General features: G+C 34.7%; 43 protein-coding genes, 1 pseudogene and 1 riboswitch (1 of these 45 only partly in view). Of the genes and pseudogenes, 24 read left to right on the top strand and 20 right to left on the bottom strand.

What is annotated here, in order from left to right:
- Positions 1–312: 312 nt before the first annotated feature.
- The 3 genes from AC5YDH_RS07050 to AC5YDH_RS07040 are packed head-to-tail and all read right to left on the bottom strand — an operon-like array spanning position 313 to position 2,265.
- On the bottom strand, positions 313–915 hold the full coding sequence (locus tag AC5YDH_RS07050; RefSeq protein WP_496118039.1) for an OB-fold-containig protein: 603 nt from the start codon (positions 913–915) through the stop codon (positions 313–315).
- 18 nt (positions 916–933) lie between these two features.
- The gene (locus AC5YDH_RS07045) at positions 934–1,245 is read right to left on the bottom strand and encodes a Rieske (2Fe-2S) protein (protein WP_496118049.1); all 312 of its coding nucleotides are present in this window, start codon (positions 1,243–1,245) and stop codon (positions 934–936) included.
- A 15-nt stretch (positions 1,246–1,260) separates the two neighbouring features.
- Positions 1,261–2,265, bottom strand: coding sequence for an adenosine kinase (locus AC5YDH_RS07040; protein WP_496118038.1), 1,005 nt, complete (start codon positions 2,263–2,265; stop codon positions 1,261–1,263).
- Positions 2,266–2,395: 130 nt separating this feature from the next.
- Between AC5YDH_RS07040 and AC5YDH_RS07035 the strand changes: the two genes are divergently transcribed.
- The 3 genes from AC5YDH_RS07035 to AC5YDH_RS07025 all read left to right on the top strand — a co-directional run bounded on the left by AC5YDH_RS07035 (position 2,396) and on the right by AC5YDH_RS07025 (position 7,139).
- Positions 2,396–2,845, top strand: coding sequence for a GNAT family N-acetyltransferase (locus tag AC5YDH_RS07035; protein WP_496118036.1), 450 nt, complete (start codon positions 2,396–2,398; stop codon positions 2,843–2,845).
- Between the two features lie 224 nt (positions 2,846–3,069).
- Positions 3,070–6,009, top strand: a complete 2,940-nt coding sequence (locus AC5YDH_RS07030) for an insulinase family protein (protein WP_496118034.1) — start codon at positions 3,070–3,072, stop codon at positions 6,007–6,009.
- A 17-nt stretch (positions 6,010–6,026) separates the two neighbouring features.
- Positions 6,027–7,139: a phospholipase A gene (locus AC5YDH_RS07025; protein WP_496118032.1), complete on the top strand. Its 1,113-nt coding sequence runs from the start codon at positions 6,027–6,029 to the stop codon at positions 7,137–7,139.
- Between the two features lie 72 nt (positions 7,140–7,211).
- Here the strand turns inward: AC5YDH_RS07025 and AC5YDH_RS07020 are convergent, their stop codons facing one another.
- The 4 genes from AC5YDH_RS07020 to AC5YDH_RS07005 form a co-directional block, all read right to left on the bottom strand.
- Positions 7,212–8,552 (bottom strand): TrkH family potassium uptake protein, encoded by a 1,341-nt coding sequence (locus AC5YDH_RS07020; RefSeq protein WP_496118030.1) that lies wholly within the window; start codon positions 8,550–8,552, stop codon positions 7,212–7,214.
- 11 nt (positions 8,553–8,563) lie between these two features.
- Positions 8,564–9,220 carry a potassium channel family protein gene (locus tag AC5YDH_RS07015; protein WP_496118028.1) on the bottom strand — a complete coding sequence of 219 codons (657 nt, stop codon included), beginning with the start codon at positions 9,218–9,220 and terminating at the stop codon, positions 8,564–8,566.
- Between the two features lie 175 nt (positions 9,221–9,395).
- Positions 9,396–10,298 (bottom strand): alpha/beta fold hydrolase, encoded by a 903-nt coding sequence (locus AC5YDH_RS07010; RefSeq protein ID WP_496118026.1) that lies wholly within the window; start codon positions 10,296–10,298, stop codon positions 9,396–9,398.
- Between the two features lie 53 nt (positions 10,299–10,351).
- Positions 10,352–10,891: a PadR family transcriptional regulator gene (locus AC5YDH_RS07005; protein ID WP_496118024.1), complete on the bottom strand. Its 540-nt coding sequence runs from the start codon at positions 10,889–10,891 to the stop codon at positions 10,352–10,354.
- A 136-nt stretch (positions 10,892–11,027) separates the two neighbouring features.
- Between AC5YDH_RS07005 and AC5YDH_RS07000 the strand changes: the two genes are divergently transcribed.
- The 3 genes from AC5YDH_RS07000 to AC5YDH_RS06990 all read left to right on the top strand — a co-directional run bounded on the left by AC5YDH_RS07000 (position 11,028) and on the right by AC5YDH_RS06990 (position 14,700).
- Entirely contained in the window at positions 11,028–13,052 is a 2,025-nt protein-coding gene (locus tag AC5YDH_RS07000; protein WP_496118023.1) for a 2,4-dienoyl-CoA reductase FMN-binding domain-containing protein, read from the top strand.
- A gap of 88 nt (positions 13,053–13,140) precedes the next feature.
- The gene (locus tag AC5YDH_RS06995; protein WP_496118022.1) at positions 13,141–13,542 is read left to right on the top strand and encodes a nuclear transport factor 2 family protein; all 402 of its coding nucleotides are present in this window, start codon (positions 13,141–13,143) and stop codon (positions 13,540–13,542) included.
- A 72-nt stretch (positions 13,543–13,614) separates the two neighbouring features.
- A complete protein-coding gene (locus AC5YDH_RS06990; RefSeq protein ID WP_496118020.1) occupies positions 13,615–14,700 on the top strand; it encodes a YheT family hydrolase in 1,086 nt (361 codons plus the stop codon).
- A gap of 65 nt (positions 14,701–14,765) precedes the next feature.
- Here the strand turns inward: AC5YDH_RS06990 and AC5YDH_RS06985 are convergent, their stop codons facing one another.
- Positions 14,766–15,170 carry an internalin gene (locus AC5YDH_RS06985; RefSeq protein ID WP_496118018.1) on the bottom strand — a complete coding sequence of 135 codons (405 nt, stop codon included), beginning with the start codon at positions 15,168–15,170 and terminating at the stop codon, positions 14,766–14,768.
- Positions 15,171–15,397: 227 nt separating this feature from the next.
- On the opposite strand from AC5YDH_RS06985, the gene pyrG reads away from it, so the two are divergent.
- The 7 genes from pyrG to AC5YDH_RS06950 all read left to right on the top strand — a co-directional run bounded on the left by pyrG (position 15,398) and on the right by AC5YDH_RS06950 (position 23,303).
- On the top strand, positions 15,398–17,038 hold the full coding sequence (pyrG, locus tag AC5YDH_RS06980) for a CTP synthase (RefSeq protein ID WP_496118016.1): 1,641 nt from the start codon (positions 15,398–15,400) through the stop codon (positions 17,036–17,038).
- A gap of 32 nt (positions 17,039–17,070) precedes the next feature.
- Positions 17,071–17,928 (top strand): 3-deoxy-8-phosphooctulonate synthase, encoded by an 858-nt coding sequence (kdsA, locus tag AC5YDH_RS06975; RefSeq protein WP_496118014.1) that lies wholly within the window; start codon positions 17,071–17,073, stop codon positions 17,926–17,928.
- A 59-nt stretch (positions 17,929–17,987) separates the two neighbouring features.
- Positions 17,988–19,277, top strand: coding sequence for a phosphopyruvate hydratase (gene eno, locus AC5YDH_RS06970; protein WP_496118012.1), 1,290 nt, complete (start codon positions 17,988–17,990; stop codon positions 19,275–19,277).
- A 7-nt stretch (positions 19,278–19,284) separates the two neighbouring features.
- Positions 19,285–19,677: a septum formation initiator family protein gene (locus tag AC5YDH_RS06965; RefSeq protein ID WP_496118010.1), complete on the top strand. Its 393-nt coding sequence runs from the start codon at positions 19,285–19,287 to the stop codon at positions 19,675–19,677.
- Positions 19,646–20,359, top strand: a complete 714-nt coding sequence (gene ispD, locus AC5YDH_RS06960) for a 2-C-methyl-D-erythritol 4-phosphate cytidylyltransferase (protein WP_496118008.1) — start codon at positions 19,646–19,648, stop codon at positions 20,357–20,359. The genes AC5YDH_RS06965 and ispD overlap by 32 nt, the downstream gene beginning before the upstream one ends.
- A 112-nt stretch (positions 20,360–20,471) precedes the next feature.
- Positions 20,472–21,608 carry a rod shape-determining protein RodA gene (gene rodA, locus AC5YDH_RS06955; protein ID WP_496118006.1) on the top strand — a complete coding sequence of 379 codons (1,137 nt, stop codon included), beginning with the start codon at positions 20,472–20,474 and terminating at the stop codon, positions 21,606–21,608.
- 221 nt (positions 21,609–21,829) lie between these two features.
- A riboswitch (glycine riboswitch) is annotated at positions 21,830–21,919 on the top strand.
- A gap of 139 nt (positions 21,920–22,058) precedes the next feature.
- Positions 22,059–23,303 (top strand): D-amino acid dehydrogenase, encoded by a 1,245-nt coding sequence (locus AC5YDH_RS06950; protein ID WP_496118004.1) that lies wholly within the window; start codon positions 22,059–22,061, stop codon positions 23,301–23,303.
- Between the two features lie 14 nt (positions 23,304–23,317).
- Here AC5YDH_RS06950 and AC5YDH_RS06945 read toward each other — a convergent pair whose 3' ends face one another.
- Positions 23,318–24,202, bottom strand: coding sequence for a LysR family transcriptional regulator (locus AC5YDH_RS06945; protein ID WP_496118002.1), 885 nt, complete (start codon positions 24,200–24,202; stop codon positions 23,318–23,320).
- A 118-nt stretch (positions 24,203–24,320) separates the two neighbouring features.
- Between AC5YDH_RS06945 and AC5YDH_RS06940 the strand changes: the two genes are divergently transcribed.
- Entirely contained in the window at positions 24,321–25,229 is a 909-nt protein-coding gene (locus AC5YDH_RS06940; RefSeq protein WP_496118000.1) for an AEC family transporter, read from the top strand.
- A 51-nt stretch (positions 25,230–25,280) separates the two neighbouring features.
- Here AC5YDH_RS06940 and AC5YDH_RS06935 read toward each other — a convergent pair whose 3' ends face one another.
- On the bottom strand, positions 25,281–25,931 hold the full coding sequence (locus tag AC5YDH_RS06935) for an A1S_1983 family putative colistin resistance protein (protein ID WP_496117998.1): 651 nt from the start codon (positions 25,929–25,931) through the stop codon (positions 25,281–25,283).
- Between the two features lie 95 nt (positions 25,932–26,026).
- Here AC5YDH_RS06935 and ispF point away from each other — a divergent pair, with 95 nt between their 5' ends.
- Positions 26,027–26,515, top strand: coding sequence for a 2-C-methyl-D-erythritol 2,4-cyclodiphosphate synthase (gene ispF, locus AC5YDH_RS06930; RefSeq protein WP_496117996.1), 489 nt, complete (start codon positions 26,027–26,029; stop codon positions 26,513–26,515).
- Here ispF and AC5YDH_RS06925 read toward each other — a convergent pair.
- From AC5YDH_RS06925 to AC5YDH_RS06900, 6 genes and pseudogenes are all read right to left on the bottom strand, one after another.
- On the bottom strand, positions 26,503–27,027 hold the full coding sequence (locus AC5YDH_RS06925; protein WP_496117995.1) for a protein tyrosine phosphatase family protein: 525 nt from the start codon (positions 27,025–27,027) through the stop codon (positions 26,503–26,505). The genes ispF and AC5YDH_RS06925 overlap by 13 nt on opposite strands.
- Before the next feature lie 88 nt (positions 27,028–27,115).
- Positions 27,116–28,207, bottom strand: coding sequence for a 3-deoxy-7-phosphoheptulonate synthase (locus AC5YDH_RS06920; protein WP_496118047.1), 1,092 nt, complete (start codon positions 28,205–28,207; stop codon positions 27,116–27,118).
- A gap of 127 nt (positions 28,208–28,334) precedes the next feature.
- Positions 28,335–29,225, bottom strand: a complete 891-nt coding sequence (locus AC5YDH_RS06915) for a sulfite exporter TauE/SafE family protein (protein WP_496117993.1) — start codon at positions 29,223–29,225, stop codon at positions 28,335–28,337.
- 413 nt (positions 29,226–29,638) lie between these two features.
- A complete protein-coding gene (locus AC5YDH_RS06910) occupies positions 29,639–31,198 on the bottom strand; it encodes a PepSY-associated TM helix domain-containing protein (protein ID WP_496117991.1) in 1,560 nt (519 codons plus the stop codon).
- Positions 31,199–31,603: 405 nt separating this feature from the next.
- Positions 31,604–33,376, bottom strand: a pseudogene (locus AC5YDH_RS06905) (TonB-dependent siderophore receptor); the annotation flags it as partial.
- Between the two features lie 53 nt (positions 33,377–33,429).
- A complete protein-coding gene (locus AC5YDH_RS06900; RefSeq protein ID WP_496117989.1) occupies positions 33,430–33,678 on the bottom strand; it encodes a hypothetical protein in 249 nt (82 codons plus the stop codon).
- A 282-nt stretch (positions 33,679–33,960) separates the two neighbouring features.
- On the opposite strand from AC5YDH_RS06900, the gene lpxB reads away from it, so the two are divergent.
- Positions 33,961–35,130: a lipid-A-disaccharide synthase gene (lpxB, locus tag AC5YDH_RS06895; RefSeq protein WP_496117988.1), complete on the top strand. Its 1,170-nt coding sequence runs from the start codon at positions 33,961–33,963 to the stop codon at positions 35,128–35,130.
- Positions 35,131–35,199: 69 nt separating this feature from the next.
- On the opposite strand, the gene AC5YDH_RS06890 is transcribed toward lpxB, so the two are convergent.
- The gene (locus tag AC5YDH_RS06890; protein ID WP_496117986.1) at positions 35,200–36,117 is read right to left on the bottom strand and encodes a LysR family transcriptional regulator; all 918 of its coding nucleotides are present in this window, start codon (positions 36,115–36,117) and stop codon (positions 35,200–35,202) included.
- Positions 36,118–36,209: 92 nt separating this feature from the next.
- Here AC5YDH_RS06890 and AC5YDH_RS06885 point away from each other — a divergent pair, with 92 nt between their 5' ends.
- The 4 genes from AC5YDH_RS06885 (at position 36,210) to AC5YDH_RS06870 (ending at position 40,129) form a co-directional block, all read left to right on the top strand.
- On the top strand, positions 36,210–37,451 hold the full coding sequence (locus AC5YDH_RS06885; RefSeq protein ID WP_496117984.1) for an acyl-CoA dehydrogenase family protein: 1,242 nt from the start codon (positions 36,210–36,212) through the stop codon (positions 37,449–37,451).
- A gap of 92 nt (positions 37,452–37,543) precedes the next feature.
- Positions 37,544–38,665: a phosphotransferase family protein gene (locus AC5YDH_RS06880; protein ID WP_496117982.1), complete on the top strand. Its 1,122-nt coding sequence runs from the start codon at positions 37,544–37,546 to the stop codon at positions 38,663–38,665.
- A complete protein-coding gene (locus AC5YDH_RS06875; protein ID WP_496117980.1) occupies positions 38,662–39,357 on the top strand; it encodes a histidine phosphatase family protein in 696 nt (231 codons plus the stop codon). The genes AC5YDH_RS06880 and AC5YDH_RS06875 overlap by 4 nt, the downstream gene beginning before the upstream one ends.
- Before the next feature lie 28 nt (positions 39,358–39,385).
- Entirely contained in the window at positions 39,386–40,129 is a 744-nt protein-coding gene (locus AC5YDH_RS06870) for an SDR family oxidoreductase (protein WP_496117978.1), read from the top strand.
- Between the two features lie 45 nt (positions 40,130–40,174).
- Here the strand turns inward: AC5YDH_RS06870 and AC5YDH_RS06865 are convergent, their stop codons facing one another.
- A complete protein-coding gene (locus AC5YDH_RS06865; RefSeq protein WP_496117976.1) occupies positions 40,175–41,350 on the bottom strand; it encodes a multidrug effflux MFS transporter in 1,176 nt (391 codons plus the stop codon).
- A 341-nt stretch (positions 41,351–41,691) separates the two neighbouring features.
- Between AC5YDH_RS06865 and AC5YDH_RS06860 the strand changes: the two genes are divergently transcribed.
- Positions 41,692–42,738 carry a fatty acid desaturase gene (locus tag AC5YDH_RS06860; protein ID WP_496117974.1) on the top strand — a complete coding sequence of 349 codons (1,047 nt, stop codon included), beginning with the start codon at positions 41,692–41,694 and terminating at the stop codon, positions 42,736–42,738.
- An 84-nt stretch (positions 42,739–42,822) separates the two neighbouring features.
- On the opposite strand, the gene AC5YDH_RS06855 is transcribed toward AC5YDH_RS06860, so the two are convergent.
- Complete coding sequence (locus AC5YDH_RS06855; RefSeq protein ID WP_496117973.1) at positions 42,823–44,187, bottom strand: alpha/beta hydrolase-fold protein; 1,365 nt, start codon at positions 44,185–44,187, stop codon at positions 42,823–42,825.
- Between the two features lie 187 nt (positions 44,188–44,374).
- On the opposite strand from AC5YDH_RS06855, the gene AC5YDH_RS06850 reads away from it, so the two are divergent.
- On the top strand, positions 44,375–45,085 hold the full coding sequence (locus AC5YDH_RS06850) for an SGNH/GDSL hydrolase family protein (RefSeq protein WP_496117972.1): 711 nt from the start codon (positions 44,375–44,377) through the stop codon (positions 45,083–45,085).
- A gap of 38 nt (positions 45,086–45,123) precedes the next feature.
- Positions 45,124–45,720, top strand: a complete 597-nt coding sequence (locus AC5YDH_RS06845) for a uracil-DNA glycosylase family protein (protein ID WP_496117971.1) — start codon at positions 45,124–45,126, stop codon at positions 45,718–45,720.
- A 24-nt stretch (positions 45,721–45,744) separates the two neighbouring features.
- On the opposite strand, the gene AC5YDH_RS06840 is transcribed toward AC5YDH_RS06845, so the two are convergent.
- Entirely contained in the window at positions 45,745–46,608 is an 864-nt protein-coding gene (locus AC5YDH_RS06840) for a DMT family transporter (protein WP_496117969.1), read from the bottom strand.
- A gap of 135 nt (positions 46,609–46,743) precedes the next feature.
- Between AC5YDH_RS06840 and AC5YDH_RS06835 the strand changes: the two genes are divergently transcribed.
- On the top strand, positions 46,744–47,909 hold the 5' portion of the coding sequence (locus tag AC5YDH_RS06835; protein ID WP_496117967.1) for an aminotransferase-like domain-containing protein. Its footprint extends 235 nt past the window's final position; 1,166 of the gene's 1,401 nt are visible here — the first part of the coding sequence; its start codon is at positions 46,744–46,746; its stop codon lies beyond the right edge, outside the window.

The following is a 47,909-nucleotide window of genomic DNA, read 5'->3' as shown; positions in this document are numbered from 1 at the left end:
TTCATTTTAAATAATTTAAAGCCAACTAATAAGGTTTGATATAGAATTTTATATAATGTCTTTTATTTTAAATGTTTATTGGTTGGCAAATTAAACCAACTTTTTTACTTGGTTATTTGGTTTTTTTTAATGTATATTTTAAAAAAATTAAAATAAATAAAGGTAAAAAATAACGGTAAATAATATCTAAAACTGACAGCACGAAAGGCTTTTAGTATAAAAAACAATCAAATTGTAAGGCGATCTATAATTAAAATATCTAAAGAGTGGTGCTGTGAGTAGAAGCGAAAGTGATGTTTTTTTGTGTGATTTTTAATAAAATAAATCAGTCGATTTGGAAATTTTTTTGGCAATGTAGTGAGATTTCTTTTTACGAACAATAATGACTTGAGTTTGAAATCCAAGTTCGCCAAATTCAGGTTCGACCTGAATATAATGTAGTTGTCCGAATTGATCACGTATACGTGCTTGCGCAGAAAATCCAGGTCGTGCATGACCACTTGAAATGGTTGCGAGTCGGCCAATCAGGCTAATATTCTGTTTAGAGGTTTTTGGTTTAATGACTTGGTCTAGGCAATGAATCATAAAGACTGTAAAGAACACAGCAATGATTAGTGCAGGGAAAATAATGTAGTACGATGGAACAAAAGAATGTATTTTTGCAAAAACTGCAAATTGAATAAAATAGCCTGCGACACTGAAGTTGAGCAGTAAAAAAATAAAAATAAGTAATTTTGAAAATTTTACATTAATCAGTGGTGATTCTGTTAGGCGTTTAGAGAAGAGGTGATTAAATAGATTACTTGGTTTAAAGTTAATGTAATAACCTAAAGTTTCCGCCATGCTAAGAACAATTAAAATGAATAAACTTAAATGAAAAGGAAATAAGTTCACATTTGTTAAAAAGTTATACATGGCGAAAACCTATAAAATTTATTCTTCAGTTAAGTAAATACCACCATCAGAATGTACTGTTATTTCAACTTTTTCAAGTGACTGACCTTGGCATGGACCAGAAATACATTCACCTGTTTCTACTAAGAATAACGCACCATGTGTAGAACATTCGATGTATTCTTGTTCTCTATCTAGAAATTGATTTTCAAGATATTCAAGTTCAACTTGTAGGTGCGGGCATAAGTTTTGGTACGCATAGAATGCACCATCACGTTGTGTCACAAAAATGTTATCTCCGTCAGATGTTTCAAAAGAGCGTGCTTCACGTTCTGGAACATCTTCCATCATGCAAATTCGGTTCATTTAAACAGCTTCCTGATTAAAAGTATTTAGGAGTTCAGCATATTGGTTTACAGCAAGACGCGGACCAAATTGTGAGACAACTTGGCTTGAAACTAATACTGCAATTTCGGCAGCAAATTTTTCACTAAGTCCTGCATTTACAGCATATAAGAAAGATCCTGCAAAAGCATCACCAGCACCATTGGTATCAACCGCAGTAACTTTACGACCTGCAACAGTAAAGGTTTCTTCTTTATTTGAGATTAATGCACCTTTTTCGCTTAGTGTAATGACAACAGACTGACTAAGTAATTTTAATTTAGTCAGTGCTGCATCAATATGATCCGTTTCTGTATACATTAAAGCTTCTTGTTCATTACAGAATAGTAAATCTACACCATCGTCTAGTAGCTCATCTAAGCCTTGACGTGCATATTGAACCATTGCTGGATCTGATAAAGTTAAAGCAATTTTTACGCCATTTGCTTTTGCTATTTCACGTGCTTGTTTTACCGCTAAACGTGCAGTATCACTTGTAGATAAATAGCCTTCGATATACAACCATTTTGCTGTTTTTAATGGTTCAAAATCGATTTGAGCATCGCTTAACTCAGCTGTAATACCGAGGTATGTATGCATAGTACGTTCAGAATCTTCGCTGATTAATACCATGCAAGTGCCTGTAACACCGTTACTAATTGACTTTTTGGTAGTATGGATATTCGCGTCATTTAAACCTTTAAGGTAAATTGAGCCAAGTTCATCATGACCAACACGGCAAGCGTAAAAGGCAGAACCGCCTAATGCACTAAAAGCAACGGTTGTATTTGCAGCAGAACCGCCTGAAGCTTGACCTTTATAGCTTTGAGTTTTGAGTAAGTTGTTGTATAAATTTGCTTGTGTTTCACCATCTGTTAATTGCATAGTGCCTTTTTGCAAATTTTGTTGAGTAAGAAAGTCATCCGAGACTTTGAATTCTTGGTCAATTAATGCATTACCAATTGCAAAAAGATCAACAGTGGTCATATTTTTAATCACGTAAATATTTAAAATGATGAGTTTACACCAATGCTCAAGTTAGCAATAGATTCATGAATAAAATTCAACATATAGCAGTGGTATTGGTTTAAAACGTAGGGTGATTTTGGGAAAAAAGATGAAGATAGAAATTCAAGAAAAGAAGGAATTACCAGAAACAATTATGCAACTTGCGGAACAAGCGAATAAAGAAGGTTTTGAGTTTGTTACGCGCATGATTGAAGAATTTGAAAGTGGTAAAAATCGGTTCGATAAACCTAATGAGTTTTTACTCATGGCTTATGATGATGGAAAATTAATTGCTTGTGGCGGTTTGAATTTACAATGGAATGAACAGGATATTGAAGCACGCATTGGTCGCGTACGTCGTTTTTATGTGTTACCTGAATATCGTAAGCATGGCGTAGGCAAACAGTTGCTTCAATATTTAGAGAAAAAGGCGATTACTAATTTTTCTGCACTTTGTTTAAACACGGAGCTAAAACCAGCTGCGAACTTTTATCAGAAAATGAATTATGTATTTGTGGAAAACCATCCAAACTATAATTATTTCAAATATTTAATTTAGCTTTCAAAAGAGCATTATGAGTAAAATGCTTGTAATGCTCTTTGAATTTTTTTTATTTTATAAAAATAATCAATCTTAGCTGGGTATTCACTCTTTTTGTTGCCCTAAAAAATCAAATTTTAAATACACACTAAAAAACTAGGAATACAGAGATTGTGGCATTCATGGTACTTTTTTTAAGGTATAATCGTCACACTTAAAAAAGCATTAAATTTGGAGATCACATGACTGTAGATGTCACTGAAACTATTTCTCAAACTGTTCATCCAGCGTTTCAGTTGGTACGTCAACACCATGTTGAAGCCTTAGACATATTAGTATGTGAATATAAGCACAAAGTAACAGGTGCGGTGCATTATCACTTAGCAACAAGCCATGATGAAAATGTATTTTTGGTTGCATTTCGTACACAACCAATGGATTCAAAAGGCGAAGCGCATATTCTTGAACATACAGCGCTTTGTGGTTCAGAAAAGTTCCCTGTACGTGACCCATTCTTCTTAATGATTCGTCGTTCATTAAACACATTTATGAATGCGTTTACAGCGGCAGATTGGACAGCGTATCCATTTGCAACACAGAATAAAAAAGATTTTCAAAACTTACTTTCTGTCTATTTAGATGCAACTTTTGCGGCAAATTTAAATCCATTAGATTTTGCACAAGAAGGTATTCGTATAGAGCTTGAAAATGGCGAACCTGTTTATAAGGGCGTAGTATTTAATGAAATGAAAGGTGCAATGAGCTCACCTTCAGATCAGTTGTATCACCAATTAGCACATCATTTATTCCCTGAAACAACGTATCACTACAACTCAGGTGGTGATCCTAAAGATATTCCAGACTTAACTTATGATGAGTTGGTGGGTTTCTATAAATCGCATTATCACCCAAGTAATGCGGTGTTTATGACCTTTGGTAATGAGCCTGCGCATAAGCTTCAAGAGCAATTTGAAACTTTAGCTTTGTCAAAATTTGATAAAGGGCAAACGCTTGAGTCTAAGCCTGAAACTCGTTTAACTGCGCCAATTGCGGTAACTGAAACTTATGCGGTAGACGCTGAAGATTTAAAAGATAAGACTTATCACATTATTTCTTGGTTATTGCCAAAGGCAAGTGACATTAAAATTCGTTTAGGTATGCGTCTTGTAGAAGGTATTTTACTTGAAGATTCGGCATCACCATTGCGTCATTATTTAGAAACTTGTGGTTATGCACAATCTACAGGTCCAATTATGGGCGTAGATGATTCTAACTATGAAATGACTTTCTTCTGTGGTGTGCAAGGTTCAAACCCTGAACATGCTGAAGAATTCAAAAATGGCGTGTTCCAAATTTTAGAAGATGTAGCATCTAAGCCTGTAGATTCACAAATGGTTGATGCGATTTTACATCAAATTGAATTACATCAGCGTGAAATTAATGGCGATGGTATGCCATACGGTTTAAGCCTAATTTTAAACGGTTTAAGCAGTGCAATTCATCATTCAGACCCTGTGGATGTATGGGATGTAGATACTGCCATTGCAAATGTTAAAGAAGAGTTAAAAGACCCTATGTGGTTGTCTAACTTAATTAAAGAACATTTGATTGATAATCCACATCGTGTGCAAATGACTTTAGTGCCTGATGCAACAAAATCTGCAAAAGAAGCGGAAGATGAAAAAGCACGTTTAGCTGCAATTGGTGCCAAACTAACAGAAGCAGATAAAGCTGAAATTATTACACAAACTGAAGCTTTGAAAGTTCGTCAAGATACTCCAGATGATTTGAATTTATTACCAAAAGTGGGCTTGGAAGATGTACCTGCACAAATGCAGATTATACAAGGTCAACTACGTGAAATTATTTCAAATCGTTTAGATACACCGTTAAATTTATATCATGCGGGTACAAATGGTATTTATTACAACCAAGTGCTTATTCAAATTCCAGATGACATCGTAAAATCACCATACTTCAATCTAATGTCTATTTTAATGGGTGAAGTAGGTGCAGGTGAGTATGATTATCTAGAATTGCAACAGCTACAAACTGCGGTAAGTGGTGGTTTAGGAATGGGTGCATCTTTACGTTCTAAAGTGGACGATAAAGGTAAAATTACAGCTTGGTTAACTTTAACAACAAAATCTTTAGTGAATAATTTAGAAGCTATTCGCTTGTTGAAAGTTGCTTTTGAACAATTACGTTTCGATGAAAAAGATCGTATTATTGAACTTTTACAACAACGTAAAACACGTTGGTCTGCACGTTTGTCGGGTTCTGGTCATAGTTATGCAATGCAAATTGCAGGACGTAACCACAGTGCTTTGGCATTACGTGACTACAATACAACAGGTCTAGGTGCATTAAATTGGTTAGGTGAATTGGTTAGCAAAATCGAGAATGATGAAGCTGCTTATGATCAATTGATTCAAGAGTTAAAAGTCATTCATAACCGTTTATTGAAAGCACGAAAACAGTTCTTATTGGTATGTGAAGAACATCAGTCAGATCGTTTGGTTGAAGAAATTCAAGAAGTTTGGGATAAGTTATCGATTGATCAAGTAGATGCTGAACTTACACAGATTTCTTTTGAAAATAGTGACAATGATGAAGCATGGTTGATTCAAGCCAATGTTCAATTCTGTTCTTCTGCTTATGCTGCTGTTGAAGTATCACATCCTGACGCTGCGCCATTAATGGTTCTTGCTGCATATTTGCGTAATGGTTTCTTGCATAGCGCTATTCGTGAAAAAGGTGGTGCTTATGGTGGTGGTGCAAGCTATGACGGCAATGCATGTTCATTCCGTTTCTATAGCTATCGTGATCCACGTTTAGCAGAAACATTCCAAGATTTTGAAGCAGGTGTAGATTGGTTATTTAATACTGAGCAATTACCACATCAGCTAGAGGAAGCAATTCTAGGTCTAATTGCGAGTATGGATAAACCAGGTTCACCTGCGGGTGAAGCAATTACAGCATGTTATTCACTCTTACATGCGCGTACACCAGCATTTAGAGCACAATTACGTGAACGCTTATTGTCTGTTAATTTGGATGATTTAAAGCGTGTTGCAGATGTGTATTTACGTCAACAAAAACCATCTAAAGCTGTGGTTGCGCCTATTGCGAAGCGTGAACAATTGCAAGAGCTTGGTTTTTCAATTAAGCAAGTTAATTAACTTTTGGGGAAGTTTTAATGGCGTTTCAATACAAGCCACTCATTTTAGGTTTAAGTACTGCTGTGCTTGGTTCGGGCTTGCATGCAGCTGACTTAGTTTCACCTGCAAGTGCAGATGCATGTGTGGCATTGCAGTCAAATCCACAGCGATTGGCTTGTTATGATGCGCTATTTAAGGCTCCACAGGCTGAAGCCCATCAGTTTGTTTCAGAGCGTGAAGCTGCGCGTTCTATTTCAACTGAATCTGAAAGTCTTAAACAGAAAATTAAGAACAATGTTGTTGCTGTGGAAGCACCTGTATTTACACCTAACACATCCTTGCTAGATAGTCGTTGGGAGCTTTCACCTGAAAGTAAATTAGGTACATGGCAAGTTCGTGCTTATAAACCTGTTTATGTTTTACCTGCATTTTGGACATCTAAAAAGAATGAGCAGCCTGTAAGTAAGAACCCACAAAATGTGGTAAGTACAGATGAGGTTGTTCCATTAGATTCATTGGAAATGAAATATCAACTTTCATTGAAAACAAAAGCGGTTGAAAATCTTTTTGGTGACAATGGTGATGTGTGGTTAGGCTATACGCAGTCATCTCGTTGGCAAATGTATAACGGCGATGAGTCTCGTCCGTTTCGTGAAACCAATTATGAACCTGAAGCAAGTTTAATGTTTCGTACCAATTACGAAATGTTTGGCTTAAATGGTCGCTTATTGGGTGTAACATTCAATCATCAATCAAATGGTCGATCTGATCCTTGGTCACGTAGTTGGAATCGTGTCATGCTCAATGTGGGTTTCGAGCGTGAAAACTTTGCCTTAATGCTTCGTCCTTGGTACCGTATTAAAGAAGATAAAAAAGACGATAACAACCCAGATATTGAAAACTATATTGGTCGTGGTGATTTGACAGCATTTTATCGCTATAAAGACCAAGATTTTAGCTTAATGTTGCGCCATAGTTTGAAAGGTGGAAATGATTCACGTGGTGCAGCTCAGTTTGACTGGAATTTCCCAATTAGCGGTCATTTACGTGGTAAGTTCCAGTTGTTCCATGGTTATGGAGAGAGCTTAATTGACTATAATCATAAGGCAACGTATGTAGGTTTAGGTGTATCGCTTTTAGATTGGTTTTAATTTTTAATATTAATAAAAAGCCACTTTTAAAGTGGCTTTTTATTTTTAATTTGAAACCGTAAAGATAAAATATTAACCAATTTGAATATCTGTTTGAGGGTGTTTAATACGGCTTTTCTTAGGTGTCGCAATTAAATAGGCTAATGTTAAAGGGCCTAATCGACCTGCAAACATTAGAATCATTAAAACAAACAAGCTAGCAGGCTGTAGTTCACCTGTTACACCACGAGATAAACCTACGGTACAAGCAGCGGAAACGGCTTCGAAAAGTAAATCTAAAAAATGATGCTTTGGTTCTATAAGTAGTAAACTAAATAAGCCTAGAAAAATTAAAATGCCTGTAATTGAAACCACAGCAAGTGCTTTAAATGAAGTTGTTTTTGCGACTGAATGATTGAAAACACGTAGTTCTTCTGAGCGTCTTAAAAAAGTAATTACACTCAAAACAACAATAATAAATGTTCCAACTTTAATGCCTCCCGCCGTACTTAAAGAGCCACCACCAATAAACATTAATACCATAGTGACAAGTGTGGATGCATCTTGCATCTTACTGAGTTCTAAACTATTAAAACCCGAAGAACGAGGAACTGTTGCATGGAACCAAGCATTCAAAGCCTGATCTCCCATACTCATAGGTGCGAGTGTTAATGGGTTGTTGGCTTCAATTGCCCATAAAAGGATAAAGGCAACTAGGTTTAATCCAGCAATTGTGGAAATAATCAGTTTGCTATTAGCTGAAAGTCGTTTCCAGCGTTTGGCACGTTTAATATCCATAAGTACTACAAAACCAATGCCGCCAATAATGTACAACATGCTAATGGTAAAGGTAATAAAGTATTTGTCTGAAAAGCTCATTAAGCTATTGGGGAATAAGGAAAATCCGCCATTATTAAAAGCTGAAACACTATAAAATGCAGCATAAAAAAAGGCTTTGGCAAAGTCGTAATCTTCCATCCATGCAATGGTTAAAATAACGGTACCAATAGACTCAAAAAATAAAGAATAAAGTAGTACGCCTTTAACGGTGAAAGAAACTTTGGTTAGGCTAGTCTGCCCAATAGTATCTTGTGCCATCACTTGTTGTCTTAAACCAATTTTAGGAGACAAACTTAATGCCGCTAATATGGCAAAGGTCATAAAGCCTAAGCCACCACATTGAATAAGCAACATAATGATTACTTTTCCAAAAACCGTATAGGCTTCACCGACATTTACAACAGAAAGTCCTGTAATGGTAACAGCTGAAGTTGCAGTAAAGAGTGCATCTAACCAAGATAGATCGCCGTGATTAGAAAATGGAAGCTTTAATAATAATGTTCCTAAAATAATAAAGCTGAGAAATCCTAAGGCTAATAAGCTTGGTGGGCTTAAATTAATACTATTATTTTGTTTATTGCGCAGTTGCTTCATAGGAGATATTCCTATTTTGCAGAAAAGTGTTTAGATAGACGACGTAAAGGTTCTAAGGCACCTTCAACGATTAATATATCACCATCTTGTAAAATTAAATTAGGATCGATATTGTAATTAATTTCTTGTTCACGCTTATGTAAAATGGCTTTTACTTCAGGAGAATGCCCCATAATTTGATTAAAACGTGTACCTTGAAGATGTGGAGTAATTTCTACTTTAACCAAATAATGGTCATCATTAAGTGCCATATAGCGGCTAACCATGGGGTAGCTTAAACTTTGAGCAACACGAACACCCATATCTTCTTCGGGGTGGATAATTTTACAAATCCCTAAGTGGGTTAAAATCATGTGATGTGCTTTAGATTTTGCTTTTACCCAAATTTTTTCTACACCTAAGTTTTTAAGATGTAATACACATAAAATACTCGCTTCTATGTCTTCACCAATGGCAACAACAACAGCCTCACATTGGGTAATATTGAGTTCATCTAGAACATGTTCATCGGTTGCATCTGCAATGACTGAATGGGTGAGTAAATCGGAAATACTCTCGACGTATTTTTTTTCAATATCAATACCAATCACATCATGTTTTAAATTAACAAGTTCTGTGGCAACTGTTGCGCCAAAACTACCTAATCCAATGACAGCAAACTGCGCCATAATTCTTCCTTAATTTTATCTATAGCTAAGCTTTAGTTATGGTAAATCTTAGCTGATTTTTATGATTCACTGTAGATAAAACATGTTAATTATATATGTTGTTTTATAAGTGCTTAGATTAAAAAATATGCCGAATAAGCATAGGCTTAATCGTATATTTAAAGTGAATGATTTTCTACTGTATTAAAAACTGATGAATTTCTTTTGTAAATTTTATAGGTTCGCTAATAAGGGGTGTGTGTCCCGAATTTTTGAAAATAATTTGTTGTGAGTTTTCTACACTTTGCGCAATTAAATTTTGCCCTTGTATGGGGTATAAAGTTGACTGTTCACCGCTAAAAAAGGTTGTTGGACATTTTAAATTTTCAATTGCTTTTCGATAATCTTCATTGTGATATAAGTAGTTATCTATATACCAAGTCAAATAATCCAGTCTCTGAATGGGTAAAATATATTTTTGAAGTTTAGGTTTGTTGAGGGCTAATTTAAATAACAATGGACTAATCTGATTGCTCGATTGAAAAGCAATAAATTCTGCCCACATGCGAATTAATGTATGACGAGATTTTAAGTCTAAACTTTCAATAGAGGTAAAATCACGATGCTGATTTAGAAATACCGAAATTTGCGTTAATAAGTGTTTAAATTCAGAATGCCTTTGTCCAAACAATCCATATTGCCATGTTTCATCTACTGTAATTTTAGGTGTTTGGTCGATATGTAAATAACTCGTGAGATATGAAGATAAATCTCCATATTTCATACCATGCATGGCTGTTGTTGCTCCCATTGAATAGCCAATGAGCTTAAATTTTTCAAATTTGGTGTGTTGAATGAGTGTATTTAGGTCTTGCCAATGACTTGAAATCGCATCAATTGAAGGAATGGCACAATTTTTCGACCCACCAAAGCCACGCCAATCTGGAATAATAAAGTGATATTTGTTTTTCAGGGGATATAAAAATGGAAACCATTGCCAACTTTGCATACCTAAACCAGATAATACGAATACAGGCTGACCACGACCAAACTCACGAACATGTAATTTTTCATGATCTTGCATAGTGTAATAAGGCATTACATCATCCTATTATTGAAACTTGGTTTAGCGCATTTTTAGGTGATTGTTGCTTAATCGTTAAAATTTTTCAGCACGGGAATGACTTCTTCAAGCCAGTCGATCCATCCCATTTCTAAGTTTATACCAAGTTGTAAAATCATTTTATGTATATAGAGTGTGCGATTTTTTGCATAAGTATGACTAAAATCTTTGTCAAAAATAAGTTGATAAGTTGTTAGTTTTTCTTTGTGTAGCACTAAATGTTGTTCAAGTTCGGGTAATACAGTATTTCCACACAATTGTGCTTCTGCACGTAAGCGAACCATTAGTTCTTCACGCAATTGAGCAGGTTCACTATGTTTGAGCATCCAGTTGGCAAGCTCGGTTCTACCTAATAACTCCACTTGATAGGTTTTACTTCGCCCCATATAGTCTGAATCTTCGAGTGTGGAAATCCAGCCTTTATTGAGCATAGAGTTCAGCTCACGATATATTTGTTGATGTGTTGCATTCCAAAAAAAGCCCATTGAACGGTCGAAACGTCGAGCCAGCTCAATGCCAGTACTGGGCTTTTCTAGTAAGCTTGTGAGTAAAACATGTGCTAAGGACATACATTTACAACGTGTAATTTTTCATGTGTTTTATTATGCAACATGTTGCATAAAAATCAAATCTCGAATATAAAAGTATGCAACAAGTTGCATTAAACATAAAAATAGCCAGCATGAAGCTCGCCAAGGAGTATGTATGTCAAGTTTTCCAAATCTGTTAGCACCTCTAGACTTAGGTTTTACAACGCTTAAAAACCGTGTATTGATGGGTTCTATGCATGTAGGTTTAGAGGAAGCACCTGGTGGTTTTGATCGTATGGCGGCATTTTATGCAGAGCGAGCAAAAGGTGGTGTTGCCTTAATTGTGACAGGAGGGATTTCACCGAATGATGCAGGAGTTACTTTTGCAGGAGGCTCAAAATTAGATGCAAAAGATGAAGCTGAAAAACATAAGGTTATTACAAGTGCTGTTCATGAGGCTGGTGGTAAAATTGCAATGCAAATTTTGCATACAGGGCGTTATTCTTATCAAGCTGAAAATGTAGCACCATCGGCTATTCAGGCACCTATCAATCCTGTAAAACCACATGCCTTAACCTCTGCTGAAGTAACTCAAACCATCGATGATTTTGTGAATTGTGCAAAATTAGCACACTATGCTGGTTATGATGGTGTTGAAGTGATGGGCTCGGAAGGTTATTTAATTAATGAGTTTATTGCTGCACGTACCAATCATCGTGATGATGAGTGGGGTGGAAGCTATAAAAATCGTATTCGTCTTCCTATTGAAATAGTAAAAAGAATACGTGAAGAAGTTGGTGAAAACTTCATTATTATTTACCGTCTTTCGATGTTGGATTTAGTTGAAGGTGGCTCAACATTTGAGGAAGTTGTACAACTTGCAAAAGCAATAGAAAAAGCAGGTGCAACTATTATTAACACTGGCATTGGTTGGCATGAAGCTAGAATTCCGACAATTGCCACCAAAGTACCACGAGCTGCTTTTACTTGGGTTACTGAAAAACTTAAAGGCGAAGTTAAAGTTCCGCTTATTACATCAAATCGTATTAATACACCAGAAATGGCAGAACATGTGCTTGCATCAGGACATGCAGATATGATTTCAATGGCACGTCCTATGCTAGCAGATCCGTTTTTTGTAGAAAAAGCTGAACAAGGTCGAAGTGATGAAATCAATACCTGTATTGGTTGTAATCAAGCTTGTTTAGATCATATTTTTTCAATGAAAGTGGCCTCATGTTTGGTTAATCCACGTGCATGTTTTGAAACAGAGCTTATTTTTAAAGAAACAAATCATGTTAAGAATATTGCAGTAATTGGTGCGGGACCTGCAGGTTTAAGCTTTGCAACTTATGCAGCAGATCGTGGTCATAAAGTCACTATTTTTGAAGCATCCAATCAAATCGGTGGTCAATTCAATATTGCGAAAACTGTTCCTGGTAAAGAGGAGTTTTATGAAACATTACGTTATTTCAAACGTAAAATTGAGTTGCAACCGAATATTAGTTTAAAGCTCAATCATCTTGCCACTTATGAAGAACTTGAAAATACAAACTACGATGCAATCGTGGTCGCAACAGGTGTGACACCGCGTCATCTTAATATTGAAGGCATAGAAAACTCTAAAGTACTTTCATATATTGATGTCTTAAAACATAAGAAAGATGTAGGAAAAAAAGTTGCGATTATAGGTGCAGGTGGCATTGGGTTTGATACGGCTGAATATTTGTCACATGAAGGTGATAGTGGGAGTTTGAATCCTGAAAAATTCTATGATGAATGGGGAATTGATACGACTTATGCAAATGTTGGTGGTTTAAAATCAGCAAAAGTCGAAGAATCACCACGTGAAATTTACTTATTACAACGCAAGGCAAGCTCTGTGGGTGGTGGATTAGGAAAAACCACAGGTTGGATTCACCGTACGGGTTTAAAACATCGTGATGTGAAAATGATTGCAGGTGCAAGTTACGACAAAATTGACGAGCGTGGTTTGCATATTACAGTGAATGATCATCCAACTGTTTTAGATGTCGATAATATTGTGATATGTGCAGGACAAGAATCATATACCGCAATGTACGATCAACTTGAAGCGATAGGTAAAAGTGTTCATTTAATTGGTGGCGCAAAAGAAGCGGGAGAATTAGATGCAAAACGTGCAATTCGACAAGGTGCTGAATTAGCAGCGATCATTTAAAGCTTTTAGGTAAGAAGGGGGAAACCTCTTCTTACTGATGTTTTAGTTGAGTTTTTTATAGTTTTAAAATAAAAAAGGATGTTTAAAAATGACAATTCAGACAACAAAAATGGCGATAGCACGTTGGCATGAAATGCTAGAAAAGCGAGATATGAGTGTGTTGAACGATTTGCTTGATGATGAGGTCGTGTTCAGATCGCCAGTGGCTTATAGCCCTTATTCTGGAAAGCTAATTGTGTTTTTTATATTAAGTAATGTTATTCAAGTATTTGAAAACTTTACTTATCATCGAGAGTTTTTTAGTGAGGATGGTTTGAGTGCTGTGCTTGAATTTTCAGCAAATATTGGTAAAAAGAAACTAAAAGGTATCGATATGATCCAGTTTAATGAACATGGGAAAATTGTAGATTTTGAGGTTATGATCCGACCGAAAAGTGGATTGGAGGCTTTGGCTGTTTTGATGGGGCAACGCATGCAAAGTATGATGTAATTTTGCATTATGTTCTGTAATAGGCATGCTTTTTGAACATAAATTTAAATGGGATTGTTGTAGATCAATCATATGAAATTGATTTTGAAAAAAGCTCGAAAAGTATCTTTAAAAGTATTGGATAAAGTAACAGGGGCAGAAGTTCCTAAACTTTATTATAAATCTGATGGTTATTTAAAGAATGTTCTTGAACAATTACCTCAGTTATCTAAAAAATATAGACCAACGCCTTGGTTAAGTAATACACATGCGCATTTGTTATATTTTGATGTAATTAAAAAACGATTTGTTCATCTTGAATATGATTTAGTTGAACAAATGAGTATGAAAGATGGGGGAATTACAGGAATTGCATGGTATGGATTGGATTTACCATCCAATGCTCCAACAATTGTTGTAATGCATACCATTACAGGTACGCCTGAAAGTATGCGTGAATTAATCCGTGATTTGCATAAATACACAGGTTGGCGTATTGCATTATGTTTGCGCCGTGGGCATGCAGATTTACCATTATCTGTTCCGCAAATGAACTTATTTGGTTCAACTGCAGATTTAAAAGAGCAGATCTTACACATTCAAAAAAAGTATCCGCAATCGAATTTATATGGTGTTGGTTCTTCGGCTGGAACAGGATTACTTGTTCGTTATCTAGGAGAAGTGGGTGATCAGACTCCATTCAAAGCAGCATTTGCTTTGTGTCCGGGCTATAACACAGAGTTGGGTTTTGTAAATATTCATCCTGTTTATAGCAAGATCATGACTAAAAAGTTATTTAAAAATTTCATTGTGCCATATCGTGAAACATGGAAAGCGACAGAATCGGTTGCTAATGTTTTGAAGTCAAAAAATTTGGCTGAGTTTGAGCGTTGTTATTATGAGTTGGCAGGTTATAACAGTTATGCTGACTACTGTTTGGCAACCAATCCAATTTATGTTTTTGAAAATGTTAAAGTTCCGCTGCTGATTCTAAATGCAGAAGATGACCCTATCTGTCATATTAAAAATTTTTATCCCTATGAAAAAACGATTCAATTAATGGATTATGTCGCAGTGGTTACCACCAAAAAAGGAAGTCATTGCGGATTTTATGAAGGGATAAATACACGCTCTTGGGCGGCAAAATTAATAGCAGATTTCTTGCAAAAATATAATTAATGTAAAAAAGACTAGCTTTTGCTAGTCTTTTTTATTGAATTTAGGTTGTTTTATATCATTACAACTTAGTTCTCTAAAGCAGGAGTAGCCGCTGCAATTGCTGCTGCAACAGCATCATCTTCAGACTGTGAGCCCGAAGTGTGGTTTGCTTTAGGTTGGGTTGGTTTATCTTCAACTTTAGGTGTTGCAGGTGTGTCGTTTGCCGTTTCAGAAGCTTGAGTTGATTCAGTTTCTTGAACAGAGCGACGGATTTCAGTTGTTGTATTTTCAGTTTCAATACGTTCAATCTGAATAGACTCTTGTTCTGGTAAAGTTGTTTCTACACTCGGTTGTTCTAGTGGTTGAAGATTTACAGGTTCAGATGATGCTACATCAGTTTGATCTTCTTCTTTAGGCGCTTCTTTTTTTACGCATGCTGTTAATAATAAGCCTGTAGCAATTGCCGCACAAATTAAAAGTTTTTTATTCATAATGGTAAAAATAGTAGCTTGAATGGATTTTGTTATTATAACAGTAAATTAAAATATGAAAATCCTATAAATGAAAGGAATAACACAATCTAAAAAGTGATTATAAATTGATCAATTGTCAAATGATCGAAGAATAGATGCGGAATGACTTTGCTTTATGGGTACAAGGTAAAGTAAAATCGCACAACATTGTTAGCCGATTTAGGCTCGTCTGTATGAGAAATCCAATGACCCATTTTATTTTCGTTACTGGTGGTGTTGTATCATCACTAGGTAAAGGTATTTCAGCTGCTTCAGTTGCTGCACTTTTAGAAGCTCGTGGTTTAAAAGTAACCATGGTCAAAATGGATCCATACATTAATGTCGATCCAGGGACAATGAGCCCATTCCAGCATGGTGAAGTTTTTGTCACAGAGGATGGTGCTGAAACTGATTTAGACTTAGGTTATTACGAGCGTTTCTTACGTCGTGCGAAGATGACAAAGTTAAATAACTTTACATCTGGTCGTGTATATCAAGACGTATTAAATAAAGAACGCCGTGGTGATTACTTAGGTGGAACAGTTCAAGTTATTCCACATATTACGGATAATATTAAAGAACGTGTTCTTCGCGCAGGCGAAGGTTACGATGTTGCAATTGTAGAAATTGGTGGGACAGTAGGTGATATCGAATCACTTCCATTTATGGAATCTGTACGTCAATTAATGGTTGAGCTTGGTCATAAGCGCACAATGTTAATGCATTTAACATTGCTTCCATATATCAAATCTGCAGCAGAACTTAAAACAAAACCAACTCAGCATTCTGTTAAAGAATTGCTTTCTATTGGTATTCAGCCAGATATCTTAATCTGTCGTACAGAATACGATGTAGATGCTGACACAACACGTAAAATTGCACTATTTACAAACGTAGAAGCACGTGCCGTAGTTGTATGTAAAGATGCACGTACAATTTATCAAATTCCACGTACGTTCTATGAACAAAATGTTGATGATTTAATTTGTGAACGTTTTGGCTTTAACGATCTTCCAGAAGCAGATTTAACTGACTGGGATAACGTAGTAGAGGCACTTTTAAACCCTGAATACACAGTGCGTGTTGCAATGGTTGGTAAATATGTTGAACTTCCAGATGCTTATAAATCTGTAAATGAAGCACTTTTACACGCAGGCGTTAAAAACCGCGTTAAAGTTCAAATTGACTACGTTAATGCTGAAGAGCTTGAAAGCCAAGATGTTGCAGAAGTATTAAAAGATGCTGACGCGATCTTAGTTCCAGGCGGTTTTGGTGAGCGCGGTACTGAAGGCAAAATGAAAGCAATTCAATTTGCTCGCGAAAACAAAGTACCATTCTTAGGTATTTGTTTAGGCATGCAATTGGCTGTAATTGAATATGCACGTAATGTTGCTGGTATTACAGATGCGACATCTACAGAGTTTAACCGTTCAACTAAATCTCCATTGATTGGTTTAATTACTGAATGGTTAGATGAACGTGGTGAAGTGCAACAACGTAATGCAGATTCTGACCTTGGCGGTACAATGCGTCTTGGTGCACAGAAGTCTGAATTGGTTGCGGGTACTAAAACTGCTGAAGTTTATGGCTCTGATGAAATTATCGAACGTCATCGTCACCGTTATGAAATGAATAATCGTTTTATTCCTGTTCTTGAAGAAAAAGGAATGAAAATTTCTGGTTATTCACCAGTACAGCGTTTAGTTGAAACTGTTGAAATTCCTGCTCATCCTTGGTTTATCGCTGTACAATTCCATCCAGAATTTACAAGTTCACCACGTGATGGACATCCATTATTTGCAAGCTTTATTGATGCTGCTAAACAGCAATACAACAAAGCCAAATAATTGGATTTTGAGAACAAACTAGGGAAGTTTAAATGTCAGTATTAAAACCACAAGAAATAATAACCCTTGGCGATATACAAATGGCGAATCATTTACCATTTGTATTATTTGGCGGAATGAACGTACTTGAGTCAAAAGACTTAGCTTTTGAAATTGCTGAGACTTATGTTGATATTTGTACACGTTTAGGAATTCCTTACGTGTTCAAAGCAAGTTTTGATAAAGCCAATCGTTCAAGCTTAAACTCTTTTCGTGGTCCAGGCCTAGAAAAAGGGATCGAGTGGTTAGCTGACATTAAAAAATACTTCAATGTACCAATCATTACAGATGTACATGAACCTTACCAAGCTGCTCCTGTTGCGGAAGTTGCAGATATTATCCAACTTCCTGCATTTTTAAGTCGCCAAACTGACTTGGTTGAAGCAATGGCAAAAACTCAAGCCATTATCAACATTAAAAAAGCACAGTTCCTTGCTCCACATGAAATGCGCCATATTTTGCATAAGTGTTTAGAAGCAGGAAATGACAAACTCATTATTTGTGAGCGTGGTTCAGCATTTGGTTACAACAATTTAGTTGTAGATATGCTTGGTTTCGACACCATGAAAGAAATGAATGTTCCTGTGTTCTTTGATGTGACTCATGCACTTCAAACTCCAGGCGGTCGTGCAGATTCTGCAGGTGGTCGTCGTGCGCAAATTACAACGCTTGCGCGTGCGGGAGTGGCAACAGGTTTGGCTGGTTTGTTCTTAGAAGCTCATCCAGATCCTGAAAAAGCGAAGTGTGATGGTCCATGTGCGTTGCGTTTATCGCAGCTTGAACCATTCTTAGCTCAGCTTAAAGAATTAGATACTTTAGTAAAAGGCTTTAAAAAGCTAGATACTCATTAATTAGATACATAATGATGCCTTCTAAAGCATCGTGTTATTAATCAACAGAGGAATTGTTCATGAGTCAAATCGTTGACATTCGTGCACGTGAAATTTTGGACTCTCGTGGTAACCCAACCATCGAAGCTGACGTAATCTTAGCATCTGGCGTGGTTGGCCGTGCATGTGCACCATCTGGTGCTTCAACTGGTTCTCGTGAAGCTTTAGAACTTCGTGATGGCGATAAAGCTCGTTACTTAGGTAAAGGTGTTAAAACTGCGGTTAACAACGTAAACACTTTAATCCGTGATGCTTTAGTTGGTAAGTCTGTTTTTGAGCAAAAAGATATCGATAATACGATGATTGCTTTAGACGGCACTGAAAACAAAGAAAAATTAGGCGCAAACGCGACTTTAGCAGTATCTTTAGCTGCTGCTCGTGCTGCTGCTGAAGAACAAAAAATTCCTTTGTTCCAATATATTGCTAACCTTCGCAATAACTCAATTTTGACTATGCCTGTACCAATGATGAACATCATCAATGGTGGTTCACATGCAGACAACAATGTTGATATTCAAGAATTCATGATTGAGCCTGTTGGTTTTGGTTCATTCTCTGAAGCTTTACGCGCTGGCGCTGAAATCTTCCATTCTTTAAAATCAGTTTTAAACAAAAAAGGTTTAAACACTGCAGTTGGTGATGAAGGTGGTTTTGCACCAAACCTTCGTTCTAACGAAGAAGCTATTACTGTAATTCTTGAAGCAATTGGTCAAACGGGTTACAAAGCTGGTTCTGACATTATGCTTGCGCTTGATTGTGCATCTTCAGAATTCTACAAAGATGGTCAATACATTCTTGCAGGTGAAGGCAACAAAGCATTCACAAGCAACCAATTCTCTGACTACCTTGCAGGTCTTGTAAACCAATATCCAATTATCTCTATTGAAGATGGTTTAGATGAGTCTGATTGGGAAGGTTGGTCTTACCTAACTTCAATCCTTGGTGACAAAATCCAATTGGTTGGTGATGACTTGTTCGTTACAAATCCTAAGATTTTACAACGTGGTATCAATGAAAAAGTTGGTAACTCAATCTTAATTAAGTACAACCAAATTGGTACGTTGACTGAAACTTTAGATGCAATCTATCTTGCAAAAGAAAATGGTTACTCTACAGTGATTTCACACCGTTCAGGCGAAACTGAAGATTCGACTATTGCTGATTTAGCTGTAGGTACAGGTGCAGGTCAAATCAAGACTGGTTCACTTTGCCGTTCTGACCGTGTAGCGAAATATAACCAATTGCTTCGTATTGAAGAGTTGACTAATGCTGCTTATCGCGGTAAAGCTGAGTTTAAAGGTTTAAACTAAGCAATATATGTTAATACTACGTTTATTCGACTCAATTTCGAGTAAAGTGTTATTGGGCCTCGCAATCATTTTGATTGCGGGGTTTCAGTATGCCTATTATTTTGGTGAAGGCGGTGCATTGGAGCATCAAAAATTAAGCCAAAAAATAGAACAACAACGTGAATTGAATACAGAATTAAAAGAACGAAATCGTATTTTAGCTGCTGAAGTTTATGACTTGAAAAATGGCGTTGAAGCGATCGAAGAACATGCGCGTTTAGATTTAGGTCTAGTTAAACCACATGAAACGTTTATTCAAATGAGTACAATTAGTACACAATATAAACCTCTATACGTAAATCCATATCAAAATACAGACTCAAGAACCAATGAATCAGAAGAATTACCTCCAATCCAATAAACTTTGGGCTGTTATTCCTGCTGCTGGTTCAGGTAGTCGTTTTTCTAAAACTGAATTAAAGCAATATCAAAATATTTTAGGTAAGACTGTTCTTGAACATACGGTTGCACGTTTAAATACATTGCCTTTGACGGGTTATGTACTTGCCATTGGTGAACATGATCATGTTGCTCAAAAATTGCCACTTAGTCATCCAGAAAAAGCACATTTTTGCTGTGGTGGACAAGAGCGTGTTCATTCTGTCTTAAATGCCTTAAATTATTTATGTGAAATTGCTTCAGACGATGATTGGGTCTTTGTGCATGATGCGGCACGACCTTGTGTAAGTGAGTCATCATTAATAGAACTAGTCGAAGCTGCAATAGTAAATAATACGAGTGCAATTTTAGCGACTCAAGTTAGAGATACGCTTAAATATGTAGATCAATACCCGAATATTGATAAGACGGTAAGCCGAGATCATTTATGGCAAGCACAAACGCCACAAATTGCACGTTTGGGTGTGTTAAAGAATGCAATTGAAAAAGCTTTAGCGAGTGATATTGTCATTACAGATGAAGCAAGTGCATTAGAATATGTCGGACAAAAAGTACAAGTTGTACAAGGGCGCTCAGACAATATTAAAATCACATATTCAGATGATTTGGTGTTAGCTTCGTTGATTTTACAATCACAAAATTAGAAAAATAGATTTATTAAAGCAATTATCAATCATAAGACTGTTAATTGTGATTCACAGCTATGAGTATTGCTCCTATAATTAGCTCATTCAGTTTTAAAATAATTGCATATCAATGATACCATCGCAACAGTATCGTTTTTTACGTCATGCTTTACGTGACGGTAGAAGCATTAATGAAAAATCATCAAGATGGACTAAATTACATTTAGATCCATGGTTATTGTGCTTTCTAATTTTAAATGCTGCTTTGGGATTAATGGTTGTATATAGCGCAACAGCAGCAGATTCTGGAATGTTGCTACGCCAAGCAATTAGCTTTGGTAGTGGTTTCATTATTATGTTTTTGTGTGCGCAAGTTCCACCTAAAGTTTACCAAGCGATTAGTCCATATTTATATCTGTTTGGTATATTTATGCTGTTGTTGGTTTTTGTGATTGGTGAAACTCGTTTAGGTGCAAAGCGTTGGATTACATTGCCTGGTATAGGAAGTATGCAACCCAGCGAAGTCATGAAATTTGCAATGCCTCTAATGATGGCATGGTATTTCGCGAAACGTTCGTTTCCTCCAAAGTTAATTCATATTGTAATTGCACTTATTATTATGATGGTGCCATTTATTTTGGTGTTATTGCAGCCAGATTTAAATATTGGATTAATTATTCCAGGTGTTTTCGTACTATTTTTAAGTGGTATGTCTTGGAGATTGATTGGTGGTGCGATTACAGCTTTTGCAATCACCATGCCTGTAATTTGGATGTTTGTTTTACAGGAATATCAGAAAAAACGTATTTTGACTCTTTTCGATCCTGAAGCAGATGCTTTAGGTGCGGGTTGGAATATTATTCAATCTAAAATTGCAATTGGTTCGGGTGGCTTGCTCGGAAAAGGTTTCCTTGAGGGAACTCAGTCGCATTTGGGGTATTTGCCAGAACATCATACAGACTTTATTTTGTCGACCTATTCAGAAGAATTTGGCTTTATTGGCGTGTTTCTTTTATTTAGTTTATATGCCGCAATTATCTTTCGCTGCTTATATATCAGCATGAATAGTTATGACAATTTTGGTCGATTGATGGCAGGTGCAATTGGTCTGACATTCTTTTTCTTTGTATTTTTAAACTCAGGTATGGTGAGTGGTATTTTACCCGTAACAGGTGATCCTTTACCTTTACTAAGCTATGGTGGTACAGCTGTAATTAGCTTGCTTGCTAGTATGGGTATCGTGATGTCTATTCACACACACAAATAAAGCATTTTCATTAAGAAGCCCTATATAAGGGCTTTTTTTGTATCTGAGAAATAGATTTAATCTCTAATATTATCGACTTAAGTTGTAACAATAGTTCGATAGTGGGCTATTGAATTTGTATTGCTTAATCTATAAGCTTGTTTTGAGCCTAAATTAGACATCTTAGAAATTAAAATAATTTAAATTTCAAATTGGTATAAGAATTGCTCGTAAAATGAAAATAGATTATTGCAGGAGAGAAGCACTCTTCTGTGCTCGCCGAAGGAGCAACACCCCAGGAAACTCTCAGGCAAAAGGACTGTAATAATCAAAAAATCTGGAGAGAAGTGCATATAAAGGCACTCACCGAAGGGGAAGGTTTATCATTTGTAATAAATGTTGAATCGAAGCTCTCAGGTACAAATGACAGATGGGGCATACACAAGGAACAGAGCGTCCAAAGGAGTGCTTATGCCACATATTATTGTAATTGGTGCTGGTATTACAGGTGTTACATCAGCTTACGAACTTTCATTGCTTGGTTATCAAGTTACTGTTTTAGATCGACATTTATATCCTGCAATGGAAACGTCTTTTGCAAATGGTGGTCAGCTTTCAGCGTGTAATGCTGAGGTTTGGAATCAAAAATCAACGATTTTAAAGGGTATCAAATGGATGTCGCAAAAGTCGGCTCCACTTTTACTCAATCCATCTTTTAGCTTGCATAAATATAGTTGGTTATTTGAGTTTATGGCAAATATTCCTCACTATGAAGCCAATACTCATGAAACAGTACGTTTAGCTTTACTTGCACGTAAGCGTTTATTTGAAGTTGCCGATGAAGAAAATATCGATTTCAATTTAGAAAAACGAGGCATTCTACATTTTTATCATAATAAAGCTGATTATGATGTGGCAATTAAAGTCAATGAAATGCTATGTCAAGCAGGTCTTGAACGTCACGGTGTAACCAATCAAGAAATTAAAGAAATTGAGCCGACCTTAACGGGTGACTACTATGGTGGTTTTTATTGTCCTGGTGATGCCACAGGTGACATTCATCGATTCACGACAGGCTTAGCAAAAGTTACAGAAAAAAAAGGTGTTAAATATGTATTTGGCGCAGATGTAACGGATGTTAAACATCATGCAGATCGTGTTGAAGTGATTTATCGTCCAAGCTCAGAAAATATGCATGATACCGCTTCAGAATCTGTATCTTTAAATGCAGATGCTATTTTAGTTTGTGGTGGTGTTGGTAGTTATCAACTTGCAGAGATGTTGGGTGATCGCGTTAATATTTATCCAGTAAAAGGCTATTCAATTACGGTGAACTTAAACGATGCGAAGAGTGTGGAAAATGCACCTTGGGTAAGTTTACTAGATGAGAGTGCAAAAATTGTGACATCTCGTTTAGGTGCTGATCGTTTCCGTATTGCAGGAACTGCGGAATATAATGGATATAACCGTGATATTCGCGCAGACCGAATTCAGCCATTAACGGATTGGGTGAATCGTAACTTTGATGTATCTACAGAACATGCAGTGCCTTGGTCAGGCTTGCGTCCAATGATGCCAAATATGATGCCTGTGGTTCGTGAAGGCAAGCGTGAACGTGTATTCTATAATACAGGTCATGGGCATTTAGGTTGGACATTGTCTGCGGTAACTGCTGCGATGGTGAGTCAGCTTATTGCGGTTAAGCATCCTGTATAAAATGTTAAACAGCTTTATTGGTCTTTTAAAACCTCTAAAGCAATATTAATAAAAGCCTGTGTTGCTGGTGTAACATAGGCTTTATTTTTTACAGCAAGTCCGATTGAGCGTTTAATATTTGGTGAAAGTGGTCTTTTTACAATGTTGGGATAGAGGTTTAGTAGGTTTTTATTAAGTGCCATATCTGCAACAACGGAAACCCCCGCACCTGAATTTACCATATTAATAATCGTGAGAAGTTGAGAAAAATTGCATTTAATATTGGGTGTTAAGCCTAATTTTTTAAACATATTAGCAACATGGCGTTGACTGCCTGCACCCGTCATTAAAAAGGGATGTGGCACAAGATCATGTAGTTCAATAGACTTTTTATTTGCCAATTCATAATGTTGTGGAATTAATGCAACAAAAATATCATCCATAATATGAATGGTGTCAAATCGCTCATCGGGTAATACAACAAAGCCAATATCTATTTTACGGTTAATTAACCATGAGCTGATATCTTGATCACTTCCTTCTTCAATAAATATTTCAATATTGGGGTAGCGTTGTTTATAAATTTCTAAAATTAAAGGAATAAGAACAATAGAAGATGAGGTTCCAAATGAGCCTATGCGTAAAGTACCGTGATGGATACCATGAATTTCATCGATTTCTTGTTGTAAACCTTGATTCAAATTTAAAATTTCACGTGCTTTAATGAGTAGTTTTAGCCCATGCTCGGTTAGCTTAGCTTCATTTTGATGGCGGTGAAAAAGTTGCAAATTCCATTCTTTTTCTAAGCTTTTAATGGTATGAGAAACAGCAGATTGTGAAATTTGAAAGTGATCTGCTGTAAGCGTAAAACTTTGTAATTCAGCCAGTTTGGAAAAGATACTAAGTTGTGTAAATGTCATATTTAAATTTTTCATTCAAGATGAGTGAAAGCTCATATAAATATGAGTACTTATAAGTTTAATGTAATATTATTTTTAAATAGAATTCAACATATTCAAGAAAATTTAATCCCATATCATGTCTTTACTTATATTCGTTGCACTGTTTCCATTAATTGCTCTCATTGCCATGGGCTATATTGTAAAAAGAACGGTTTTTGTTGAAGATAGCTTTTGGAGAAATGCCGAAAAAATTAATTATTATGTATTTTTTCCTGTCATGCTATTTTCAAATTTGGCAGAAGCGGATATTAAATTAAATGCAATTCAAAATGTAATCGCGACTATTTCAATTGTTTTTGTTATTGCACTAGTTGCATTGTATACCTTAAAAGCAGTCTATAAAACGAGAGCTCAGCAGTTTGGGGTATATGTACAAAGTAATTTACGCTTTAACTCATATATAGGTTTAGCTGTAGTTGCTTCATTATTTCACCAACAAGGGATGACTGTTTTTGCCATTCTTTTGGTTTTAGGTATTCCCATTGTTAATGTGTTCTCTGTATTAGCACTGACAAATTCAGGGCAAATGAACTTATTACAAGTTGCAATTTCTTTGCTTAAAAATCCATTAATTTTAGGTGCATTAGTTGGTGGAATATTTAATTTAAGTGGATTGCAGTTGTGGGGTGGTTTATCTGCATTTATAAAGCAGTTAGCTGTGTGTAGTTTGCCATTAGGTTTAATGTGTGTAGGGGCTGCATTAAGCTTTAAAGATTTAGGCTCAAACTTATTACCTTTATGGGTCAATACTTTTTCACGCTTATTAATTATGCCAACCTTGGCATATTTCACATGTAGTTTTTTAGATATTCCTCGACTTGAAATGCAAGTTTTAGTCTTATTTTTTGCCTTACCAACAGCTTCCTCATCCTATATTTTAACTAAAGTTTTAGGTGGAAATAGCCAATTAATGGCAGGAGTCATTAGCTTGCAAACAGTGATTGCCGCATTTACTTTGCCTATTATTTTGTATTTTATTTTTTAAGGGACTAATTTTGAAAAAGCAGGTGAAATCACCTGCTTTTAACTATATTTCTTAATCATAAAGTCTATAAATACCAGAGAATCTTTCACATTTTTTTTGTGAAGTTTTGACTTGTAAATATGCTTTCGTATAATTAAATGTGTATTTACAGTCATTTTCATTATTTGTAATTTCAGTTTTCTTCTCAGTTGTTGAATAAGCTAAGAAGGGAATAGTTTGCTTTTCTAATTTATTGTTTGGATTGCGGTATGCAATACCTTCAATTTTGATATTGTTTTTTGTGAGTTGGTGAATTTGTAGGTGAATAGGTTGTGCTGCAATTTTACCATTTTCATATTTTAGGTAGTGCTGCGTTAAGCTTTGATTCATTGATGTGAAAAAGTTTAATTGTTCCAAACGAGCATCAAACTGCTGTTTATAGCAATCAGAACTTTTACATTGTTTTAGCTGTTGCAACCAAAGTTTTTCAGTATCTTGAATTAAGCGAATTGGAGCATCTGTAATCAAGTTTGTTTTTAATGTACTTTCTTTAAATAAGTTAAGTTCTTTTGAATATTTATCTGAACATATTTTCTTTAAAGAAGAATCATCAGTATTTGAGCAATTTAAACCCTGTGCAAATAATGAAGATGAATATATACATCCCAAAATAAAAGTTGAGCCTAAATATTTAAAAAGATTAATGTCTGTTTTCAACAGCATGATCGCTTATACTTTAATTCGCTTATATGCTTACTATATCGAAATAGAAAGCATGAATACAAGATTTCAGAAATTTATTTATTAAGGAGCCCGATGTGGTCGCACAAATTCGAATTGGACAAGGACTTGATGTTCACGCATTTGAAGAGGGTGATTTTGTTACTCTGGCGGGCATTCAAATTCCTCATAAGCAAGGTTTAAAAGCACATTCAGATGGTGATGTTGTATTACATGCCTTATGTGATGCTTTATTAGGTGCATTAGCTTTGGGTGATATTGGTCAGCATTTTCCAGATACAGATCCAAATTTTAAAGGTGCAGACAGTAAAGTCCTTTTAAAACATGTATATCAACTGATTTTAGACCGTGGCTATGTTTTGAATAATGCAGATATTACGGTTGCATGTGAGCGTCCAAAACTAGCAAAACATAATTTAGAAATGCGTCAAAGTATTGCAAATGTTCTAGATGTCGATGTTACTCAAATTAGTATTAAAGCAACAACGACAGAACAACTTGGATTTACAGGACGTCAGGAAGGAATTTTATCTACAGCAACAGTGCTGATCGCTCATTCTAAATGATCTGAATGAGCTAGCTCTTGTTGCAGGTCTTGTGTTGCTTTACGACCTTGAAGTTGTAAAGCAACAGCATGAATAAGACCTGTCCAGGTTTCATTCGGTTCCCAAATTTTATGCAATTCTTCTTGTGCAGTTGGCATATCAATATCCATATAATATTGGCGATATAAATACATTAAACTTGCAACACGATAGTTTTTTGCACAGTGAATCCAAACCATTTGAGTTTGTACAAGGTGATTGATGAGGTCTAAAATAAAAAGACATTGGTCATCTGAAGGGGTATCCCAAAGTACGGGGATATGAAAATAATTTAAGCCTAACTCTAAACAAATACGATCTTCTTGCTCTAAGCGTGGTTCAGCATCTGCTAAAGCAAGGTTAATAACAGAAGTTACGCCATATTCTTTAATGGCTTGAAGTTGTTCTCTTGTAGGTTGGCCAGAACTAAATAAATGATCATGAATAAATTGAAAATTTGAAACTTCACATAATTTATTCGCTATTTCATTCATAATTATTGCTTCTATAAGAGTAATATAAAAATACTACTATAAAGCAAAATGCCATCATAAAGATGGCATTTTAAACTTTTTGTACAAATTAGCGGTTTGGTAGTACGTCTTTTAGTGCAGCGTCCATTTCTAAAAGAGCTTGTTCAGTTGTATCCCAATCGATACAGCCATCAGTTACTGATTTGCCATATTCAAGATCGCATAAGTTTTCAGGAATATCCTGACGACCACCTTTTAGGTGACTTTCGACCATAATACCGACAATAGATTTATTACCATCTAAAATTTGTTCTGTCAGGTTTCTAAGAACAAGAGGTTGTAAGTACGGGTCTTTATTTGAGTTTGCATGGCTTGCATCAATCATAATTTTGTTACTTACTTTTGCTTTAGCTAGGGCAGCTTCAGCTTCAGCAACAGAGCCTGCATCATAGTTAGGTTTACCATTACCGCCACGTAAAACAACGTGTGCGTATGGGTTACCACTAGTACGAATAACAGAAACTTGACCTTGTTCATTCAAACCAAGGAAGCTGTGGCTATGTTTAACCGATTGCATTGCATTTGTCGCAACTGTTAAACCGCCATCTGTACCATTTTTAAAACCAACAGGTGATGAAAGACCTGAAGACATTTCACGGTGTGTTTGGCTTTCTGTTGTACGTGCACCAATTGCAGACCATGAAATTAAATCTTGGTAGTACTGTGGCGAGTTAGGGTCGAGTGCTTCAGTTGCACAAGGTAAGCCTTTTTCATTTAATTCAACAAGAAGCTTACGACCTAAACGAAGACCTTTTTCAATATTGAATGAATCATTCATGTCTGGGTCATTAATAAGACCTTTCCAACCAACAGTTGTACGTGGTTTTTCAAAATAAACACGCATAACAATGTATAAAGTATCTTTTACTTTTTCACTTAATACTTTTAAACGGTCTGCATATTCATGTGCTGCAACAGGGTCATGAATAGAGCATGGACCAATCACAACAAAAAGACGTTTATCTTGACCATTTAGAATATTACGAATTGTCTCACGACCGTGTAATACTGTTTGATAGGCAGTTTCAGTCAAAGGTAGTTCAGTTTTTAATTGTGCTGGAGTTACAAGTGGTTGAATATTGCTGATATTCACGTCATCGATATCTGGCTGTGTAATTTGATTTGACTGTAGTGTATTCATTGCCGTCACTGGTTTGATCATACAAGAGGTTGTTTAATAGTCCGAATATAACATGAATGCTATGCAATTTTGTTATAAAAAAGACGAATACTACTTTGAAAAAAAAGTGATGAATCTGTAAGTTAAATTAACCAAACTGTGTTTTTTCAATGGTTAAAATCATCGCGCTGGTTGGTTTTTCAACTGGTTTTGACTTTATAGGGTTAATCATAAAGTTAATACCTATAGCAAATAAGGTAATTCCTAAAATTTTACGAATAATTTTTTCAGGCATACGAGAACTGATTAAAGTTCCTATCACAATAGCTGGAATAGAGCCACACAGTAACCATCCTAGTAAGGCAAAATCTACATTGCCTGAGCTCATGTGTCCTAAACCTGCAACTAAGGTGAGTAGTACAGCGTGAACAACATCTGAGCCAATAATACGAATCATGGGTAAATTAGGGAACATTAAAATAAGCGCCATAATGCCAAAAGCACCTGCACCTACTGAAGATAATGTCACAAATACACCGAGTACAATTCCCATGAAAATAATATATGGGCGTTTACGTTTCGCTTGTTGTTTTATGGCATCAATATCATTTGTGAGCTCTGTTTTATTTTGTTTACGTAATTTATTGAAGAATTTTTCAATAGAGCCACGAAAAACAATTGAAATACCTGTCAGTGTAAGCATGAAACCTAATACTGTAGTTAAAACAGCTTTATAGTTTGCAGATTGACTTAAATAATTTTCTAATACCCAGTGCGTTGCAAAAGATGCTGGAATACTTCCTACAGCAAGCCAAATGACAATTGGCCATACAATATTCATTTTTTTTGCATGTACTAAAGAGCCACAAAACTTAGAAATTGCGGCATAAAGTAAATCTGTACCAATAGCAATATGCGGTTCAATTTTATAAAGGCTAATTAGAATTGGCGTCATGAGTGAACCACCACCGACACCTGTTATTCCTACACAGAAACCAACTAAAACACCTGCTAAAATAAACTCGATCGGACCAGCCATGAAAAAATGCCAATTATGAAAAAACGTGCATATCTTATGACTTTCATAGATAAACTGTTGTCTTGATTATAGATTTGCTTATGCAAAAAATTGCTAAGTAAAATGGAGTTTTTGGCTTCATTCTTTTTTGGGGATAGCTTTTAAATTATTTTTTAATAATATAACTAATAAGAAAATAGGCGTGTAAAGAATCCAAATACTAACAAAAGCTATTGAATAATCATAAATATAAGACAAAGTTAAAAATGCGAGAATGAATAATAAACTAGAGACTAGTTTTATTATTTTAGGGGAAATTATTAATTTATTGAGTCTACTATTTAAATCTTTTTTACGTACCTTCTCTGTTGAATAATAGAAGCCATATGTTGATAAGAGAATGAAAAACATGCTTAAAAATAATAAAAAATAAGTCATTCAGGAAATCCTATATGTGTTTTGCTATTAGAGAGCTTGTTTTTAACTTTTTCATATGCTTTCGCTTGGATAGGTTCTAATCTCTGATGTAAAAAAATAGCTAAGCCTGTAAAAATCAAGATAAAAAGGTCTAATCGTAAAATTTTCCAATAGTTAAACTTAACAGCTGTATTTAAGTAAGATGATAGAAACAATATATCGATAACAATGAATAAAATACTAAATAAAATAAATGCTTTTAAAAAGGCTTTCCACAAATACTGTTTAGCAATAAAGAGTGAAATGGCAAAACATAAACTCCATACAGAAAAGAAAATAAAAGTTTCTGATAGTGTTTCGTTGAATATGGCATTTACTCTGTAACATATTAAAAAACCTAGTATTGAAATACTTAAACCTATAAATGCGGTCATATTTAATCGATCAACAAGATAATGTCCTACACTCAATTTATTTTTTTTGCTTTGGATTTGACGTTTTAAGCTCCAGAGTAAAAGCCCTGAAGCAATCATTACACAGCCTAAAATACCTGAAAAAAATAATGCCATGCGTAAAAATGGTTGAGCAAAAGTCATCATGTGAATGCCGTAAACACCAGCACTAAGTCTAGCTACGGCACTTTGATTTTTTGTAGATGCAAGCATTTCACCACTTGTTGCATTGAAGGTTACTTGTGGCACATTTTGAGTAATGGTGTGATCTTCGAGTGCATTAAATGTGGCAATTGCTTGAGATGTATTTGGGTCTTTTATGGTAATTATATTAAGTGGAGTATTACCTATATGGCTTTGTACAAGTTTTTGCATTTGTACAGAATCCATCATTTTAACATTTTGAAGATGTGTCTTTTCTACAGTTTTAACATTACGGATTTCATCAAAATATTGAAAACTATTTGTAGGGTATATTTTTTGAATACCCATTGGGAAATATAAATAAAATAGGATAGTTAAACCTGTGAAAGTAATCGTTAGAAAAAATGGTAATGCAATAACTGAGCTTACGTTGTGAAAGTCTAAGTAGGATCGTTGTCCTTTAAATGTACGTAGTGTGAAAAAGTCTATGAATATTTTTTTATGCGTAATAATGCCTGAAATTAGGGTAATTAACATAATGAATGCAGCAAATGAAACGATTGTGCGAGCAAGTAGAATAGGCATGCCGTAGAGCTGAAAATGGAACAAATATAAAAATTCACCTGCTTGGCTATTTGAAACTTCTAATTCTTTCGCTGTATTTGGATCTAATATTTTGCTATTAAACTGTCCATCTTGTGTTTGCCAGAATATTTTATTTACTGGATTATTTTCATTAGCAATTTGTAAATACCAGCTTTTAGCATTTGAGGCATTTTTTTCTAAATAGTTTAATGCGCTATTAACAGCAGTTTCTTGTTTGACTTGTATACTGGCAAGTTGTGGCTGGCTCCATAAATTAATTTCATGGCGGTAATAGGTTAAAGAACCAGTTAAAAAAATAGTAAATAAAAACCAACCTAAAAGAAGACCGACCCAAGAATGTAACCATGCCATAGATTGACGAGCAGAACTTTTCATTTTTTATCCTAAAGTTTTGCTTAAAATAAATAGCAAGCTAAATAAAATGAGACAGAAGATTGTTAGCTTCATTAGAGATTGAATAATAAAACTATAAATAACGAAAATGATAAAAAAGAAAATTGATATAAAAGCAGCTAAAAAAATTGCTTCAGCATTTCCAATGATGAATTGAAATAGCAAGGTAAGGTTAAAAGCAAAATAGTTCGCACATAGGCAACCTACGACAAATGCTAAGAAAAATCGATAAAAAATGGTCAAAGCGTACCAATGCTTAGAGTCTGTGTTGATCATTTTGCCTTCTATAACATTTGAATAATATGGGTTGCAAAGTATTAAAATATAAATAATTCATAAATAAAAAACATACAGTCTGTAATTACAGACTGTATGTTTTAAGTTTACTTACCATTTATACGTTACGCGCATATCTACAGAGCGGGATACGCCATAGTAACAATAGAAGGAACAAGAGCTTACATATTTTTTATTGGTTAAGTTTGTTGCATTGAGTTGGATATTAAGCTGTTCATTTAAAGGATAGCTTGCCATTGCATCGACCAATGTGTATGAATCTACTTTATATCCTGCGTAATATTGCTGATCATCGGTACTACCAACATAACGCACACCTGCACCAATACGTAATCCATCGAGAGGATGATTACCTAAGAATAAGTACTGAAGTTTCGCAGATAATTGATCATTAGGAATAGCAGGGGTACGAATAGTATTTGTAGTCGATAAATCTTGTTTAGAGTTGTTGTGGGTATAAGCAAATTGTGTAGATAGGTTATCTGTCACATTTAAGTTAGCCTGTAACTCTACGCCTTTGTTTGTACGTTTACCAACTTGAGCAGAGATGTTCGAGCTATCAGCAACAAGCGCATTTTTTTCTTTTAAATCAAAGTAAGCAAGTGTGATATCGCCGTCAATCCATGTAGGTTTGTATTTTAAGCCAATTTCATATTGTTCACCTTCATATGGTTTATAGCCACGACCATTAGCATCTTGCCCAGTTAATGGTCTGAATGATGTTGAATAGCTAATATATGGAGAAATACCATATGGGGCATGGTAAATAACACCTGTGTTATAAGAAGTATGATTTACCTTGTAACTATCGTGTGTAGTGCCTTGCTGTGATTCACCTTCAGCTTTATCGTGACGTACACCTACATTGACTTCAACTAAATCATTCCAGTTCATTTGGTTAGATAAATAGAAACCGAGTTGTTTTGTATCTTGAATATAAATATCACCAGTTCTAGTAAAGTTAGGTGTATGAATTGGGTTAAATAAATCAATATCGGGAGCAATCCCAAATCCATTATTTATACCGTCTGTTTTATTCTTTTGGTAATCAATACCCGCCATAATTTTGCTGGTAAAAATTCCTGCGTTAAATTCTTTAATGAGCCGATTATCGATACTATATGTATTGGATGTACCATCTGTAAGACTATAACCACGCTTACCAATGCGATCATTATCAGAGCCATAAACGAAAGTACTTGTTAAATAGTTGTTCATATGTCCAAAACGGAAATTTTGTGCAAAGCTTAATCCGTTATTAAACTCATGTGAAAACTCATAACCGAGAGAAACTTGTTCTAACTTTAAACGATCTGTATCTGGTTCGCCTAAATTGTCTTTAGGATTAATTGTACCGTGTGGCGTATTAATTAAAGTACCCCAAATAGGGAGGAAGCCTGAAGTAGGTACACCATCTTTTTTTAAATAACTGGTTAATACAGTAAGGTTGGTTTTGTCTGAAATATCCCATGCAAAACTAGGTGCAAAATAATAGTGCTTCATATAAGCACCGTCCATAAGACTGTCTGCCTGACGATATAAACCGACTACGCGATAGCGTAATGAACCATCTTCGTTAAGTAAGCCACTATAGTCTGCACTTGCTTCACGTTGATCTAAATTACCAGCACTTAGATTAAACTCACCTTGAGGTGTTTTTGTTGGTCGTTTTGATACAAGGTTAACATTTCCTCCAGAACCTGTAGCACCATAGTTAAATGAGCTAGAGCCCTTAACAATTTCTAAGCGTTCCAAGCCATAAATTTCAGGTTCCCATACAAAAAAACCATTGGGTGCTAATGCTGTGCCATCTAATGTTTGGCTAGCGTCAAAACCGCGAATTTTAAACCACTGTGATTTATTATCTAGACCAAATGGTTGAGATAAAACACCTGCCTCATAGCGTAAAGCTGCATCTAGTTTTTTGTGCCATCATCTTTAATTTGTTGCTCAGTAATAATACTTGCTGATAGCGGTTGATCAAGAAGACTATCACCTGTTTTTTGTGCTGCTCCAACCACAATTGTGGGAAGAGTAACAGAATTATTGTTTTGTTTAGTTTTGTTTAATACTTCATCATCTGCATAAGCATTTGTATGGCTTATGAGGGTGGTGGAGGATATGCATGCCATCGTTAAAATTAGAGGCTTAAATTGGGTTTTCATCGCTTTTATATACTAGTAGTGTTAAACAGTGCTATTCTAAATGATAATGATTATCTTTTTAATAGAAAGTTTATTATTAAAGTAAATTAAATTATTTGTTTTAACGTTTATTGTTTTATATCAATATCTTCACTGGACTCATGTAACATATAAAAGCATATTTATTATGCAAACCTTACTTTTAAGATAAAAGTTCAATCTAATATTTGTATTTTGTTTAAATTTTAAGGACTATGTTAAAATTTAATTTAATCTGCATAGAGATAGAATAAGGAGCTAGGCTTGCAAAATCGGAAGCTAAAAATTGGAATCGTGGTTGGTGAAGTTTCGGGAGATACACTCGGAGCTAAATTAATGCGTAGTTTTCGAGAGCAAGGTATTGATGCAGAATTTGAAGGTATTGGTGGTCCACAAATGATTGCAGAAGGCTTCAAAAGTGATTATCCAATGGATATTTTATCTGTTATGGGGATTGTGGAAGTCCTTAAAGATATTAAAAAACTTTTTGCTGTACGGGATGGGTTAGTTGAAAAGTGGACTAAAAATCCTGTAGATATCTTTATTGGTATTGATGCGCCAGATTTTAATTTACGTTTATCTAAAACGATTAAGCAAAAAAAATTACCGATTAAAACGGTTCAATATGTAAGTCCATCTGTTTGGGCTTGGCGTCAAGGGCGTGTACACGGCATTAAAAAGTCAATTGACTTAGTGCTTTGTTTATTTCCATTTGAAAAAGCTTTTTATGAAAAATTTGATGTACCTGCCGCATTTGTAGGACATCCGTTGGCAAGTCAGTTGCCTTTAGAAAATCCAATTCAAGCTGCAAAAGAGGAACTAGGATTAAATACGCATGATAAGCATATTGCTTTGTTGCCGGGAAGTCGCCGTGGGGAAATTGAACGTCTTGGACCTTTGGTTTTAGATGCAGCTCAAATTGTTTATCAAAAGCATCCTGAATACATATTTCTTATTCCTGCCATTAATGATGCACGAAAACAGCAAATAGAAGCATTATTGGAAAAATATCCATCAAATTTTAAGCAAAATGTGAAGCTTTTAGAAAATAATCATACGGAGTCTAAAATTGGACGACAGGTGATGAATGCTTCAAATATCATTGCTTTAGCATCAGGTACGGCAACATTAGAGGCTATGCTTTTACATAGACCTATGGTGACGTTCTATAAGTTGAATTGGTTAACGTATGTTATTGCTAAAATGCTAATTAAAATTCCATATTATTCTTTGCCTAATATTATTGCAGGTAAGAGAATTATTAAGGAGTTGATTCAGGATGATGCAACACCTGAACAATTGGCAACAGAAATTGAAAAGCTCATGAATGACGAAACCGCACAGATTCAAGTGATGCAGAACCTAACCATGCATAAAAAACTCTTATCTGGAAATAATGAAGATCCAGTAAAAGTGATTTTAAATTTACTCTAAGTTTATATAGTAGTTAAAAATCGAGCCAAAGTGCTCGATTTTTTTATGAGTGAATAAATACAAAATAGCCTAAGCAAAAATATGAATTATTTCTTTTTTTAAAAACTTATGCCGACTATTTTCAACTAAATCTTTATGCCAATACATCCCAACATTCAATTCAGGAATGTCCACAGGAACATCAAAAAATTTAAGCTTATTTGAAAATTGTAAATGCATTAAGACATTCTTAGGAATGGTCAAAATTGCATGAGGATATTGTTCCAAAATTTGTAATGCTGTTGAGTAATGCTGACAGCGCAAAAAAACTTGTCTGGAATATTGTTGTTTCGCAAGATAAATATCTTCAACTAGCATACCTACGCGACGTGAAGAAACACCAATATGAGGTGAGTTTAAATAAATCTCTTGATCAATATATTTGAGTTGTGAGCATGCAACAAAATAGTCCGAAATTAGGGGAGTAAACTGAATTTTTTCATCAAAATGGCGTTCTAAATCTATTACAAAATCAATTTGTTGAGAGGCTAAATCTGCTAAAACTGTTTTGCGATCTAGCTTACTACTTAAAAATTGAATATCTAAATTATGCTGTTGAAAGTGTTGAACCAATTTCGGAAAAATCATCGGTTCAATTTCATCATGTATTGCAATTTTTAAGGTCTTTACCATATTTGGCTCAAACTCTTGTTTTTGAAAAGAAATACTTTGAATGGCAGAAAGAGCATTTTTAATAGATGGATAAATTTGCTCAGTAAAAGGAGTTGGCAGCATTTGATTATTTGCACGTACAAATAAATCATCATGTAGTTGCTGTCTTAATCGTTGTAAAGCATGACTTGCTGCAGACTGACTAATACATAATATTTGTGCTGCTTTAGATATGTTTTTATGCTCGTAAATAGCAATAAACAGAGGATATAAATTGATATCTATTTTATGAAAAAGTGATAAATCAATCGTATTTATATTATGAGTATTATTCATAGTGTTGTATTGAATCAAATCATTTCATTCATATTAGTTTTCGAGTTAATGTATGTAAAGGATTTCTAGTAAATATATAAAAGGATGCTGTCATGTTTGAACTTTCGGCACGTGCACAAGACTATTTAGAAAGAACGAAAAAATTTATAAAAGATGAGATAGAGCCTATTGAAGCCGACTTTTGGCATGAAGTTCATGAGTTGAATCAGGGGGCAGATTGGACAAAATGGCAGTGGCCAACGCAGCTAAAAGGCTTAAAAGATAAAGCAAAACAACAAGGTTTATGGAATATGTTCTTACCTTGTCCTGAACTCGGGCAAGGCTTATCTGTTCAAGAATATGCACATATTGCAGAAATTTCAGGTCGAAGTTTACTTGCACCTACCGTTTTTAATTGCAATGCACCCGATAGCGGAAATATGGAAGTACTTTGGCGTTATGGTTCAAATGCACAAAAAGAACAATGGTTAACACCACTTTTAGCAGGCGAAATTCGTTCAGTTTTTTGTATGACAGAACCTGCTGTTGCTTCAAGTGATGCAACTAATATGCAAGCAACGGCGGTTATTGATGGTAATGAAATTGTATTAAATGGTCGTAAATGGTGGTCTTCAGGTTTAGGCGATCCTAATGCAAAAGTTATTATTTTTATGGCACATACACCAGATGAAACAAAAGATCGTCATCATCAACATTCGATGGTTTTAGTTCCTGTAAATACAAAAGGTGTCAAAATTGAAAGAATGCTTCCTGTTTTTGGAGATTATGACGCACCTCACGGTCACGGCGAAGTGAGTTTTGATCATGTGCGTGTACCGATAGAAAACTTTATTGGTGGAGCAGGACAAGGTTTTGAAATTGCACAAGGTCGCTTAGGACCTGGTCGTATTCATCATTGTATGCGTTGTATTGGTGCTGCAGAAAAATCACTTGAATTGATGATTGACCGAGGTATGAGCCGTACAGCTTTTGGTACAGAAATTTTAAAGCTTGGTGGTAATTTAGAGCGCGTAGCTGAAGCACGTGTGGCGATTGATCAAGCACGACTTTTAACATTATATGCGGCTTATAAAATGGATAAGCTCGGTAATATGGCTGCACTTACAGAAATTTCTGCCATTAAAGTGGTTGCACCAAGTGTTCTAGAAAAAGTTGTAGATATGGCAATGCAAATTCATGGTGGTGCAGGAGTTTCTCATGATACACCACTGACAGGCTTTTTTGCACAAGCTCGATCTTTACGTTTGGCAGATGGTCCAGATGAAGTTCATAAAGGTATGATTGCAAAACTGGAATTGGCTAAACGTGGTTATCGTACTCAAAGACGTAAATAATTTATTGATATAAGTATATTTGTCTAAAATAGATATAAACATGTTATAAATTAATTATATACATATTTAAATTCAGGATTTAGGGAATAAAAATGTCCGTGATAGATGTAGGTGGAAATGTTCGAAATGGTGAGGAGCTTGATGTTCGTGCCGTAGGAAATTGGTTAATTGAACACGGAGAAGAAATTTTAGGTCCTGTAGACGTGACGCAATATGCAGGTGGAGCTTCAAATTGGACTTATCGACTTAAATATCAAAATGCTGATTTAATTTTACGTAGGCCACCGAAAGGAACAAAAGCAAAATCTGCACACGACATGGCACGTGAATATCATGTGCAACGAGCTCTTGCAGCATTTTATCCTGTCGTTCCTGAAATGGTTTTATTGTGTCAGGACGAAGCTGTTATTGGATGTGATTTCTATGTAATGAAACGTATTGAAGGTATTATTCCTCGTGCGAATTTACCCAAAGAAATTAATTTTAATGAACAACAAATTCGTGAACTTTGTACCAATTTTATTGATAAATTAATTGAGCTACATCAAGTTCCTTATGAAGGTACAGATCTTGAAAAACTAGGTAAAGGTGAAGGATATTGCCGTAGACAAGTAGAAGGATGGGATCATCGTTATGAAAAAGCTAAAACATTAAATGTTCCATCTTTTAAATATGTACGTCAGTGGTTAAATGACAATATTCCCAATGATTCAAGAACTTGTGTGATTCATAACGACTGGCGTTTTGATAATCTTATTTTAGATCCTGAAAATCCATCCAAAATTATTGGTGTATTGGATTGGGAAATGGCAACGCTGGGTGATCCTTTAATGGATTTAGGTTCAGCTTTAGCCTATTGGGTTGAAGATTCAGATAATCCAATTTTTAAAGCAACGCGTCGTCAGCCTACACATTTAAAAGGTATGTTTACGCGTGCTGAAGTGGTTGAATATTATTTAAATAAAACAGGTTTAAAAACGGATAATTGGACATTCTATGAAGTATTTGGCATTTTCCGTTTAGCTGTTATTGCGCAGCAAATTTATTATCGTTATTACCATAAACAAACCAATAATCCTGCATTTAAAGATTTTTGGATTGTAATTCATGCCCTACATATTCGTGCTTTAAAACTTATTGGCTTACAGAAAATTGAAGCGAATGAAATTGCACAAAAATACATGACTAAATTTAAAGAGTTGATGCATAAATGACGACTATTTATCTTGTTCGCCACGGACAAGCTTCTTTCGGTGCTGAAAGTTACGATAAATTATCTCCTAAAGGGGAAATTCAGGCACAAGAATTAGGAAAATATTTAAAGAAGCTATTGAAAGAAGAGCCTTATATTGTTTCTGGTTCTATGCAAAGACATCAGCAAACAGCAAGAATTTCTTTAGATGAGTTTTTTCCAACAGCAAATATTCATACAAATGCTGGTTGGAATGAGTTTGATCACCGACAGGTTTTTGAAAAATATGATCCAAACTTTTCAAATCCAACAATCTTAAAAGAAAGTATTGCAGCTGCAGAAAATCCTGAACAGTTTTTAACTGATATTTTTGTAAAAGCAGCAAAGCGTTGGACGAGCAATGAATATGATGATTATGATGAATCTTGGATTGATTTCCAAACTCGAGTGACTGGAGCTTTGACAGAGCTTTGTAATGAGTTGGCGGAAAAGAAACCTAAATATGCTGTTGTCTATACATCTGGCGGGGTTATTTCATTTTTAATGGGATATTTACTCGGTTTATCTGAAGAAAAAACGTTTAATTTAATGTGGGCAATTGCGAATACGAGTATTACAACTTTAAATTTGGTGGGTAACGAGCCGCGACTTTTAAGCTTAAATGAACATCATTATTTAAAAGCAATTGATCCAAAATTACTGACATGGGTTTAAGGTAAATATAAAGATAGGGAAAATAGCCATGACAAAAACAATTTTAATTACAGGTGCGAGTTCAGGAATTGGTGCTGGCATGGCACGTGAATTTGCACAAAAAGGATATAACTTAGCTATTTGTGCAAGACGTTTAGAGCGTTTAGATGCTTTAAAACAAGAGTTAGAATCTGAATACGCCATTCAAGTCAGTACCAAAGTATTGGATGTGACCAATTATGAACAAGTTTTTGAAGTTTTTAGAGCTTTTAAAAAAGAACTTGGAAGCATAGATCGTATTATTGTAAATGCGGGTATTGGTGATGGACGTCGTATTGGAAAAGGTCATTTTGACATTAACCGTGCAACAGTAGAAACTAATTTTATTTCTGCACTTGCTCAGTGTGAAGCGGCTGTTGAAATATTCCGTGAACAAAAATCTGGGCATCTTGTCGTGATTTCATCTATGAGTGCTGTTCGTGGAATGCCTAAACATTTAACTGCGTATGGTGCAAGTAAAGCGGGTGTTGCTGCTTTAGCTGAAGGTATTCGCGCTGAATTATTAAATACACCAATTAAAGTAACAACCATTTTCCCTGGTTATATTCGTACAGAAATTAATCAAGGTGCTAAAAAGCTACCTTTTGAAGTGGATGAAAAAACAGGTTCACGTTTGCTTGCAGCTGAAATTGAAAAAGCACCAGCTAAAGCTTATGTACCTAAGTGGCCTTGGCTACCTATTGGTTTAGCAATGAAAGTATTACCATTAAGCTTGGTCAATAAATTAGGTTAACAAAGTTAATTTCATTCATTGAGTAAAAAGGGGCGAAAGCCTCTTTTAAGCATCGGCATGTTTAGCAATATAAAAACAAACCATAGAAATTGCGCTTGCTATAACTAAAATTAAAGCTGCGGAAAATGCAGGGTTATCGCCAATTCCACTTAAAGATGTACATATTGCACCAATTGCCATTTGGGTAAATCCATATAAGCCAGATGCCGAACCTGCAATTTTAGGATTTACATTTAATGCATTGGTGAGAGTTGCCGTAGATGTTAATCCAACGCCAAAACAAAAGCTCACCACAGGTACCATTAGGGTATATGGTGTTAAATAATTAATATAGGTAAAGCCAAATAATATCAAAGCAAAAAATAAGCTAATACAACAGCCCATAGTAATCATTTTATTTAAGGTAATACGTGAGACTAATCGTGTAGATGTAAACGTACCTAACCAAACACCAACCATGATGAGTGCTAAATAAACACCAACATCATGAAGGGTGCCATGTAATTGATGTAAAACAATATAAGAGGAAACACCTAAAAAACCATAAAAGGCAGTTGTCGCTAAACTGCCGCCTAAGGTATAACCTAAAAACTTAGATGAAGTGATTAATTTACGATAATCAATAAAGACATTTTTAATGGATGTTTTATTCTTTTTATTGTGAGTTGTATCTTGGATAAAAATACATACTAATAGTAAATTCAATAAACCCAGTATCGATAAGAATACAAAAATACTTTTCCAACCTGAAATAGAAGCAAGGAATCCACCTAAAATAGGGGCTAATCCTGGACCAAACATCACCATCATATTCATAAGTGATAGGCGTTTGGTTGTTTCTATACCTGTAGATGTATCTCTAACAATAGCTCTACCTAATAATAATCCCGTACATCCACCTAATGCTTGTAAAAATCGCATGATAATTAAGAAATATAAATTATTAGCGAAAATTGCACCCAAACCCGCCAAGGTATATAAAATCATGCCAAAAATAAGAACAGGTCTTCGACCAATGCTATCTGCTAAAGGGCCGTAAATTAATTGTCCAAGTGCAAGACCCAATATATAAATACTTAAAGTAAGTTGTACTTGGTGCATATCTGCATGGAAATATTGACCTACTAAAGGTAAAACAGGCACAAAAATATGCATGGCCAATGTGCCACTGAGCGTTAGTATTGCTAAAAACCATAATGGAACGGTTTTTCCATACATCATATTTACGTGCCTTTATCGCTAAATTGCGAATGTTTCGTTTAGATGAAGTCTAGTTTGTATTGAAAACACATCATAGCTATTGTCATTATTTTCATCATAATTCAAACAAAACTGTAAAAATTAAAATAAAAAATACGATATTACGTATGATTTAAGATGGTGAATTAATGAGATGGATCTTTTGATAGAATGACTAAAAAATATATTTTAGAGCAAATAATCTAATTTAAAATCAATATGATGAAAAGATAATCAAATGAATGATGTTTTGATTAAAACAAGTTCCATTTTTATTAAAATACTTTAATGTACAAATGTTCATTAATTTAAGGTTCACCCATATGTCTTTTTCTTCAGAAATGACAGATCAGCAAAAAATTTCTAAAGTTAGATCTGTTGTGACTAAAGCAGGAGAAGATTTACGTCAGCGTTTTCCTATTCTTAAACATCAAAATTTTATTGGTGCAAGTATTTTATTTATTGCACTTGCAGGAATGATTTTATGTGCAGTGGGTTATGCGTATGATTATCTACCTGTATGGGCGTGTATTCCTTTAATTGCATTTTTTGCATCTTTAACACATGAATTAGAACACGATTTAATTCATTATATGTATTTTAAGAAAAAGCCTTGGGCTCATCATTTAATGATGGCATTAGTTTGGTTAGCACGACCTAACACAATTAGTCCTTGGTCACGTAGACGATTACATCTGCATCATCATAAATATTCTGGTTCAGAATTTGACTTAGAGGAACGTGGCATTAGTAATGGTATGCCGTGGGGTATTAAGCGTATTCTTGTTATTAGTGATCAATTGATGACTGTTTATTTACGTCCATTTAAAATGTATAAAATGATTGGTTTGTTTATTGAAAAACAACCTGAAAAAGAACGTAAAGTTGCACTTATTTCGCAATTACTTGGTTTTGTACCATTAAGCTTAATTTATTACGGTTTATGGTATGTATTTGTGATTTATCACGTAGTAAACGGTATTGCACCATTATTTGGGCAAACCATACATTGGTCTGCAACATTAATAAAAGCCATGCCAACGATTAACTTTTTAGCTGTTATTTGGATTATTCCTAATTTCGTACGTTCATTTAGCTTACAGTTTATTAGTTCAAATATGCATTATTACGGTGATATTGATCCACGGGATGTAATTAAGCAAACACAAGTGTTAAATCCGTGGTGGTTAATGCCATTCCAATTGTTTTGTTGCAACTTCGGTTCTACACATGCAATTCACCATTTTGTTGTAAAAGAACCATTTTATGTACGTCAAATGACATCTAAAACAGCACATATAGTGATGAAAGAGGTTGGTGTTCGATTTAATGATATTGGCACTTTTAAACGTGTAAACCGTTGGAACTAAAATTAAACTTCCATCCATGAATATAAAATAATAAATCCTGCTATAAATGCGGGATTTATGGTTTCTAAAAGGCCTTTAAGTTATTCATTTTTCCCGAAAAAAATGAATAAGTGCATCCTGTAGTACAATTTGCCAAATTGCATAAGAATGACCACCTACATAATTTTCAAATCTTACATTATGTCCTTTATCTTTTAAGTCTTGTGCGACTACAGGAGAGCTTTCTAAAATACTTAAATCATTATTATTTCGTGAAGTTTCGTAAGTATTTGCAGATATATACCAATGCTGAGATGGCTGATTATTTTTTTCACGGATAATTTTACTCATACTATTTGGTAAGTCTGTTGATTTTTCTTGCCACCAAAACGAACCAGATAAAGGCACAATATGACTAATATTATTTGGGTTTTCTAAACCTAAATATGCTGAACTTAAACCACCTAAACTCGAACCTAAAAGTACAGTTTTTTTGATATTTCTATTTTCTAATGTTGAATCTAGCCATGGTAAAAATTCACGTGAAAAAAAACTAGAATATTCTGAATTTGGGGTAAGTTCTTTTGGCCGTTCAATAGAGCTAGGATGTGCTAAAAACACAGCTTGAATAGGGGGAAGTTTTCCTTGACTAACCAAAATATCAAGGGATTTTGAGATATTTAAAAGTTTAGAATATTCTTCACCATCAAAAAATATTGCAGTAATATAGTCTTTATTTTGTGCTGTTTTAGATTGATAAATATAAACTTTTCTATCATTATTTAGTATCTTACTATTTAATGTATAAGATTTAAGTTGTGGCTGTACATCATTAGAATAATCCTGTGGATCAATATATTCAGGAGAATTTGATAAAGTCATAATATTTTCATTTCTTAAGCTAGATGGATCATTAATAGGTAAGAATGTTCTTTTATTGAATGGATCCAGTTTCTGAACTTGGAGAACAGCACGGCGTTGTGGCCTAGACTCTTTTAAATCTGTATTTAAATGCGGACAATAATGAGTTAAATATCCATCAATATTTGGTAAATCTACAGCAAAACTATAACTTCCAATAAATCTATTATCGACAATACTTTCTTTAAACCAAATATCTGTACCTTTTAAGCGTGTTAACCATTCATGGTCATTACTAGCTCCTCCCACTATTCGAACATTATGTTTAGCCCCTTTCCATAAATAAATTACACGACTATTTTTTGAATCTATAGGCTCAATAATAGGGGTGCCTTGTTTTTCGATATTCTGCCAAAATTGTTGAATTATTTTTTCTTTATCTAAAGGCTCTTTCTTTATTCGATTGCTTAAATTTAAAAGTAACGGGGTATTAGGATGTACAGCTTCACAAGGTTTAGCGTATTGAAAAGAAGTTGTTGAGATGCCTTCAGCATAAATATTCAATGTAAGTATACTTAAAGTACTAAATAATAAGGTTGTTTTTAGCATTTTATGCATAGGTATTAGGAGGGTATTTAATATATTATATGATAATGATTCTTATTAAAAGAAAACAGCCACATTTAAATACATGAACAATCAATTGTTTATTCTAATTTATTGACACTTTGGTCAATGTAGTTTAGCTCTTATTCATCATACAATTTTATACATAGAAAAATGTATAGATATCATTATGTTTTTAAAAGCTGCGACTATTGCATTAATACCTGCGCTTATTATTCAGGGCAAAAAAGTAAAGAAAAATACACCCAGATTACCCGAACCTGAAGGTTTACGTGATGGAGTGACAGGACAAGGGAAAAAGCTTTCAATTCTTATTTTAGGCGATTCTGCTGCGGCAGGTGTTGGTGTTGAAATACAAGATGATGCTTTACTAGGAGGCATATTATCTGAACTGAAAGATCATTATGAAATTACATGGAAACTTCATGCAAAATCTGGTGATGCAACGGCTCAAATTGTACGAGCAACAGAAGATTTACCAAATCAACACTATGATGTAGTTCTTACATCTGTTGGTGTTAATGATGTGACAAAATTAATGTCTGCAAATACTTGGATTAAAAAACAAGAAAAATTATATCAACTTATTCAGGATAAATTTCAACCGAATTTGGTAATTGCAGCAGGTGTTCCTCCTATGAATTTATTCCCTGCATTACCCAATCCTTTAGGTTGGCTGTTTGGTCAATATTCTAAAAAAATGAATGAGGAGCTTTCACAACTTGTAGAAAAAACACCGTATTTAGAGTGGATTGAGTACGATATTTTGAAATATCAACATTTAAATTTACCTATGGCAAAAGATGGATTCCACCCAAGTAAGGAAATTTATCAAATTTGGGCAAAAGAAGTCGCGGATAAAGTGCGTAAAAACTTTTAATATAACAGTATAAAGAGTTGGGCAATAATGATATTGAAATGCAAAATCTAGACGTTGAAATAGAAACACATCCTTTAGAACCATTTTTACCTAAAAATGGGAAACTTCTTATGCTAGGGAGTTTTCCACCACCAAAGACTCGATGGAAAATGGATTTTTATTATCCAAATTATCAAAATGATATGTGGCGTATATTTGGAATTTGTTTTTTTCAAGATAAAGATTATTTTTTAGATTTGCCAAATAAGAATTTTCATTTAGAAAAAATAATAGATTTTTTAAATGAAAAAGGTATTGGTATTTTTGATACGGCGTATCAAGTTAAGCGGTTAAAGGCCAATGCGTCAGATAAGTTTTTGCAAATTGAAACAGCGACAGATATACATTTATTATTAAGTGAAATGCCAAACTGCTTTTCTATAGTCACTACAGGTGATAAAGCAACTGATACGCTTATGCTATCTATGTCTGAAGGAACACTAAAGCCGAAAATTGGTGAATCCTCTACATGCTTATTTAATGACAGAAATTTAACGCTATATCGTATGCCATCATCATCTCGGGCATATCCATTGGCATTAGAGAAGAAGGCGGAAGCTTATAAACATTTATTTGAAGAAATAGGCTTACTTTAGGTAAGTCTATTTCTGTAATTAAGGTTAGGCGAATTTTTTAGCTAAACCGACACATATAACAACCGCGATACTTATGATAATCATCGCAACATCAATATTTTCATGTAAAACTACAGCAGATATAAGCATACCAATAAATGGTTGTAATAATTGAATTTGTCCAACTTTTGCAATTCCGCCTAAAGCTAAGCCTTTGTACCAAAATAAGAAACCAATGAGTGTGCTAAATAAAGCAACATATATAAGGCTAATTATTGGTGCTATTTGAGTTGTTGAATAATGTGTAGGTGCATAAATAATAGAAAAAATTAACATGATAGGTAACATAATGGTTAAAGCCCAACATATCACTTGCCAGCCACCTAATTCACGCGAAAGCTTTCCACCTTCGGCATATCCCAAACCGCAAATGAGAACTGCTGCAATCATATATAAATCACCTATTTGTAAGACTGAACCTTGATCGTGTAGCAACATATATCCAGCAACAAAAGAACTTCCTAGAAGCGCAAAAAACCAAAACATCGGTTTAGGTTTTTCATTGGCGCAAAGCACAGCAAAAATTGCAGTAGAAAGGGGTAACATTCCAACAAAAACAATTGCTCTTGCAGCAGTTATTGTTTGTAAAGCAAATGCAGTCAAAAGAGGAAATCCAATGACTACACCTGAAGCAACAAGAAGTAGAGATTTGAATTGACGGTAATTCGGAAAAATTTGTTTAGTCGCTATTAAAAAAATTAACCCAATAATTCCTGCAATAGATGAGCGAGCATAGGTCATGAATTCGGGGCTGAATTCCATTACACCAATACGTGTTGCAGGTAATGAACCAGCAAATATTACAACACCGATAAAACCATATAAAAAACCGTTATTTGTATTCGTCATTTTTCAATTCTCGTGCATCTTCAAATTGATTAAACGACATTTAAGGTAAAGCTTGGATATACAATCCAATACAATTTAAAGTAACTGTTATGGTTTAAATTGCAGTACAATTTTTAAAAAACATGAAATTAGATTATGTCTAAAACCAAAATAGAATCTGTTACAGAAATTATTCAACTGCAAATTTCGAATAAAAGTTTAATTGCAGGTTCGAGACTGCCATCTGTGCGCCAATTTGCGCAACAAATGAATTGTTCCGTGTCTACTATTGTCGAAGCCTATGCACGTCTTGTTGCAAAAGGTGTTTTAGAGTCGCGTGCTGGTGCAGGTTATTATGTTTTAGGCAATAGACAGCATTATAATTTTGTTGAACAAGAGTTTAGTTATCAAAGAGAAGTTGATCCTTTATGGATTTCAAGACAAGCTTTAGAAGCAAGTCGTGATACATTAAAACCAGGCTGTGGCTGGTTACCTGAAGCTTGGATGCCTGAGCAAACTATACGAAAAGCATTAAAACATGCAGCCAAATCGAGTACATCTTTATTAATAAATTATGCAGTACCACATGGGCATTTACCACTTAGACAACTTATTGCACGTAAAAAAGAAATTTATGATTTAAAAGTACATCCAAATCAAATTCTTATTTCTGATTCTGCCACACAATCTATAGATCTTATTTTTAGGCTTATTTTAAAAGCAGGAGATGTCATTTTAATTGATGATCCTTGTTATTTTAATTTTCAGGCTTTAATTAAAACGCATGATTTGAAAGCGGTTACTATACCATTTACACAAAATGGACCAGATATAGAAAAATTTAAGCAGGCTCTTAGTTTAAAGCCTAAAATTTACTTAACAAATACAGGTATTCATAACCCAACAGGAGCTATCCTTTCCTTACATACAGCGTATCAAATTGCAAAATTGGCTGAACAAGCAAATTTAACCATTATTGAAGATGAAATATTTTCAGATTTTGAATACACACCTGCGCCTAGATATGCCTCATTAGCAGGTTTTGAGCATGTCATTCAAATTGGTAGTTATACAAAAACTTTATCTGCAGCTGTACGTTGTGGTTATATTATTTCTAATTTAAAACTCATTGATGCTTTAATAGATTTAAGAATTTCGACAAATTTTAGTAATAGTAATTTAAATGCAGAAATTATTTATCAATCATTAATGGATACAAGTTTCCCTAAGCACATTGATTGGCTTAAAAAACAGCTACTCAAATTTACCAAAGATACGATAATTAAACTTGAAAAATTAGGTATTGAACCGTGGATTATTCC

Source organism: Acinetobacter sp. FY683, from assembly GCF_059515885.1.
Note: the sequence above shows the minus strand (reverse complement) of the source record. Positions and strands in the feature narration are given on the sequence as shown.

Coding starts and splice junctions, on each gene's coding strand:
- AC5YDH_RS06880 (WP_496117982.1), top strand. CDS start 37,544: ATGTCCGTGATAGATGTAGGTGGAAATGTTCGAAATGGTGAGGAGCTT.
- AC5YDH_RS06890 (WP_496117986.1), bottom strand. CDS start 36,117: ATGAATAATACTCATAATATAAATACGATTGATTTATCACTTTTTCAT.
- AC5YDH_RS07000 (WP_496118023.1), top strand. CDS start 11,028: ATGTCAAGTTTTCCAAATCTGTTAGCACCTCTAGACTTAGGTTTTACA.
- AC5YDH_RS06885 (WP_496117984.1), top strand. CDS start 36,210: ATGTTTGAACTTTCGGCACGTGCACAAGACTATTTAGAAAGAACGAAA.
- AC5YDH_RS07035 (WP_496118036.1), top strand. CDS start 2,396: ATGAAGATAGAAATTCAAGAAAAGAAGGAATTACCAGAAACAATTATG.
- pyrG (WP_496118016.1), top strand. CDS start 15,398: ATGACCCATTTTATTTTCGTTACTGGTGGTGTTGTATCATCACTAGGT.
- eno (WP_496118012.1), top strand. CDS start 17,988: ATGAGTCAAATCGTTGACATTCGTGCACGTGAAATTTTGGACTCTCGT.
- AC5YDH_RS06985 (WP_496118018.1), bottom strand. CDS start 15,170: ATGAATAAAAAACTTTTAATTTGTGCGGCAATTGCTACAGGCTTATTA.
- AC5YDH_RS06925 (WP_496117995.1), bottom strand. CDS start 27,027: ATGAATGAAATAGCGAATAAATTATGTGAAGTTTCAAATTTTCAATTT.
- AC5YDH_RS06840 (WP_496117969.1), bottom strand. CDS start 46,608: ATGACGAATACAAATAACGGTTTTTTATATGGTTTTATCGGTGTTGTA.
- AC5YDH_RS06965 (WP_496118010.1), top strand. CDS start 19,285: ATGTTAATACTACGTTTATTCGACTCAATTTCGAGTAAAGTGTTATTG.
- AC5YDH_RS06940 (WP_496118000.1), top strand. CDS start 24,321: ATGTCTTTACTTATATTCGTTGCACTGTTTCCATTAATTGCTCTCATT.
- AC5YDH_RS07040 (WP_496118038.1), bottom strand. CDS start 2,265: ATGACCACTGTTGATCTTTTTGCAATTGGTAATGCATTAATTGACCAA.
- AC5YDH_RS06990 (WP_496118020.1), top strand. CDS start 13,615: ATGAAATTGATTTTGAAAAAAGCTCGAAAAGTATCTTTAAAAGTATTG.
- AC5YDH_RS07045 (WP_496118049.1), bottom strand. CDS start 1,245: ATGATGGAAGATGTTCCAGAACGTGAAGCACGCTCTTTTGAAACATCT.
- rodA (WP_496118006.1), top strand. CDS start 20,472: ATGATACCATCGCAACAGTATCGTTTTTTACGTCATGCTTTACGTGAC.
- AC5YDH_RS07030 (WP_496118034.1), top strand. CDS start 3,070: ATGACTGTAGATGTCACTGAAACTATTTCTCAAACTGTTCATCCAGCG.
- AC5YDH_RS07005 (WP_496118024.1), bottom strand. CDS start 10,891: ATGTCCTTAGCACATGTTTTACTCACAAGCTTACTAGAAAAGCCCAGT.
- AC5YDH_RS06865 (WP_496117976.1), bottom strand. CDS start 41,350: ATGATGTATGGAAAAACCGTTCCATTATGGTTTTTAGCAATACTAACG.
- AC5YDH_RS07050 (WP_496118039.1), bottom strand. CDS start 915: ATGTATAACTTTTTAACAAATGTGAACTTATTTCCTTTTCATTTAAGT.
- AC5YDH_RS06920 (WP_496118047.1), bottom strand. CDS start 28,207: ATGAATACACTACAGTCAAATCAAATTACACAGCCAGATATCGATGAC.
- AC5YDH_RS06945 (WP_496118002.1), bottom strand. CDS start 24,202: ATGACATTTACACAACTTAGTATCTTTTCCAAACTGGCTGAATTACAA.
- ispD (WP_496118008.1), top strand. CDS start 19,646: ATGAATCAGAAGAATTACCTCCAATCCAATAAACTTTGGGCTGTTATT.
- AC5YDH_RS06935 (WP_496117998.1), bottom strand. CDS start 25,931: ATGCTGTTGAAAACAGACATTAATCTTTTTAAATATTTAGGCTCAACT.
- AC5YDH_RS06855 (WP_496117973.1), bottom strand. CDS start 44,187: ATGCTAAAAACAACCTTATTATTTAGTACTTTAAGTATACTTACATTG.
- AC5YDH_RS07010 (WP_496118026.1), bottom strand. CDS start 10,298: ATGCCTTATTACACTATGCAAGATCATGAAAAATTACATGTTCGTGAG.
- AC5YDH_RS06870 (WP_496117978.1), top strand. CDS start 39,386: ATGACAAAAACAATTTTAATTACAGGTGCGAGTTCAGGAATTGGTGCT.
- AC5YDH_RS06860 (WP_496117974.1), top strand. CDS start 41,692: ATGTCTTTTTCTTCAGAAATGACAGATCAGCAAAAAATTTCTAAAGTT.
- AC5YDH_RS06845 (WP_496117971.1), top strand. CDS start 45,124: ATGCAAAATCTAGACGTTGAAATAGAAACACATCCTTTAGAACCATTT.
- AC5YDH_RS06915 (WP_496117993.1), bottom strand. CDS start 29,225: ATGGCTGGTCCGATCGAGTTTATTTTAGCAGGTGTTTTAGTTGGTTTC.
- AC5YDH_RS06910 (WP_496117991.1), bottom strand. CDS start 31,198: ATGAAAAGTTCTGCTCGTCAATCTATGGCATGGTTACATTCTTGGGTC.
- AC5YDH_RS06850 (WP_496117972.1), top strand. CDS start 44,375: ATGTTTTTAAAAGCTGCGACTATTGCATTAATACCTGCGCTTATTATT.
- AC5YDH_RS07020 (WP_496118030.1), bottom strand. CDS start 8,552: ATGAAGCAACTGCGCAATAAACAAAATAATAGTATTAATTTAAGCCCA.
- AC5YDH_RS06900 (WP_496117989.1), bottom strand. CDS start 33,678: ATGAAAACCCAATTTAAGCCTCTAATTTTAACGATGGCATGCATATCC.
- AC5YDH_RS06875 (WP_496117980.1), top strand. CDS start 38,662: ATGACGACTATTTATCTTGTTCGCCACGGACAAGCTTCTTTCGGTGCT.
- kdsA (WP_496118014.1), top strand. CDS start 17,071: ATGTCAGTATTAAAACCACAAGAAATAATAACCCTTGGCGATATACAA.
- AC5YDH_RS06995 (WP_496118022.1), top strand. CDS start 13,141: ATGACAATTCAGACAACAAAAATGGCGATAGCACGTTGGCATGAAATG.
- AC5YDH_RS07025 (WP_496118032.1), top strand. CDS start 6,027: ATGGCGTTTCAATACAAGCCACTCATTTTAGGTTTAAGTACTGCTGTG.
- AC5YDH_RS06950 (WP_496118004.1), top strand. CDS start 22,059: ATGCCACATATTATTGTAATTGGTGCTGGTATTACAGGTGTTACATCA.
- AC5YDH_RS07015 (WP_496118028.1), bottom strand. CDS start 9,220: ATGGCGCAGTTTGCTGTCATTGGATTAGGTAGTTTTGGCGCAACAGTT.